The organism is Geodermatophilus aquaeductus (genome assembly GCF_900182545.1).
Taxonomy (GTDB): Bacteria; Actinomycetota; Actinomycetes; order Mycobacteriales; family Geodermatophilaceae; genus Geodermatophilus; species Geodermatophilus aquaeductus.
The window spans coordinates 54,325-111,995 of the sequence record NZ_FXTJ01000013.1 but is presented as its reverse complement, the minus strand read 5'-3'; the positions used below and the strand labels follow the sequence as shown (position 1 = coordinate 111,995).

The 57,671-nt window shown below is 74.2% G+C and carries 53 protein-coding genes (1 of these 53 running past the window's edge); 31 read left to right on the top strand and 22 right to left on the bottom strand.

The window, feature by feature from the left end; all coding sequences use genetic code 11:
• Positions 1-1,438, bottom strand: the 5' portion of a protein-coding gene (locus tag FN207_RS22930) for a SpoIIE family protein phosphatase (protein WP_246066290.1). The gene continues 680 nt to the left of window position 1, outside the view; only the first 1,438 of its 2,118 coding nucleotides appear in the window; it begins with the start codon at positions 1,436-1,438; its stop codon lies off the left edge, out of view.
• A gap of 200 nt (positions 1,439-1,638) precedes the next feature.
• Here FN207_RS22930 and FN207_RS26560 point away from each other — a divergent pair, with 200 nt between their 5' ends.
• Entirely contained in the window at positions 1,639-1,806 is a 168-nt protein-coding gene (locus FN207_RS26560; RefSeq protein ID WP_185938527.1) for a hypothetical protein, read from the top strand.
• A gap of 97 nt (positions 1,807-1,903) precedes the next feature.
• Entirely contained in the window at positions 1,904-2,059 is a 156-nt protein-coding gene (locus tag FN207_RS26555; protein ID WP_185938526.1) for a hypothetical protein, read from the top strand.
• A gap of 18 nt (positions 2,060-2,077) precedes the next feature.
• On the opposite strand, the gene FN207_RS22925 is transcribed toward FN207_RS26555, so the two are convergent.
• From FN207_RS22925 to FN207_RS22915, 3 genes are all read right to left on the bottom strand, one after another.
• On the bottom strand, positions 2,078-2,998 hold the full coding sequence (locus FN207_RS22925) for a hypothetical protein (protein WP_142460755.1): 921 nt from the start codon (positions 2,996-2,998) through the stop codon (positions 2,078-2,080).
• 92 nt (positions 2,999-3,090) lie between these two features.
• Entirely contained in the window at positions 3,091-3,660 is a 570-nt protein-coding gene (locus tag FN207_RS22920) for a hypothetical protein (RefSeq protein WP_142460754.1), read from the bottom strand.
• Positions 3,661-3,760: 100 nt separating this feature from the next.
• Positions 3,761-4,945 carry a glycoside hydrolase family 3 N-terminal domain-containing protein gene (locus FN207_RS22915; protein WP_185938525.1) on the bottom strand — a complete coding sequence of 395 codons (1,185 nt, stop codon included), beginning with the start codon at positions 4,943-4,945 and terminating at the stop codon, positions 3,761-3,763.
• Positions 4,946-5,038: 93 nt separating this feature from the next.
• Between FN207_RS22915 and FN207_RS26550 the strand changes: the two genes are divergently transcribed.
• Positions 5,039-5,707 carry a TVP38/TMEM64 family protein gene (locus FN207_RS26550; RefSeq protein ID WP_185938524.1) on the top strand — a complete coding sequence of 223 codons (669 nt, stop codon included), beginning with the start codon at positions 5,039-5,041 and terminating at the stop codon, positions 5,705-5,707.
• A gap of 73 nt (positions 5,708-5,780) precedes the next feature.
• On the opposite strand, the gene FN207_RS22910 is transcribed toward FN207_RS26550, so the two are convergent.
• The 4 genes from FN207_RS22910 to FN207_RS22895 form a co-directional block, all read right to left on the bottom strand.
• Positions 5,781-6,419: an FkbM family methyltransferase gene (locus tag FN207_RS22910; RefSeq protein ID WP_185938523.1), complete on the bottom strand. Its 639-nt coding sequence runs from the start codon at positions 6,417-6,419 to the stop codon at positions 5,781-5,783.
• Positions 6,420-6,652: 233 nt separating this feature from the next.
• The gene (locus FN207_RS22905; RefSeq protein WP_142460751.1) at positions 6,653-7,843 is read right to left on the bottom strand and encodes an ABC transporter ATP-binding protein; all 1,191 of its coding nucleotides are present in this window, start codon (positions 7,841-7,843) and stop codon (positions 6,653-6,655) included.
• Between the two features lie 7 nt (positions 7,844-7,850).
• Complete coding sequence (locus FN207_RS22900; protein WP_185938522.1) at positions 7,851-8,687, bottom strand: ABC transporter permease; 837 nt, start codon at positions 8,685-8,687, stop codon at positions 7,851-7,853.
• A gap of 90 nt (positions 8,688-8,777) precedes the next feature.
• Entirely contained in the window at positions 8,778-9,806 is a 1,029-nt protein-coding gene (locus FN207_RS22895; RefSeq protein WP_185938521.1) for a glycosyltransferase, read from the bottom strand.
• Positions 9,807-9,897: 91 nt separating this feature from the next.
• Between FN207_RS22895 and FN207_RS22890 the strand changes: the two genes are divergently transcribed.
• Complete coding sequence (locus FN207_RS22890) at positions 9,898-10,629, top strand: class I SAM-dependent methyltransferase (RefSeq protein ID WP_142460748.1); 732 nt, start codon at positions 9,898-9,900, stop codon at positions 10,627-10,629.
• Here the strand turns inward: FN207_RS22890 and FN207_RS22885 are convergent.
• From FN207_RS22885 to FN207_RS22875, 3 genes are all read right to left on the bottom strand, one after another.
• Positions 10,604-11,437, bottom strand: a complete 834-nt coding sequence (locus FN207_RS22885) for a glycosyltransferase family 2 protein (RefSeq protein WP_185938520.1) — start codon at positions 11,435-11,437, stop codon at positions 10,604-10,606. The two genes, FN207_RS22890 and FN207_RS22885, sit on opposite strands and share 26 nt — an antisense overlap.
• Positions 11,406-12,485 carry a hypothetical protein gene (locus FN207_RS22880; protein ID WP_142460746.1) on the bottom strand — a complete coding sequence of 360 codons (1,080 nt, stop codon included), beginning with the start codon at positions 12,483-12,485 and terminating at the stop codon, positions 11,406-11,408. The genes FN207_RS22885 and FN207_RS22880 overlap by 32 nt, the downstream gene beginning before the upstream one ends.
• Positions 12,486-12,661: 176 nt before the next feature.
• On the bottom strand, positions 12,662-12,925 hold the full coding sequence (locus tag FN207_RS22875; RefSeq protein WP_142460745.1) for a hypothetical protein: 264 nt from the start codon (positions 12,923-12,925) through the stop codon (positions 12,662-12,664).
• Positions 12,926-13,068: 143 nt separating this feature from the next.
• Here FN207_RS22875 and FN207_RS22870 point away from each other — a divergent pair, with 143 nt between their 5' ends.
• The 3 genes from FN207_RS22870 (at position 13,069) to FN207_RS22860 (ending at position 16,312) form a co-directional block, all read left to right on the top strand.
• A complete protein-coding gene (locus FN207_RS22870; RefSeq protein WP_142460744.1) occupies positions 13,069-13,899 on the top strand; it encodes a hypothetical protein in 831 nt (276 codons plus the stop codon).
• Positions 13,900-13,997: 98 nt separating this feature from the next.
• Entirely contained in the window at positions 13,998-15,218 is a 1,221-nt protein-coding gene (locus FN207_RS22865) for an oligosaccharide repeat unit polymerase (protein ID WP_142460743.1), read from the top strand.
• On the top strand, positions 15,215-16,312 hold the full coding sequence (locus FN207_RS22860) for a glycosyltransferase family 4 protein (protein ID WP_142460742.1): 1,098 nt from the start codon (positions 15,215-15,217) through the stop codon (positions 16,310-16,312). The genes FN207_RS22865 and FN207_RS22860 overlap by 4 nt, the downstream gene beginning before the upstream one ends.
• Here the strand turns inward: FN207_RS22860 and FN207_RS22855 are convergent.
• Positions 16,299-18,497 (bottom strand): glycosyltransferase, encoded by a 2,199-nt coding sequence (locus tag FN207_RS22855; RefSeq protein ID WP_185938519.1) that lies wholly within the window; start codon positions 18,495-18,497, stop codon positions 16,299-16,301. The genes FN207_RS22860 and FN207_RS22855 overlap by 14 nt on opposite strands.
• Positions 18,498-18,571: 74 nt before the next feature.
• On the opposite strand from FN207_RS22855, the gene FN207_RS22850 reads away from it, so the two are divergent.
• The 7 genes from FN207_RS22850 to FN207_RS22820 all read left to right on the top strand — a co-directional run bounded on the left by FN207_RS22850 (position 18,572) and on the right by FN207_RS22820 (position 25,978).
• Positions 18,572-19,531: a polysaccharide deacetylase family protein gene (locus FN207_RS22850; RefSeq protein ID WP_142460740.1), complete on the top strand. Its 960-nt coding sequence runs from the start codon at positions 18,572-18,574 to the stop codon at positions 19,529-19,531.
• Entirely contained in the window at positions 19,516-20,490 is a 975-nt protein-coding gene (locus FN207_RS22845) for a glycosyltransferase family 2 protein (RefSeq protein WP_185938518.1), read from the top strand. Before FN207_RS22850 ends, FN207_RS22845 begins: the two co-directional genes overlap by 16 nt.
• An 82-nt stretch (positions 20,491-20,572) precedes the next feature.
• A complete protein-coding gene (locus tag FN207_RS22840; protein ID WP_221888366.1) occupies positions 20,573-21,688 on the top strand; it encodes a glycosyltransferase in 1,116 nt (371 codons plus the stop codon).
• Positions 21,689-21,767: 79 nt separating this feature from the next.
• Positions 21,768-22,316, top strand: coding sequence for an acyltransferase (locus FN207_RS22835; protein ID WP_142460737.1), 549 nt, complete (start codon positions 21,768-21,770; stop codon positions 22,314-22,316).
• A 273-nt stretch (positions 22,317-22,589) separates the two neighbouring features.
• A complete protein-coding gene (locus FN207_RS22830; protein WP_142460736.1) occupies positions 22,590-24,095 on the top strand; it encodes a sugar transferase in 1,506 nt (501 codons plus the stop codon).
• A 222-nt stretch (positions 24,096-24,317) separates the two neighbouring features.
• Complete coding sequence (locus tag FN207_RS22825; RefSeq protein WP_246066289.1) at positions 24,318-25,757, top strand: sugar transferase; 1,440 nt, start codon at positions 24,318-24,320, stop codon at positions 25,755-25,757.
• An 8-nt stretch (positions 25,758-25,765) separates the two neighbouring features.
• Positions 25,766-25,978 carry a hypothetical protein gene (locus FN207_RS22820; RefSeq protein ID WP_142460734.1) on the top strand — a complete coding sequence of 71 codons (213 nt, stop codon included), beginning with the start codon at positions 25,766-25,768 and terminating at the stop codon, positions 25,976-25,978.
• A 154-nt stretch (positions 25,979-26,132) separates the two neighbouring features.
• Here the strand turns inward: FN207_RS22820 and FN207_RS27400 are convergent, their stop codons facing one another.
• Both FN207_RS27400 and FN207_RS22815 read right to left on the bottom strand, forming a co-directional pair.
• Positions 26,133-26,267, bottom strand: coding sequence for a hypothetical protein (locus tag FN207_RS27400; RefSeq protein WP_281282163.1), 135 nt, complete (start codon positions 26,265-26,267; stop codon positions 26,133-26,135).
• A gap of 75 nt (positions 26,268-26,342) precedes the next feature.
• Positions 26,343-27,425 carry an LCP family protein gene (locus FN207_RS22815; protein WP_246066288.1) on the bottom strand — a complete coding sequence of 361 codons (1,083 nt, stop codon included), beginning with the start codon at positions 27,423-27,425 and terminating at the stop codon, positions 26,343-26,345.
• Between the two features lie 298 nt (positions 27,426-27,723).
• Between FN207_RS22815 and FN207_RS22810 the strand changes: the two genes are divergently transcribed.
• The 3 genes from FN207_RS22810 (at position 27,724) to FN207_RS22800 (ending at position 31,167) form a co-directional block, all read left to right on the top strand.
• Positions 27,724-29,256 (top strand): sugar transferase, encoded by a 1,533-nt coding sequence (locus FN207_RS22810; protein WP_142460733.1) that lies wholly within the window; start codon positions 27,724-27,726, stop codon positions 29,254-29,256.
• Between the two features lie 64 nt (positions 29,257-29,320).
• Entirely contained in the window at positions 29,321-30,328 is a 1,008-nt protein-coding gene (gene rfbB / locus FN207_RS22805) for a dTDP-glucose 4,6-dehydratase (RefSeq protein ID WP_246066287.1), read from the top strand.
• On the top strand, positions 30,325-31,167 hold the full coding sequence (locus tag FN207_RS22800) for an SDR family oxidoreductase (RefSeq protein WP_185938517.1): 843 nt from the start codon (positions 30,325-30,327) through the stop codon (positions 31,165-31,167). The genes rfbB and FN207_RS22800 overlap by 4 nt, the downstream gene beginning before the upstream one ends.
• On the opposite strand, the gene cysC is transcribed toward FN207_RS22800, so the two are convergent.
• Positions 31,151-32,185 (bottom strand): adenylyl-sulfate kinase, encoded by a 1,035-nt coding sequence (gene cysC, locus FN207_RS22795; protein ID WP_246066286.1) that lies wholly within the window; start codon positions 32,183-32,185, stop codon positions 31,151-31,153. The two genes, FN207_RS22800 and cysC, sit on opposite strands and share 17 nt — an antisense overlap.
• Positions 32,186-32,297: 112 nt before the next feature.
• Here cysC and FN207_RS22790 point away from each other — a divergent pair, with 112 nt between their 5' ends.
• From FN207_RS22790 to FN207_RS22775, 4 genes are all read left to right on the top strand, one after another.
• Positions 32,298-33,617, top strand: coding sequence for a UDP-glucose dehydrogenase family protein (locus tag FN207_RS22790; RefSeq protein WP_142460731.1), 1,320 nt, complete (start codon positions 32,298-32,300; stop codon positions 33,615-33,617).
• Positions 33,618-33,674: 57 nt separating this feature from the next.
• A complete protein-coding gene (gene galE / locus FN207_RS22785) occupies positions 33,675-34,664 on the top strand; it encodes a UDP-glucose 4-epimerase GalE (RefSeq protein ID WP_142460730.1) in 990 nt (329 codons plus the stop codon).
• A gap of 132 nt (positions 34,665-34,796) precedes the next feature.
• Entirely contained in the window at positions 34,797-35,654 is an 858-nt protein-coding gene (locus tag FN207_RS22780) for a TMEM199/VMA12 family protein (RefSeq protein ID WP_142460729.1), read from the top strand.
• Between the two features lie 141 nt (positions 35,655-35,795).
• Positions 35,796-36,998 (top strand): glycoside hydrolase family 6 protein, encoded by a 1,203-nt coding sequence (locus FN207_RS22775; RefSeq protein ID WP_221888365.1) that lies wholly within the window; start codon positions 35,796-35,798, stop codon positions 36,996-36,998.
• Between the two features lie 7 nt (positions 36,999-37,005).
• Here FN207_RS22775 and FN207_RS26545 read toward each other — a convergent pair whose 3' ends face one another.
• Positions 37,006-37,176, bottom strand: a complete 171-nt coding sequence (locus FN207_RS26545; protein WP_185938515.1) for a hypothetical protein — start codon at positions 37,174-37,176, stop codon at positions 37,006-37,008.
• Between the two features lie 178 nt (positions 37,177-37,354).
• On the opposite strand from FN207_RS26545, the gene FN207_RS22770 reads away from it, so the two are divergent.
• From FN207_RS22770 to FN207_RS22760, 3 genes are all read left to right on the top strand, one after another.
• Entirely contained in the window at positions 37,355-38,401 is a 1,047-nt protein-coding gene (locus tag FN207_RS22770) for an alpha-hydroxy acid oxidase (protein ID WP_142460728.1), read from the top strand.
• A 2,032-nt stretch (positions 38,402-40,433) separates the two neighbouring features.
• The gene (locus tag FN207_RS22765; protein ID WP_142460727.1) at positions 40,434-41,315 is read left to right on the top strand and encodes a glycosyltransferase family 2 protein; all 882 of its coding nucleotides are present in this window, start codon (positions 40,434-40,436) and stop codon (positions 41,313-41,315) included.
• A 138-nt stretch (positions 41,316-41,453) separates the two neighbouring features.
• Positions 41,454-41,666: a hypothetical protein gene (locus FN207_RS22760; protein WP_142460726.1), complete on the top strand. Its 213-nt coding sequence runs from the start codon at positions 41,454-41,456 to the stop codon at positions 41,664-41,666.
• A gap of 511 nt (positions 41,667-42,177) precedes the next feature.
• Here FN207_RS22760 and FN207_RS22755 read toward each other — a convergent pair.
• Complete coding sequence (locus tag FN207_RS22755) at positions 42,178-42,441, bottom strand: hypothetical protein (protein ID WP_142460725.1); 264 nt, start codon at positions 42,439-42,441, stop codon at positions 42,178-42,180.
• Positions 42,442-42,463: 22 nt separating this feature from the next.
• Between FN207_RS22755 and FN207_RS22750 the strand changes: the two genes are divergently transcribed.
• Entirely contained in the window at positions 42,464-43,135 is a 672-nt protein-coding gene (locus tag FN207_RS22750) for a glycoside hydrolase family 16 protein (RefSeq protein WP_142460724.1), read from the top strand.
• Positions 43,136-43,509: 374 nt separating this feature from the next.
• Positions 43,510-45,276: a hypothetical protein gene (locus FN207_RS22745; RefSeq protein WP_142460723.1), complete on the top strand. Its 1,767-nt coding sequence runs from the start codon at positions 43,510-43,512 to the stop codon at positions 45,274-45,276.
• A gap of 42 nt (positions 45,277-45,318) precedes the next feature.
• On the opposite strand, the gene FN207_RS22740 is transcribed toward FN207_RS22745, so the two are convergent.
• A complete protein-coding gene (locus tag FN207_RS22740; protein WP_221888364.1) occupies positions 45,319-46,080 on the bottom strand; it encodes a glycoside hydrolase family 16 protein in 762 nt (253 codons plus the stop codon).
• A 304-nt stretch (positions 46,081-46,384) separates the two neighbouring features.
• Here FN207_RS22740 and FN207_RS22735 point away from each other — a divergent pair, with 304 nt between their 5' ends.
• Positions 46,385-47,650 (top strand): glycosyltransferase family 2 protein, encoded by a 1,266-nt coding sequence (locus FN207_RS22735; protein WP_142460722.1) that lies wholly within the window; start codon positions 46,385-46,387, stop codon positions 47,648-47,650.
• Here the strand turns inward: FN207_RS22735 and FN207_RS22730 are convergent.
• The 3 genes from FN207_RS22730 to FN207_RS22720 are packed head-to-tail and all read right to left on the bottom strand — an operon-like array spanning position 47,602 to position 50,083.
• A complete protein-coding gene (locus FN207_RS22730) occupies positions 47,602-48,570 on the bottom strand; it encodes a glycosyltransferase family 2 protein (RefSeq protein WP_246066285.1) in 969 nt (322 codons plus the stop codon). The genes FN207_RS22735 and FN207_RS22730 overlap by 49 nt on opposite strands.
• Positions 48,571-48,578: 8 nt before the next feature.
• Complete coding sequence (locus tag FN207_RS22725) at positions 48,579-49,172, bottom strand: metal-dependent hydrolase (protein ID WP_142460721.1); 594 nt, start codon at positions 49,170-49,172, stop codon at positions 48,579-48,581.
• Between the two features lie 26 nt (positions 49,173-49,198).
• On the bottom strand, positions 49,199-50,083 hold the full coding sequence (locus tag FN207_RS22720) for a glycosyltransferase family 2 protein (RefSeq protein WP_142460720.1): 885 nt from the start codon (positions 50,081-50,083) through the stop codon (positions 49,199-49,201).
• A gap of 557 nt (positions 50,084-50,640) precedes the next feature.
• On the opposite strand from FN207_RS22720, the gene FN207_RS22715 reads away from it, so the two are divergent.
• Both FN207_RS22715 and FN207_RS22710 read left to right on the top strand, forming a co-directional pair.
• Positions 50,641-52,194 (top strand): lipopolysaccharide biosynthesis protein, encoded by a 1,554-nt coding sequence (locus tag FN207_RS22715; protein WP_185938514.1) that lies wholly within the window; start codon positions 50,641-50,643, stop codon positions 52,192-52,194.
• 79 nt (positions 52,195-52,273) lie between these two features.
• Positions 52,274-53,593, top strand: a complete 1,320-nt coding sequence (locus tag FN207_RS22710; protein ID WP_185938513.1) for a glycosyltransferase family 2 protein — start codon at positions 52,274-52,276, stop codon at positions 53,591-53,593.
• A gap of 21 nt (positions 53,594-53,614) precedes the next feature.
• On the opposite strand, the gene FN207_RS22705 is transcribed toward FN207_RS22710, so the two are convergent.
• A complete protein-coding gene (locus FN207_RS22705; RefSeq protein ID WP_142460717.1) occupies positions 53,615-54,577 on the bottom strand; it encodes an alpha/beta hydrolase family protein in 963 nt (320 codons plus the stop codon).
• Positions 54,578-54,687: 110 nt separating this feature from the next.
• Between FN207_RS22705 and FN207_RS22700 the strand changes: the two genes are divergently transcribed.
• Positions 54,688-57,255, top strand: coding sequence for an alpha/beta fold hydrolase (locus tag FN207_RS22700; protein WP_142460716.1), 2,568 nt, complete (start codon positions 54,688-54,690; stop codon positions 57,253-57,255).
• Between the two features lie 224 nt (positions 57,256-57,479).
• A partial coding sequence (locus FN207_RS26540; protein WP_185938512.1) for a hypothetical protein occupies positions 57,480-57,671 on the top strand: 192 nt, incomplete at its 3' end.

The following is a 57,671-nucleotide window of genomic DNA, read 5'->3' as shown; positions in this document are numbered from 1 at the left end:
CGTCGTACCAGTCGCCGCCGACGGCGGCCGCCTCCGAGGCGGGGAAGTAGCGGACGACGATCTCGGCGTGGTCGGGCTCGGGCGGCGCTGTTAGCATCGAGTGCTGCAGCTGCAGGGCCAGCTGGCGCTGCTCGCCGTAGAGGCGGGCGTTGTCCAGGGCCATGCCCAGGCGGTCGGCGACGTCGCGGAGGGTGGTGACCTCGTCGGCGGTCGGCGCGCGGTCGCCGGTGTAGAGGAGCGACACCAGGCCGAGGGTGTGGTTGCGGCCGCGCAGCGGGAGGGCCAGCGCGGCGGAGGGGGCCAGCCGGGTCAGCAGCTCGCGCGGCTCGCCGGGCACGGTGGTGGCCAGCGCCTCCTCGCCGGTCAGCTGCAGCGGGTCGCCGCTGGTGAGCGTCCGGGCCACCGCGGGGATGCCGGCGAGGGCGGCCGCGCGGGACCGGGCGTAGCGCTGCAGCAGGTCGCGGGAGTCCTCGTCGGCGTGCCAGCTGCTCACCGTCCGGGTGTGGCCGTGCTCGTCGAGGACGCTGACGATGCAGGCGTCGGCGAGCGCGGGCACGACCATCCGCGGCACCTGGCCGGTGGCGACCTCGGCGTCCATCGACCCGGCCAGCTCGGTGCTGATGCGCGCCACGGTGACGGTGCGCTCGGCGGTGCGGCGCAGCTCGTCCTGGGCGCGCACGCGCTCGGTGACGTCCATGAAGTACACCGACAGGCCGTCGGCGATCGGCCAGGCGCGCAGCTCGTACCAGCCGTCCAGCGGCGCGGGGTAGTACGCCTCGAACGACACCGGCTCGCGGGTCCGCACGGCGCGGCGGTAGCTCTCCTCGAACAGGGAGCTGACGGCGGCGGGGAAGGCGTCCCAGATGACCTCGCCGAGCAGGTCCTCGCGACGGCGGCCCAGCAGCCGCTCGGCCTCGGCGTTGACGTGCGTGAAGCGCCAGTCGGGGCTCAGCGAGTAGAAGCCGGCCGGCATCGCCTCGAGGACCTCGGCGACGCCGAGCGCGTCGCCGCGCTGGTCGGTGACGTCGTAGGCCGCGCCGAGCACGCGCACGGCCACGCCGTCGACGTCGGCGAGGGCCCGGCCCTGGGCCGAGACCCAGCGGATGGTGCCGCCGGGCAGGCAGATCCGGTAGAGCGTGCTGAACTCGCCGCACTCGTCGATGGCCGTCTGCAGGGCTGCGGTGACGGCGGCGCGGTCGTCGGGGTGCAGGCGGGCGGTGAAGCCCTCGATCGTCCGCTCGAAGGACGTGTCGTCGTAGCCGAACAGCGCCACCAGGCGCTCGTCCCAGTCGAGGACGCCGGTGAGGAGGTCCCAGTCGAAGGTGCCGATCCCGGCGGCCTGCATGGCCAGCTCCCCGCGCAGTGACGCGGCCATCTCGTCGACGTGTTGCCGGGCCGGGTCGCTGCCCAGCGGCCCGGTCTGTCCTGCGTCGCCCACTGTGCCCTTCCCGGTCGCGCAGCCGCGCGGTGCGATCCCGTCCCGGTGTCTGGAGACGCGGTCCGCTCATTTCTACCCGGCTGATCGGTTGTGGGCAACGCAACCAGCGCCAGATCACACGCCCGCCGGATGTCTCGCGGTCCTCCTCCCGGGTACCCCAGTCGGTCAGCCACGGGGGTCGTACGTCGGCAGGGAGACACGTGCCGTGGTGGGTGTGGGCGCTGCTGCTGTGGGTCGTCCTCGGGACCGCGCTGGCGGTGAGCGTGGGCAAGGTGGTCGAGGCCGCCGACCGACGTGAGCTGAGGGGCCAGGTGCCGGCCCGCGACGGCGAGGAGCAGGCCCCGCCCGCGGGACGCAGGGCCTCCTGAGGTCCGCCGCGTCCCGCACTGCCGTCCTGCGGAGCGCTCCGTAGCCTGATCGTGCCGAGGCGTCACCACGGGCGCCGGGGGAACGGCAGGAGGTCGCGTGGCGTGGTGGATGTGGGTGCTGATCGGGTGGCCGGCGGTGGCGTTCGGTGCGGCCGTCGTCGTCGGCAGGGCGATCCGGATGGCGGAGCGGCGCGAACACCGCCGACGTCGCACCGGCGAGGACGTGGACGACGCCGACTGGGACGTGGCCTGACCGCCCTCGGCGGGCCGGTCAGTCGGTCGGGCCGAAGATCCTGACGCAGTCGCCGTAGGTCTCGTCGTCGAGGCGGCCGCCACAGGTGGACCCGTACTCCTCGTAGGGGTCGCCGACCGGCGTCTCGGCGTAGAGGTCGTCGCAGGCGGACATGTCGCCGTCGTGGCAGTCCTGGGCGTCGCCGTCGAACCGGACGTCGAAGTCGCGGTCGGCCGGCGACGGCGGGTCGGACGGGACGCCCGAGCCGGTGTAGCCGGTGCCGAAGTCGTCGACGACCACGGTGGAGGAGCCGGACACGGCGAGGGCCACCGTGGCCACCAGGGCGAAGACGCCCACGGGCACGAGCGTGGCCACCGTGACGGCGGTCGAGGCGGGAGCCGGGGCGGGCCCGGGGACCCACTGCCCGAGGTGCGGCGCCCAGACGGGCGGGCCGGTGCGCGTCCGCTGCCGGTCGGCGACCCAGCCGGCGACCCGCGGCTGGAGGACGAGCACCAGCCGCACCACCGGCACGGCGAGCAGGAGCAGCACGACCATCAGGCCGAGGGCGTCGCCTCCCGGGTCGACGGGGTTGCCGGTCGTGACGTCGACCAGCAGGAGGAGGAACAGCAGGCCGATCAGGCCGGTCTCGACCCACGAGGTGACCAGCAGCAGAGTGCGGCCGGTCCCGCGCAGCAGCCCGGTGCCGCCGAGCAGGTCCAGCCCGGCCAGCGCGCAGGCCGCCAGCGTGACCAGGACGGCGATGCCGACGTCGTCCCCGGGGACGTCGTCGGCCACCGAGGCGACGGTGATCATCAGGACGAGGAGCAGGAGCAGCCCGGCCTGCACGAAGGCCAGCACCGCGGCGGCCGTCGCCTGGCCCGGGCGGATGCCCACCGGCGCGGGCGTCGTCGGTGCCGGTGCCGGCCACTGGTCGGTCTGCCAGCCGTACTGGTCGCTCACTGCGGTCCCCGTCCTCGCGCGACGGGTGGTCCGTCGTCCGGCCGTCAGGATCTGTTCCGCCGGACGGCCGGTCAACGCACCACGCGTGGGCCTCACCCGGGCGGGACGGCCGCCGCGCCGACGGGAGCCTGCTGCGCGGCGAGCACCAGCAGCACGGTGGAGACCGCGGCGAGCACGCCGATCGCGAGGACGACCGCCAGGACGGCGCCCGCACCGCCCGGGCTGCGCCGGGTGCCGGCCCAGGCGAGCAGTCGCGGTCGGCCCAGCAGCACCAGCCGCAGGACCGGGCCGATCAGGAGGGCGAGACCCAGCCCGAGCGCCAGGAGGTCGGCCGTCGAGAGCGGGCCACCGGACGCCGTGAGGCCCACGACCAGCAGCAGGACGCCGCACGCGAGGGCGTCGACGCAGGACGCCGACGCCAGTGGGGCGCGGCGCGAGTGGCGCAGCAGCGACAGCCCGCCGAGGACCAGCGCCGCGCCCAGTGCGCTGACCCCGAGGACGGCGACCACCGCGGGGCCGAGGTCCTCCAGGCCGGTGTCCGAGGCCGCCACGTCCACGCTCTGCCAGACCACGCCGCCCAGGTAGACCCCGCCCTGGAGGAACGCCAGCAGCGCGGCGGCTGTCGCGGCACCGGGGCGGGCCGCCGTCGTCGGGTGGCCCACGGGGCGCCTCCTCTGCTCGTGGCGGCGCCGTCGGCGGCCGTCCGGGCGCAGAGGATCGACGCGGGCCGGCGGCCGGTCAACGGGGCGGGGCGCGGACCGGCTACAGCAGGCCGGCCTCCGCCTTGGCGGTGAGCGCCGTGCGCACGGCGGCGTCGACGGTGTCGGAGAACTCCGGGTCGGCCTCCGCGCGGGCGAGGACGGCGTCGACCATCTCCGGGTAGACGTCGGCGTCGAGGGTGAGCACGAGCGTGCCGCCGGCCTCGAGGAAGCGGACGGCCCGGTCGCCGGGCGGCACGTCCTGGAAGGTGACGGCCGCGCCGACGTCGTCGGTGATGACCACGCCGTCGAAGCCGAGGAAGCCGCGCAGGAGGGTGCTGATCACCTGCCGGGAGAAGGTGGCCGGCGCGTCCGGGTCCAGCCGCGGGTAGGTCGCCGAGGAGACCATCACGAAAGGGTCGGCCTCCGAGCGGGCGAGCTCGCCGAAGGCGGTCACCTGCTCGTCGGTGGCGGAGGTGACCGGGTCGGTGACGCCGGCGACCTCGTCGGTGTTGGCGTCGACCAGCCCGAGGCCGGGGAAGTGCTTGAGCGTCGAGGTGACGCCGTGGGCGGCCAGCCCGTCGACGACCGCCCGCACGTCCGGGACGACGTCGGCCGCGGTGCTGCCGTACTGCCGGCCGAAGGCGCCGATCGGGTCGTTGGCCTCCTCGGTGCCGGCCGGGACGACGTCGGCGACCGGCGCGAGGTCGAGGGTGACCCCCGCCGAGGCGAGCTGCGCGCCGAGGGTGCCGGCGAGGGCGGCCAGCTGATCGGGTGGCAGCTGCCCCTGCTCGTCCGCGGCCGGGAGCCGGTCGAAGCCGGGGCCCTGCAGCGCCTGGACCTGGCCGCCCTCCTGGTCGACGGCGACCCACGGGCGCGGACCCGGGGCGTCGCCGGTCCAGCGCGAGGTGGTGGCGGCGAGGTCCTCGGCCGGGGCCTGCGAGCGGCCGGCCAGGAAGACACCACCGACGCCGTCGGCGACCAGGTCGTCACCGGGGGAGAGGTCGGTGAGCTCCACGCCGACGACGAACAGCTGCGCCACCTGCGCCCGGCGGTCCATCCCGGCCAGGGCGGCCTCGACGGGGTCGTCCGGCGGCACCGTGACCTCCGACGGGGTGCTGCTCGCCGTCGTCGAGGCGGTGGTCGCCTCCGTGCTCCGCGGTGGGTCCTCCGCCGATCCGGAGCAGGCGGACAGGGCCAGGCAGACGAGCGCCAGCAGGGCGGCCGGGCGGGTCCGGGCGGGACGCATCGGGCTCCTCGGTGCCGCGGGGAGACGGCGTGGACGGCGGTGTCCCCAGTGTGCCGACCCGGGACGACGCCCTCCGCACGGCACCATGGAGCGGTGCGGACGTCGTGGGTGCGGGCGGGGGCGCTGCTCGCCGTCCTCGCCGCCGGGACCGTCGTCGCGCTGACCGTCGAGCTCCCCGACGTCGACGCGGTGCGTCGCTGGGTGGCCGGCGCCGGGGCGGCGGGGCTCGTGCTGCTGGCCCTCGCCAAGGGTGCCCTGCTGGTCGGGCCGGTGCCGCGGTCGGCGCTGTGCGTGCTGCTGGGCGTCGTCCTGGGCTTCTGGACCGGGGTGGGCGTGGCCCTCGCCGGCGGCATGGTGGGCGCGCTGGCCGCCTTCGGGCTGTCCCGGTGGCTCGGCCGCGAGACCGCCGTCCGGCTGGCCGGGCCGAAGCTGGCCGCCGTCGACCGGGCGGTGGCCGGCCGCGGGTTCGTCGCGGTCCTCGTCGCCCGGGTGCTGCCGGTGATGCCGTTCAGCGTGCTGAGTCACGCGGCGGGGTTGTCGGCCGTGCCGCTCGGGGCCTACGCGGCGGGGACCGCGCTCGGCCTGGTGCCCGGCACGGTGCTGCAGGTGGGGGTGGGCGCCTCGGTGCCGGGGCTCTCGGCGTGGGCCGCGCGCGCCGGGTCGCCGCTGGTGCTCGCCGTCGTGGTCGCGGTCGCGCTGGTCGCCAGCGGCGTCGTCCTGTTCCGCCGCCGCCGCCGGGGCTCCGTGGCGGAGGCCGGCTGACGGGTCCCGGGTGCGCGGGACGGAGTGGGACGTCCCAGGCCTCGACGGGCCCGCACCTCCGTGGGGAGCCGGCTCACCGGGCCTGCAGCGGCCTCGTGATGCGGTAGAGCCGCCCGAGGTGCACCTGCACGTCCGAGAGACCCGCATCGGCCAGGTGCTGGAGGATGCTGTCGGCCGAGTGGGGAGAGCCGGGCTCGTGGTCCAGGTGGACCTCGACGACCGACGTCAGGGCCTCCGGAGGGGCGGCGAAGAGGATGTCCCCCGCCGCGCCCTCGACGTTCAGCTTCAGCACGACCTCGGCGCCGGGGCGCAGGGCGTCGGCACGCGAGAGGGCCGACTCGAGCGTCACGACGTCGACCTGCTCGCTGCGGACCGTGTCGGCCATGTGGCGGTGCAACGAGTGCCCCCACGACTCGCCTGAGAGGTACAGCGTCGCCCGCCCGGACTCGGCACCGACGGCCGCGGCCTGCACCAGCCACGAGGACGCGGCGTCGTGGGAGTCGTGGCCCAGTTGGAGTGCCGTGACGTTCTCCGACTGCGGCTCGTACGAGAGGACGGCGGTCGCGCCGTGGGAGAGGGCCCACGAGGAGAAGTAGCCCTTGTGGGCGCCGACGTCCACGACCACCCTGCCGGCGCAGCGGGCGGGGAACATGGCTCCCTCCCACACGTCGACGATCGTGGTGATGTCGATCAGCGAGCTCTGCCGTCCCACGAAGAGACGTCCGCCAGGGACGGGTACCGACCTGTAGCCGCGGACGAGCCCAGCGGTCGCCACGAGGAGCATGCGGAGGAGGCTCCGTCGCGAGGCGGCGGGGAGCTCCGAGCAGCGCGCGATGCGCCGTGCCAGCCGGGCGGAGTACCGGATCCGCGCCAGCACGCGCCCTGCTGACCGTCCACCCGTGCGGAGGCGCCCGCCGCCCGGGTGCGGACCCGTTCCGGACGGCGTCACACTCGCTCCACGGACAGGGGGAAGTCGGTGACGAGCACCCTGCCCGGTCGCCCGCGGTCGCTGCCGTGCAGCGTGAACGAGGTCACGGCGGGCTCGTCGATGAGGTCGACGTGTGACGTCCCGAACCAGACACCGACCGCGTACGTGTCGACGTTCAGGACGGGGGGGATCTCCAGGGACATCGCGTAGTCGCCGGCCTCCAGTTGGCGGTGCTCGGAGTCGCTGAGCGCCTGGTCGAGGACGCGGACACCCTTGCTCGAGGTGAGGTTGATCGCCAGGTCCAGCCCGGGGATGCGCTCCTGCAGGGTGAAGCACACCGTCACCCTGGTGACGTCCTCCTGCATCACCACCGACGTCCCCGGGGCGTGGGCGGGACCCGCCTCGACGCTCGTGACGGTGAGGGGGCCCGCCTGCAGCAGTGAGGTCCCGCTGTCGGCGGAGGACAGGCCGGACCGGAGGTACTCCCGGACCACCTCGGCCGTCGCCCCCTCGTCGCGCACGCGGCCGGCCTCGAGCCACATCGCCCGGGAGCAGACGCTGCGCAGGCTGTCGAGGTCGTGGCTCACGTACACGATGGTGCGGCCCTCTCGCCCGGCCTCCTCCATCCGTCCCAGGCACTTGCGCTGGAACTCCGCGTCACCCACGGCGAGGATCTCGTCGACGACGAGGATGTCGGGTTCCAGGTGCGCGGCCACGGCGAAGGCGAGCCGCAGGTACATCCCACTGGAGTAGCGCTTCACCGGGGTGTCGAGGAAACGCTCCGTACCGGCGAACTCCACGATGCTGTCGAAGCGTCGAGCGATGTCCCGACGGGTCATGCCCAGGATCGCGCCGTTCAGGTAGACGTTCTCCCGGCCGGTCAGCTCCGGGTGGAAGCCCGTGCCCACCTCCAGCAGCGCGGCGACGCGCCCACGGGTCCTCGCCACGCCGTCCGTGGGGCTGGTGATGCGCGTCAGGATCTTGAGGATCGTGCTCTTCCCGGCACCGTTGCGACCGACGATCCCGAGGGACTCGCCCTCCGAGACGCGGAAGGTGACGTCTCTGAGGGACCACAGCTCCCGCTGCGGGCTGCGGGCCCGTCTGGTGGTCAGTCGCCGGAGCGCCGAGGTCACGAGCTCCCCCGCGGTGTTGCTGCGTTCGCCGAGCACGTACCGCTTGCTGACGTGCTCCACCTGGATGCGGTCCACGACGCGCTCAGACGACGTCTGCGAACGAGCGCTCGGCGCGCAGGAAGTACCGGGAGCCGGTGACGAGGAGGACCACCGCGATGATCGCCGCCATCGCCACGTCGCGGCCGTCGAGGGGAGCCCCGACCAGGACCCACCTCCCCAGCTCGATCGTCCCGACCATCGGGTTCAGGGCATAGGCCCAGCCGGCGACACCGTCCAGCCCCTGGCCGGAGTAGGCCACCGGGCTCGCGAAGAGCCAGAGCTGCACGAGCGGTCCCAGCGCGTGCTTCACGTCCCGGTAGCGGACGTTGATCGCCGACAGCCACAGGCACATCCCGAGCGCGATCGACGCGAGCAGGAGCAACCACGCCGGTACGAGCACGAGGTGCCAGGTCGGGGGGACTCCGTAGGCGATGGCCAGGACGAGCAGGAGGCCGGCGGCGACGGCCATGTCCGCCAGCGGTGGCAGGAGGGTGGACGCGGGCGCCGCGATGCGCGGGAAGTAGACCTTCGTGACCAGCGACGCGTTCTCGACGAGGACCTGGCTCCCCTGGGTCACGACGTAGGACACGTAGGTCCAGCTCACCAGGCCGGCGAGGGCGAACACCGGGTACGGCAGGTCCCCGCTGTCCACCTGGCCCAGGCGGTCGAACACCAGGGTGAAGACCGCGACGGTGGCCAGGGGCTGCGCCGCGACCCAGAGGAACCCCAGCGCGGCCTGCTTGTAGCGGATCTTCAGGTCCTTGAGCGCGAGGAAACCGACGAGTTCCCGCGACTCCCAGAGGGTGCCCAGCAGACCCCGGTTCGTACTCCCGGAAGCGGAGTTCTCGACCCAGTCGGTGTGGGTGTCCGCCTCGGGCACGGCGTCAGTGTAGGAGGGCGTTCCCGTACCGGCCGGTGTCGTCACTCCGGATGGGGAGGTGTCGCGGACGACTCGACGGTGACCGACGGGTCACCGGCGCGACGGAGCGGCGACCCCGCAGGCGGCCCGGTAGTGCTCGTCGTAGCGGGTGGACATCGACCGCACCGAGAAGTCCCGTCGCGCGCGGATCCGTGCGGCCGCGCCCAACTCGGTCCGCAGTGCCGGGTCGTCGAGGAGCCGTCGGAGGGCCGCCGCGAGGGCCCCGGGGTCGTCCGGTGGCACGAGCAGGCCCGTCTCTCCGTCGACGACGACCTCGCGGAGGCTGCCCACGTCCGTCGCGACGACGGGCAGGCCGACGTGCATCGCCTCGAGGACCGCCAGGGGCATGCCCTCCCAGCGCGAGGGCTGGACGAGCGCCTGGACGCGACCGAGGACCTCGCACGGTGAGTCGACGTTGCCCAGGAACTCGACCCGGTCGGAGAGGTCCCTCTCCCTGACGAGGTCCTCCAGGCGGTCGCGCTGTCCTCCGTCACCGGCGACGAGGAGGGTGACCTCCGGGAGGTCCACGAGGGCGCGGAGGAGGACGTCGATCCCCTTCTGCGGCTCCAACCGGGCGAGGACGCCGACCGTGAGCCGGGTGCCGGTCGTCGTCGAGGCGGCACAGTCCGGTTCGGGGACGCCGTTCGGGATGGCGTGGACGACGCCGTGTCGCACTCCACCGTGCCGCTCGACCTCTCGTGCCGCGTTGGACCCCACCGCGATGCGCGCGGAGCTGGACGAGGTCATCAGGCGCTGGAGGAACCGCCCGCGCCAGGTCAACCCGGGAGTGGGGAGGTGGTCGACGAGGACCACGGGGATGCGCCGCAGGAGAGACGCCACCACTGCGCGCCGGCAGCTCGTCAGGGCGGTGAGGTTGACGTGGACGACGTCGGGGCGAGCCCGGCCGAGTGACCCCCAGAAGCTCCGCACGGTGTCGTCGACGACCTCGGTCACCGTGCCGTGTCGTCCGACCGCCACCTCGTCGACGACGATCCGCGACGTCCCGAGCACCGTCACGTCGACGTCCCGGGGCAGTCCGGACACCAGGTTGTGCAGGAAGCGCTCGGCGCCGCCGATCACACTCGAGTCGGTGACGACGCACAGGCGGTATGCCGGATGGCCTGGTCGCGTGGCACGGAGCCTGGGCACCTCGTGAGGTTACTGTCCCGGCATGATCTCGACGGACGGTCTGCGCAGGGTCAAGCGGCGATGGCTCGGCACCGCGGCGGCCCGCTCTTCCCTCGTCCGCCGCGCCTCCTTCCGGCTCCGCTGGAGCAGCACGCGCCGGCTCGAGCCACTGTCGGAGTGGGGTTTCGAACGGGGCACCCCGGTGGACCGCCTGTACATCGAACGGTTCCTGGAGGAGCGCCGCGACCTGGTCCACGGGCGGGTCCTCGAGGTCAAGGAGGACCTCTACGCGTCCGCACTCGGTGCGTCCGTCGTCGACGTCCTCGACATCGACCCGTCCAACGCCGAGGCCACCGTCGTGGGTGACCTGTGCGACCCGGCGACGCTGCCGGCCGACCGCTTCGACGCCGCGATCGTGACGCAGACGCTGCTCTACATGTCCGATCCGGTGGTGGCCGTCGAGAACCTCCTCCGGTCCCTCCGTGCCGGCGCGTCCGCGCTGGTCACCGTCCCGGCGTTGACCCGCATCGCGGGCGCAGGAGACCGCTGGCGGTTCACGCCCCACGGGCTGCGGGAGGTCGTCGAGCGGGCGGGCGGTGAGGCACTCGACGTCCGGTCCCACGGCAACGTGGTCACCTGCCGGGCCTTCCTCCTCGGCGCGGCCGCCGAGGAGCTCCCGACGGCCGTCCTCGACCACGACGACCCGGACTTCCCGCTGGTCGTCACCGCGGTCGTCCGGAAGCGGCCGGTCAGCGGGCTCCCCGCCGAGGGGTAGGCCGGGACCGCAGGACGCGGCCGAGGAGGCCCTCGACCCGCCCGAGTGAGCGGGCGAGCGCGAGGCGCGTGGCCAGCCGCACCGAGGGGTCGAGCTGCCTCAGCCGCAGCCACGGCGCTGCGACGATGCGCGCCCGCACCCAGAACGGGTACCGGTGCGACCGGTAGACGTAGCCGGTACCGCGCGCGTACCCGCGGTGCTTGGCCACCAACTGGTCCGCGTCGAGGTCCCTGCGTTCACCGCGGCCGGTGACGTGGATGTCCGGCCGGCTCCGCACCACCCCTCCGGACTCGATCACCTTGAGGAAGAGGTCGGTGCCCTCTCCCGACTGCCACGGGGAGGGGCAACCCGTGCCCATGTCCTCCCGGAAGCCCCCGAACCGGTGGAACGTGGTGCTCCGGACGAACGTGGCCGGCTCGATGGCGCGCCAGATCGAGATGCGGTCGAGCAGTCCGGAGGGGGGCAGCTCGAAGCGTGGCCGGCCGTCCTCCACGAGGGCGCAGGCGACGACGTCGGTGTCCTCGGTGAAGGCGTCGGCCACCCGCCCCAGACACCCGGCCTCGTAGAGGGTGTCGTCGTTCGGGAAGCCGATGACGTCCACCTCACCGGCGAGGGCCGCCGCAGCGGCGTTGCGACCGCGGCTGATCCCCCCGGTGCTCTCGACGACGACCAGGCGGTACGGCAGGTCCGACGGCAGGTCCAGGGGGCGACCGCTCTGGTTGGCGACGGCGACGGCCGCAGGCAGGACCGTCGAGCCGGCGAGCGTCGTCAGCAGCTCAGTGAGCGCCGGCCGACCGATCGTGCTCACCGCCAGGCCGATCCTCGGCACCACGGGCATGGACTCCTGTCTGCTTCCTGAGGATGACGTAGTAGAGGCCGGCGAGGACCACCTCGGCGAGTGCGAGACCGCCGAGCGCGCCGCTCAACCCGAGCACCAGGCTCCCGACCAGCAGCGCGACGAACGACAGTGCGGCAGCGGTGACGTCGAGCAGGCCGGCTCGACGCGGTGTCAGTCTCGGGATCAGCAGGAAGGCGCCGATCGAGCTCACCGCCAGAGCGCACCGCTGCACCGTGATGATCGGCAGGACCTCGCGGAGGAGGGGTTCGATGGGACCGACGAGCAGGCGCAGCACGGCATCGGGCAGCAGGAAGAGGACGAGCCCGTTGAGGACCGCGACGACGGCCAGCGCGACGGTCGACCGCGCGTAGACGCGCCGCGGCCGATCCGTGCCTCGGGCGAGCAGGTTCTGGCTGGTGATGCCGATGAGCAGGTTCGTCCCGCCGAAGGCGAGTTCTCCGGCGCGGTAGACGCTGGCGGACTCGAAACCCGCGGTCGCCGTGATGACGACGGGGATCGACTGGACGAGGACGACGCTGGCCGCCACCCCGATGACGTACGGCATCCAGGAGGGGCGACGGACGGTGACCCAGGTGCGCGCACCGCGGACGGTCAGGTGACGACGCACGAGGAGCGAGACGACACCGAAGGCGGCGAGCGCGGCGAAGGGGGACAGCACCACCACCGCGGACGACGCCGACAGCACCACGGCCACCACGACCACCACGACCTGGAAGCCGTATGCGGCACTGAGCAGGCCGCCGGCCCGGCGGCTGCCGGCCGTGAACGCGTCCCGCCAGAAGGAGCTCTCGACGATCATCACCGCGGGGATGCCGATCCCCGCGCAGAGGAGGGTCAGGCGGACGAGACCGTCGCAGAGAGCCGCGCCGGCCAGCGCTCCTGCCCCGACGACGAGACCGGCGAGGACCGCGGCGGACTGGGCGCTCGCGGCATCCGTGTGCAGGCGGTCCCGCTCGCGGAGGCTGGCCAGTGGCTTGCCGACGATGGCTGGAGCCATGGCGTACGACGCCGACGAGATCACCGTCGCTACGGCGAAGGCGCCCAGCGCGTCCGGATCGACGACGTTGGCGACGAGCGCGAAGACGATGATGGACGATGCGCGCGAGACGACCTGGGGGAGCGCTAGCCACGCTCGGTCCCTGACCCGGGACAGTCGGATGGAGGCCTCCGTGCTCAGTTGTCGTGCCCTGATTCGCAGCTGTCGGCCATCTCGCGCACGTACGCGCCGGCCCGGTTCTCGACCCCTCCGGTCGAGCCGCCGTGGACGGCGTTAGCAGCGACCACGGTCCCCCGCCTGACGTGGTCGACCCCGGAGCTCCCCAGGCCGATGTCGACGCTCAGCAGCAGTGCGCTCTGCCGGGCCAGGGGCCCCACGACCGGACGGGACTGCACGCGGACGAGACCCTCGACGAGTCCCGAGGGGCGGTCGTCGGGCATCGGTCACACTCCCTCGTCCCGATCGGGTGTCCGGGCGATGTCCCCTGACCCCTCCGGAGGAGTCCGGGAGGCTCCGAGCAGCCACGCACCTTACGCTGCGACCTCGTCGTGGGCAGCGACGACGGACCCGAGGGAGCAGACGCGTGACGGTACATCCCGGAGCCGAGTCGACGGAGAGGCTCGTTCCGGACGACGACCCCGGTGAGCGCGCGCAGGGGCGGCGACGCGGACGCCAGGCCGCAGGTCCTGCGGCGCAGCGATCCCGCGGGCAACGCCGCGCACTCGCGCTGGCCGTCGTCACGGCGCTGCTCGGCGGGCTCGTCGGGCTGGTCGTCGCCGTGAGCGACCCCGCCCCGCCGACGGCGGTCACCCGCCTGTCCTTCGTGCAGGACCCGACGCTCCCGGGCGAGCAGTCCTCCTCCAGCCCCGACGCCACGGACCGGTTCATCCAGACCCAGATCCTGATCCTCACGGGCGCGGACATCCGTGATGCGGTGTCGGACGCCCTGGGACTGGGTGACGACCTGACGCTGTCCGCGCAGCAGGTCGGGTCGACCGACATCGTCGAGCTGCAGGTCCAGGCCGGCACGGACGACGCCGCGCGGGACGCGTCCGACGCGGTGATCGCGCAGTACGACCAGCAGCGGGTGGCCGCGGTGACCGCACAGGTGGACGCCCTGCTCGCCGGGGTGGAGGCGGAGATCGCCGACCTGGAGACGGCACTCGCCTCCGACGAGAACGGAGCCCTCGCCGGCGCGACCGCGACGGAGTACTCCCGCCTGCTGTCGTCCCGGAGCCAACTCGTCCTCCTGCGGTCCGGCGAGCAGGCGTACACCCAGGTCGTCAGTGCGCCGCGGTCGATGTCGGTGGGCGGTGCAGGAGCCGCCGTCCAGGCCACCCTGCTCGGGTTGCTGCTCGGCGCACTGGTCGGGGTGGCGATGGCGCTGCTCCTCCAGCGGGTCCGGACGGAATGACGGCCGGCACGGTCGAGCGCCGAGTCCCGGCCACCCGGGCAGGCGGGCCGTCGCCGGGCGTGTGGTGGTTGTCCCCGGCGGGTGCTGCCGCCCTGACCGTGCCCGTCACCCTGCTGATCTCCTGGCGGCTCGGCGACGCCTACTTCCGGCAGTCGTGGAACACCCCCAAGTCCCTGACCGACACGACGCTGCTGCTCTTCGCGGCGGGAGCCGTGCTCTTCGCCCTCGGCGGGATGCTGCCGCTGCTCCTCGGGGCGGGCCGCGGACGCCACGCCGCCTCGCCCGCCGCGGAGGTCGACACGTGGTTCCTGCACCGCGCGGCGGTGGTCCTCTACCGGCTCACCATGGTCGGGTACGTCGCCCTCGCCGTCGTCGGGCTCAGCCGGGGCGCGCGGCCGGCGGACCTGCTCGAGGCACTGACCTCGCAAGATGCCTTCGACTCGACGTTGCGGACGCAGTTCGCGCCGATCGCCGGCATCACCACCCTGACGCAGCTGGGCATCGCGTACGTCGTCGTCGCGGTGACGCTCCTGACCAGGCAGCGGGACCGCTACGTGGCCCGCCGGCTCGCGGTCGTGCTGGTCCTGGCGCTGATGCGCGCGTTCTTCCTGACCGAGCGGCTCGCCATCCTCGAGCTCGCCATCCCGGCGGTCGGCATCCTGGCGATGTACGCGGCCCGGCGCGGGCGGGTGCAGCGGCGGGTCACCGCAGCGGCACCGTTCGTCCTGGTCCCCGGCGCCGTGGCGGTCTTCGGGATCTTCGAGTACTCGCGGAGCTGGGTCTTCTACTCGCAGGGCGGCGGTTCGTTCTTCCAGTTCGTCATCGACCGACTGGCCGGCTATTACGCCACCGCCTACAACAACGGCCAGCTCGCCCTCACCTACGGCACGTCCGGCGTCCGACTGCCCTACGGCAGCATCGAGGCCTTCTGGACCGCGCCGGGCATCTCGCAGCTGGACCTCTACGGACAGCTGACCGGGCGGTACGAGCCCGACGACTTCGGGACCATCCTCCAGCAATACGGCAATCCCGAGTTCAACAGTCCGGGGGGACTGTCGATCCCCTTCGTCGACTACGGGACGGCGGGGGGTCTCGTGTTCTTCCTGCTGGCTGGCCTGGCCCTCGGGCTGGCCTACCTGCGGTGGCGGGAGGGCGAGTTCTGGGCCTCCCTGGTCTACCCCGTCGCGCTCACCGGTCTGCTCGAGATGCCCCGTTACCTGTACTGGGGACAGGGCCGGGTGCTCCCGAGCTTCGTCGCCCTGGTCGTGATCGCGTGGCTCGCCCGCCGCCGCGTCCCGACCGCCGGGACGATCGGATGACGGCCCTGTCCTGGCTCATGCTCGCCACCCAGGTCCCCGCGTCCGGGACCGGTGGCGGCATCGTCCGCTACACGGTCGAGATGGCGCGGGCGCTGGAGGCCCTGCCGGAGGTCGAGCTGTCCGTCCTCGCCACGGCCTCGGCCCAGCCCTTCTTCACCGACCTCCTCGGGGATCCTGCGAGGGTCGTCACGGTGCCCGACCTGCCGGTACCGGCCCGCACGGCGCTCGAGCGCTCCGGTGCCGCTCTGGTCAGGGGATCTCGACGGTTCGACGTGATCCACGGGACCAAACACGTCCTCCCGCGCTGGGGCGGCGCCCGACGGGTCCTGACCGTCCACGACATGCTCCAGCTGGAGCGGCCCCGCGACTTCGGGGTGCTCAAGCGCACGTTGCTGACCCGGCCGTACCTCGCATCCATCCGGCAGGCCGACGCGCTCGTGTGCGTCAGCCGTGCGACGCAGCGGAGCCTCGAGCGTCACGTCCCCGACGTCGTCGGGCGCACCGCTGCCGTCCCGTTGGCGATGTCGACCGGCCTGCGGACGGCGGACGCCGAGCCGGTCGATGCGCTCCGCGACCGTGAGTTCGCCCTGGTCGTCGGTGACGCGTCCCCGCGCAAGAACCTCGGTCTGGTCATCGACCTCTGGAGCTCGGTCGTCGCCGAGCGACCCGGCGCCGTCCTCGCCGTCGTCGGGCCGCCCAGCTGGGGACCGTCCGAGCTCGGGAGGACCAGTTCCGAGATGGTCGGAGGCGGGGCGGTGCGACTGCTCGGGCACCTCACCGACGCCCAGTTGCGCTGGTGCTACGAGCAGGCCGGTGTCGTGCTCTGCCCGAGCAGGCTCGAGGGCTTCGGGCTGCCGGCGATCGAGGCGCGCTCGTTCGGAGCGCCCCTGATCACGTCGTCGGACCCGGCCCTCGTCGAGGTGAGCGGCGACGCGGCCGTGCACCTGCCCGACGACGACCCGCGCAGCTGGACCTCGGCCATCCTGGCCGCCCTGCGGGCCGGGCGGAGGGATGAGCCGCCGGTCTCCGTCCGGAGCTGGGACGAGGTGGCGCGCGAGACGGTCGCTGCCGTCGAGCGCCTCACTGCCGGGTGAGCACCCTCTCGGCAACGGCTCGTGCGGAGCCGACGACCTGGGTGGGGGCGTAGCGCTCCAGGTACAGGCGTCGTCCCCCGTCGCCGAGCCGGCGGGCCACCTCGGGCTCGGCAGTCAGTCGCGCGCAGGCGCCGGCGAACTCCTCCGGACTGTCGGCGACGAGGAGGTGCACTCCGTCGACGACGTCCAGGCCCTCACAGCCGAGCGAGGTGCTCACCACGGGCACCCCGAGAGCGAACGCCTCGAGGATCTTGACCCGCGTCCCGCCACCGAAGCGGACCGGGACGACGGCCGCGGTCGCGGACAGGAGTTCGGGCGCCACGTCGGTCACGTCACCGACGACGTCGACCCCGGGCAGTCCGGTCACCTCTCCCAGGAGGTCCCGTCCTCCCCGGCCGACGAACCGGATCCGTGCGTCCGGGACCCGTTCGAGCAGGTGCGGCAGCACGCTGGTGGCCATGTGCACGGCCGCGTCGACGTTCGGGACGTACCAGTAGGTGCCCACGAGGACGAAGGTCGGCGCCGCGGGTGGCGTCCACGCCGCTTGGACCGGGGGACCCGCGTACGTGTTCCGCACGACCTCGACGGGTCCGTCCCCGAGCCGTTGCCGGTCGAGGTCGCTGCAGACGACCACCGCGTCGGCACTCCGGAGCAGATGTCTCTCGAGTCGGCGCCAGAGCGGGAGCTCGACACGGCGCTGGACACGTACGCGGAGTCGCGTGGTCCGAGAGTCAGGCGGCAGGGACAGGAAGTGCTCGATCTTGAGCGACTCGACGTCGTCCATGTCGACGACCACGCGCTGACCCCTGACCGTGCGGGACAGGCTCATCGCGTGGTCCGTCGACCCGAACCACACGAGGTCGTACGGCGCCTGCCGCAGGTCGCGCACGGCGGCTCGCGCGAGGCCCCACCGGCGGACGGCGATCTGCCAGGGCACACGCCGCAGCACCACGACGAGCGCCGTCAGCAGTCGCGGCCGAGGGCCTGCGTCCACCTGGACGCACCGGTGCGTCCGCACCCCTGGCGGCAGGGGGTGGTCCACCGGCGGCCCTGCGAAGAGGACCAGGACGTCGAGGTCCACGTCGGGCATGCCGGCCAGCGCGCGGAGGCTGGTGGCCGAGCGGGTCCGCTTCCCCCCGTCGGTGGGCCACGGACGGTCGGGGAGCGTCACGAGGACGCGTCGGCGTCGGCGGGGGAGTCGCACCCCACCCGGGCCCTCCCACGACAGCGCCGACCGCCGTCGTTCGGCGCGCCGGGCGATCGTGGGCAGGAGGACGGTGCCCAGCGCGAGGACCCGTGACCGCGTCGGCTGGCCGCTGTCCCGGGCCACGGCGGTGGCGAGACGGCGTACCGACGAGGCCGGCCGCGTGAGTGCCTGCTTGAGCCGGTACCGCGTGGCGATCCGCTCGTGCTCGGCCGCCGTGGACTCGACGGTGCTCCGCTCGTCGTCCGTGAGGGCGAGTCGCTCGGCGGCCCGCGTCAGCAACGCGGCGATCGAGGCGCTCATCGCAGCCCGGTCGGAGCTGAGGCTCGACTCGTGCAGCCGGTACCGCGCGAGCGGACGAGGGATGCACCCCACGCGCGCGCCGCTGTGGATCATCCGGATCCACAGGTCCCAGTCGGTCGCGTGGGCGATGGCGGGGTCGAAGCCGCCGGAGGCCAGGAAGGCATCCCGTCGCACGACCACGTTGCCGAAGACGAAGTTGCGCTCGAGCACCGCCCGCCGCTGGTCGTCGGCGGCGAACGGGTAGTGGGCGCCGTACCACCGGCCCAGCTCGACGCCGTCGTGCACCAGCAGGGCATCGGTGGTCACGACGTCGAGATCGGGCTCGCGGGTCAGCAGGTCTCGGACGGCGGCGAGTCGCCCGGGGAGGAACTCGTCGTCGGCGTCCAGCAACGCGACCCAGGGACTCGTCGTGGCACCGACCGCCGTGTTCTTGGCGGCGGCCTCCCCACGGTTGACCTCGTGGCGCACGACGCGGATGGCCTCCCCGAACGACTGCAGCACCTCCGGGCTGCCGTCGGTCGAGCCGTCGTCGCACACCACCACCTCGGCCGGCGCCGGCGACTGTGCCAGTGCCGAGCGGATCGCGTCCCCGACATACGCTGCGGCGTTGTGGCAGGCGATGGCGACCGAGATGCGCAGGGGATCCTCCCCGGAGCGGACCAGGGGTGTCGCAGACACGTCCGGGCCGGGCACCCGGCGATGCTAGCGACCACAGCCGGGAGGACCGTCCGGCAGTGAGGAGTCTGCCCCGGATGAGGGACCTCTGGGCTCGTCGCCCCGCCTGGCCGCGTCGTCTGCGTCCGCGGGGGAGCGACGTCGTCCTGCTCTACCACCGCATCTCCGACGACCTGTCGGACGACCCCGGGGGCATGGTCGTGCCCCCTGCTCTCTTCCGGGAGCACCTGGAGGCGGTGACCCGGTGGTTCGGCGTGGTCCGGGCCGCCGACGTCCGGGGGCCGCACGACCGCCCCACCGCCGCGATCACCCTGGACGACGGCTACCTCGACAACCTCGAGCACGCCGCACCCGTCCTCCGCGACCTCGGTGTCCCGGCCACCTTCTTCGTCGTGGCCGACGCGGTCGCCCCCGATCCCGGTCCCGAGTACTGGTGGGACCGGCTCGAGCACCTGGTCCTCGAGCCCGGCCCCGGCCCTGCGACGTTGCCGCTGCGCATCGCCGGCCGGCGCGTCGTGGTCGACGTCAGCAGCGGCGCTGCGCGGAGCCGGTCCTACGCGGCGCTCACCACGGTGTTGCACCGGCGACCTCCCGAGGTGGTGTCGCGAGTGCTGACCCGCATGGAGGAGGCGTGGCCTCGCCCCGGCTCGTGCCACCGGCACCGGCGGATGTCGGCTGCCCAGGTCCAGGACCTCGCGCGGGACCCGCTGTTCGACATCGGTTCCCACACCTGCTCCCACTCGGCGCTGGCGACCCTCCCTCGCGGGGAGGCCCGACGCGAGCTCCTCGAGAGCCGGACGGCCCTGGGCGGCCTCCTGGGCCGACCTCCGCAGTTGCTCGCCTACCCGTTCGGTGCGCCGGGGACGGTCGCTCGACGCAACGCCCGTCAGGCGCGTGCGGCGGGCTACGACCTCGCCTTCGTCAACGTCCCCGGACCGGTCGAGCGAGCCGACCCGCATGCGCTCCCCCGCATCACCGTCGGGCGTTGGAGCGTGGACCACCTGCACCGGGCCGTCACCGCGTGGCGGCCGCGGTGACGCGCGACTGGCCGGTGCTCGCGCCGACGGGCACGTGGATCCTCCCGCCCCGACCGCTCACGGTCGGCGTGGTCGTCACGGCGCACAACGTGGCCCCGTTCCTCCCTGCCGCGCTCGCCTCCGTCTTCGCCCAGACCCGGCTCCCGGACGAGGTCGTCGTCTGCGACGACGCGTCCGACGACGACGTCGCAGGTGCGGTGGCGCCGTTCGCCGAGCGCATCCGCCTCGTGCGCCGGCAGGAGCAAGGCGGAGAGGGCGCGGCCAAGAACACGGCCATCCGGGCCTCGCGGGCCGACCTGGTGATCATCCTCGACGGCGACGACGAGATGGCTCCCGAGCGGGTCGAGGCGCTCGCCTGGCTCGCGGAGCGGCGACCGGACCTCCACCTCATGACGACGACCTGGGAGGACTTCGGACCGGCGGCCGAGGGGTCGGACTGGTCACTCGACCTCCACTTCCCCGTCGCGGATCAGCGGCGGGAGATCCTCAGGTGGAACTTCCTCCCCGCTCCCGCGATCCGACGTCAGCAGTTCCTCGAGGCCGGCGGCTTCGACGAGGACCTCCGGTACGGGCCCGACTGGGAGTGCTACGTCCGGATGTTCCTGCACGGAGCCGCTGCAGGACTGGTGCCGTTGCCGCTCTACCGGTACCGGCGCTGGGGTGGGCAGCAGACCGCGGACACCGAGCGCGTCCTGGCTGGACGGGAGCGCGTCGCCCGGTTGATCGCCGCCAACGAGCGCCTCGACCCGCGTGACCGGGAGGTCGCCGCCCGGACGCTGGTCGACGCCGCCTTCGCCCACTGGATGTGGCGGTTGCAGCACGGTCGGGCGCTCCCGGCCGAGGCCCGCTCGCTGTTGCGGCACGGGTCCCTGAGCGCCAGGCGCCGGGCGGTGCTCCGTCTCGCTGCGCTCTCCCCGTCGCTCGCCCGCCGCCTCCTGCTGCGTCCGACCGGCGGGTGACCGGCGGTTAGCATCCGCATCCCGGCTCGTGCCGGGAGATCCGGCGCCGCCCACCTGCAGGAGCACCGTGCGAGTCCTCCACGTGACCCAACCCACGGTCGCGGGCGTACCCGTCGTCGTGCGTGGCCTGGCCAGGGACCAGCAGGAGCACGGGTGGGACGTCGCGGTCGCGTCACCCGCGGACGGTGACCTACCGGGCTGGCTCGCCGACCTCGGCGTGCCCCACCTGGCCTGGCGCGCCTCCCGCGACCCGGGGGTGACCGTCCCGAGCGAGGTCCTGCGGCTGCGCCGGTTGGTCCGGGAGGTGGACCCGGATGTCGTCCACCTGCACAGCGCGAAGGCCGGCCTGGCCGGGCGCCTCGCGCTCCGCGGTGCGCGACCCACCGTCTTCCAGCCCCACGCGTGGTCCTTCGAGGCCGCACAGGGGCCGGTGGCCCGTCTCGCCCGGCTCTGGGAGCGCTCCGGCACCCAGTGGACCCACCTGCTCGTCTGCGTCAGCGAGGACGAACGTCGACGCGGTGAGGACGTGGGGATCCGGGCACGCACCGTGGTCCTCCCGAACGGCATCGACCTCGAGCGCTACCGGTCGACCGGTGCGGCCGAACGAGTGACGGCGCGGCGCGCGCTCGGGCTGGAGGACCGCCCCACCGTCGTCTGCATCGGCCGGCTCGCCCAGCAGAAGGGACAGGACGTCCTCCTCGAGTCCCTCCCGGCGGTGCGGTCGAGGGTGCCCGACGTGCAGGTCGTCCTCGTGGGGGACGGGCCCGACGCGGACGCCCTGCGTTCCCGCGCGGGGGAGGACGTCCGCTTCGTGGGGGCCCAGCCCGACGTGCGTCCGTGGCTGACCGCCGCTGACGTCGTCGCGCTGCCCAGTCGCTGGGAGGCGGGCCTGTCCCTGGTGGCGATGGAGGCCATGGCACTGGGCAGGAGCGTCGTCTCCACGGACGTGGCGGGCGCGCGGGACGGACTGGCAGGGGCCGGGGCGGTCGTCCCCCGCGAGGACGCGGCCGCTCTGGCGAGCGCGTTGACGACGCGGCTGGAGGATCCGGGCCTCGCCGAGAGCGAGGGGCGTGCCGGGCGTGTCGCGGTGGAGTCCGCACACGACCTCGCGGTCACCAGCCGACGGGTCAGGGAGGCCTACGAGACGGTCCTGGCGGGGGGCTTGCCGGGAGCCGGCCGCGGACCACGCCGCCCGTGACCGGCGTGCCGGCCCGGGAGGGCAGGGACGGGAACCGGTCATCGGTCACCTGAAGGCGGACGGTGCCTACGCTGCGGACATGCGCTCGACGTCGGAGGTGCGCATCCGGCCGTTCCTCGTCCTGGCGTCGATCAACACGGTGGCCATGAGCCACCTCGTGCCGGCGCGCCTGAGGCGGCTCCTGCTCCGCTGGTCGGGCATGCGGATCGGGGACGCGTGGGTCGCGGCAGGCTGCCTGTTCCGCGGCACGGACGTGGTCATCGGGGACGACAGCCGCATCGGTTACCGGGTCTTCTTCGACTTCGAGCGCGTGACCATCGGGCGTGGGGTGTCGATCGGGACCGACGTCAAGCTCCTGTCGGCGAGCCACCAGCTCGGCGACGCCCGGCGTCGGGCCGCTGATCAGTGGTCCGCGCCCATCGAGGTGTGCGACGGCGTCTGGCTGGGCGCCGGGGTGACGGTCCTGCCAGGGGTGACCATCCGGGAAGGATGTGTCGTCGGTGCGGGAGCGGTGGTCGTGGAGGACACCGAGCCCCACGGCCTCTACGCCGGTGTGCCGGCGACCCGCCGACGTGACCTCGACCGCGACACCGGTCCGTGTCACCGCGCGGACACTCCGTTCGAGTGACCCGGGACGCGTGAGTCGAGGCCGCCTCGCGATGCCTCCGCCGTAGCGACGCGTGTGTCGCTCACTCAGGGCGACGAGCGCGAGACGGAAAAGCGACGGTCGGCGAGGGCAGACCCGTTGCGCCCCATAGAACTGGGCGCTACCCCTTTCGCGGTCCGGCAACGGTCGTTACCGTTCGGCTGCCGGTCGAACGACTCGTTCCTGGCATCCACGGGGGGATCCACCGCACCGGGCGCCACACGTGCCCGGTGTCGCACGGGGGGTTGGTGCCGCATGTCCCTGCTCGGGGTCAGTGACGTCTCGGTCCGTCAGGACGCGCATCCGGTCGGCCGGCAGTGGTTCTGGCTGGCGCCGCGGCTCCGCGGGGAGGGCACCGCCGCCCGCCGCGCATGGCGCGCGTCGTACGTCCGCCGCCTCGTCCTCCTCGACGCGAGCGCGGCTCTGGTGGCCGGTCTGGTGGGGTCGCTCGTCCCCGAGGGCGGTCCGCTCATGAGCGCCGCGGCGAGCGCGACGCTCGTCGTCACCCTCCCCGTCGTGTGGCTCGCCGCCATGCTCGTCGCCCGCACCTACGAGCAGCGCTTCCTCTGGGTCGGTCCTGAGGAGTTCCGCCGGGTCTTCTCCGCCGCCGCGCTGCTGCTCGCCACGGTCGGCACCGTCTCGTGGGCCTTCAAGCTCGAGGTCGCGCGCAGCTTCGTCGTCGTCGCCCTGCCACTGGCGACCCTCCTGACGCTCGCCGCCCGTGTCGCACTCCGGCTGCGGCTGCACTCGTCGCGTGCCGGCGGCCGGCACGTGCAGACGGCCGTGCTCGTCGGGCACCGCAGCGGTGTCGCCGCCCTGAGTGCCCAGATGGAGCGCGAGGCCCGGCACGGCTACCGCGTCATCGGCTGCTGCCTGCCGCTGTCGGCCGGCGACCGCGACGTCTTCGACGGCCTGCCGGTCCTCGGCAGCCTCGACGAGGTCGCCGACGTCGTCCGCCGCTACGAGATCGACACGGTCGCGGTCCTGCCCTCCCCGGAGCTCGACGGCGCGCGGCTGCGCAAGCTCGGCTGGGACCTCGAGGACACCGAGGCCGAGCTGCTGCTCGCGCCGGCGGTCACGGAGGTCGCCGGCCCGCGCGTGCACGTGCGCCCGGTCGCCGGCCTGCCGCTCATGCACGTCGAGCGGCCCGAGTTCACCGGCGTGCGCCGCATCGCCAAGGAGGTCGTCGACCGCACGGCGGCCGGCATCGGCGTGCTGCTCCTCCTGCCGGTGCTCGTCCCCCTCGCGATCCTCGTCAAGGCCACCAGCCGGGGCCCGGTCTTCTTCACGCACGAGCGGATCGGCCGCGACGGCCGGCCGTTCCAGGTCCTGAAGTTCCGCAGCATGGTGGTCGACGCCGACAAGGTCGAGCTCGACCTGCACGGGCAGAACGAGGGCAACGCGGTGCAGTTCAAGATGCGCCGCGACCCCCGCGTCACCCGCATCGGCGCGGTCATGCGGCGCTACTCGCTCGACGAGCTGCCGCAGCTGTTCAACGTGATCGGCGGCAGCATGAGCCTGGTCGGGCCGCGCCCGCACGTCACCCGCGAGGTCGAGCAGTACGGCTTCGACATGCGCCGCCGGCTGCTGGTCAAGCCGGGCATCACCGGCCTGTGGCAGGTCAGCGGCCGGTCGGACCTGTCCTGGGACGACGCGGTGCGGCTCGACGTCCGCTACGTCGAGAACTGGTCGCTGGCCTTCGACTTCATGATCCTCTGGAAGACCGCGGGGGCCGTCCTCCGCGGTTCGGGAGCGTACTGACCTCGACACGGCATGACGGGCCGTCACCACTGCGGTTCGTCGGGTGAGCAAATGTGCGGTCGCCATTTGCCGCACCATTCGAAGATCGCTCGGAATGAGCACGGGAATGGCGCATCTGCCCGAGTGATGGCACTATCCCCTGACCGCGCCGAGCAGTCGACGCGGTACACGGGGAGGGTCATGGCCGACGCCACGGGGGGCGGCGCGGCATCGGGACGGGGAGTGCGACGAGCAGGTCGCGTCTCGCTGGACGCGGTGTCGCACGAGGGGATCACACGCGCGGCCGGGGTCTGGCCGACCGCGGCGGCGCCGGCCACGGTCGCGTGGTGGCTCCGGCGCGGGGTCGGGCCCTACCTCGTGCTCGTCGACGTCGTCGCCTTCGCCGTCGCCACGCTCATCACCCTGCCGGGATCGCCGCCCGCGCATGCCGTCGCGCTGCTGTTCCTCCTCCTGGTCTTCTGGCGCGCCGGCCTGTACCGGTCACGGCTGACCCTCTCCCTGCTCGACGACCTGCCCTACGTCCTCGCCGCGGTGGTCGTGGCCTGGCTGTTCAAGGTCGCGGTCTTCTCCGTCCTGCCGGGTGTCGACGCCCCGGCCCGGCAGGTCGTGCACGTGGTCGTCCTGCTGGTGGCGGTCCTGACCGCGCGTCTGGTGGCGTACCGCGTCGTGCACACCGCCCGGTGCCGCGGACTGGTCCGGCACCGCACCGTCGTCGTCGGGGCCGGCCTCGTGGGCATCCGGGTGGCCGTCACCCTGCTGGAGCGGCGCAACTACGGCCTCGACCCGATCGGCTTCCTCGACACCGACGTGCCCGAGGACCGGCGGGTGCTGCTCCCCGTCCCGCTGCTCGGCGGTTACGAGCGGCTCGGGCAGGTCATCCGCGAGCAGGCCGTCCGCGACGTCATCGTCGCCTACGGCGGCGTCGACGAGGACGAGCTCGTCGACATCCTCCGGACCTGCGACCGGCTCGACGTCGACGTCTTCGTCGTCCCCCGGCTCTTCGAGCTGCACGACGTCAACCGCTACACCGACGAGATCTGGGGCATCCCGCTCGTCCGCCGCCGGCGGGCGGTCTACCGCAGCCCCTGGTGGCGGGTGAAGCGGCTGGTGGACGTCGTCGTCTCCCTGACGACGATGCTCGTCCTCACCCCGGTGCTGCTGGCGTGTGCGGTCGCCGTCCGGCTCGAGGGCGGGCCCGGGATCATCTTCCGCCAGGAGCGGGTGGGGCTCGACGGCCGGCCGTTCCAGGTCCTGAAGTTCCGCTCGCTCAAGCCGGTCGACGACACCGAGTCGCAGACGCAGTGGAACATCAGGCACGACGACCGACTCGGGCCGGTGGGCCGGTTCCTCCGGGCGACGTCGCTGGACGAGCTGCCGCAGCTGTGGAACATCGTGCGCGGCGACATGAGCCTGGTCGGCCCCCGCCCGGAGCGGCCGCACTTCGTCGACCAGTTCTCCGCGCACATCCCCCGCTACACCGCCCGCCACCGGGTGCCCGCGGGTCTGACCGGCTGGGCGCAGTCGCACGGGCTGCGCGGGGACACCTCGATCGAGGACCGTGCCCGCTTCGACAACTACTACATCGAGAACTGGTCGCCGTGGCTCGACATGAAGATCGTCCTGAAGACCGTCGGGCAGGTGCTCCGGCGCCAGGGCGGCTGACCGCCGAGGTGGCCCTCCGCTGGCTGTTCGCGCTGGTCGCGGCGGCGATGCTGACCGCGTTCGCGCTCCTGCTGGTCACGGGCGAGTACTACAACGAGGGACCGGTGCTGCTCCGGGTCGCCGAGGACCACGGCCTGCACCAGGGCGACGTCTTCGTGCTCACCGGGTGGGCCGCCGGCGTGCTCTCGCTGCTCGGCCTCCTGCTGCTCCGTCGCCGCTGAGCCTCAGAGGCCGGGGCGCACCACTCCGCAGCGGCAGGCGTAGAGGCCCGACCCGCTGAACGGGTCGTCGCGGACCCACCGGAACCGGTGCAGGTGCCAGGGCCACGTCCGTGGGCGGCGGCCGGTCACCCGGCCAGTCTGGCAGCCGGCGGGCTCAGACGGAGGCGGAGCGGCGCGCCAGCGCCCGCGCCGGGGCGATGCCGCACAGCGCCGCGGCCACCAGCACGTGCCCGTGCTCGGCGACCCACACGTGCAGCGCCAGCCAGGTCGACCCGAGGAGGAAAGCCACACCCGCATCCTGGGTCCTCGCCCGGCCGGTGATCGCGAACGCGTGGGGTGTCCGGGACGGGCGGGGGACCAGGGGTCAGCGGGGCACGTCGGGCAGCGCCTCCGCGTCGAACTCGGCGGCGTTCTGCGACAGCGAGTCGTTGCGCAGGTACTCCCACATGCGCTCGCCGGTGACCGGGTCGAGGTGGACGACGCTCGCCGTGCCCTCGGTCCCGGTGCCGAGCACCGGCGCGGTGAAGGAGTCGACGGCCTCCGGGCGCAGGTCGCGCAGGGAGTAGGCCAGCGACAGCAGGTCGCCGTTGCCGAGCGTGTCGTCGACGGCGACCGCGTCGGTCACGGCCAGCAGCGCGGCGTCGAGCCGGCCGGGGTCGGACAGCGTCCCGGAGCCGAACAGCTGCGTGAACACCGCCTCGACGAACTGCTGCTGGCGGCGCACCCGGTCGAAGTCGCCGCCCTCCAGGCCGTAGCGCTGCCCGAGGTACCAGCGCGCCTGGTCGCCGTCGAGGTGGTTGACCCCGGCCGGGAAGGTGTACGGCCCGTTGCTGGTGGTCTCGGCGACGACGACGTCGACCCCGCCCAGGTCGTCGGTGACCTGGACGATCCCCTCGAAGTCGATGGCCACGTAGTGGTCGATGCGGACGCCGGTGAGCTGCTCGACCGTCCGGACCAGCAGTGTCGGCCCGCCGTACGCGTACGCCGCGTTGATCTTGGTGGTCCCGTACCCGGGGACGTCGACCCACGAGTCGCGGGGGATGGACACCAGCTGGGCGTGCTGCCGGTCGCCGGAGAAGCGGGCGATCATGATCGCGTCCGCCCGGCCACCCTCGGCGATGCCCTCGTCGGCGGTGCCACGGCTGTCGGTGCCCACCAGCAGGAACGTGACCGGATCGGCCGACGCCGCCTCGGCCGGCGTGGCCGGTGCCGGGCGGGCGGCCTCGTCGAGACCGGCGAAGACGTCGGTGACGCGGTCGATGTTGCCGCCGTAGCGGTCGGTCAGGAACCACAGGCCGCCGCCGACGACCGCCACGAGGAGCAGGGCCAGGACGCCGAGCGCGACCAGCAGGCGGCGCAGTCCGCGCCGCCTGCGCCTCCGCGGCGGTGCCGGAGCGGGCTCGTCGGCGACGAGCGTGGACCCGGCGCGTCCGTCGTCGTCGCTCACGGTGACCCCCGTCGGCTGGCAGTTCCCCCGAGGCTAGGCGCCGGCCTGCGCGGACGCTCCTCCGTCCCACCCCGCGGGGGGAGCCGGTCCCACGCTGCGTGACGTCCCCGGCGGCGAGGGGGCGACGGACGGTCACCGGATCCACGCCGTCTCCCCCGTGAGGGTGGAAGACGGCGCCCCGGACGGGTCCGCGCCCCGGGGGGCTCAACCCGCGGCGGTCGCGCGCCGACCCTGCGAGCAGTGGGGTCCGCCGGGCCCCGCGGGGACGGAACGGTCCCGGGACCAGGGAGGGAGACCGTTGACCGCGACCACCCCCGTCGTGCCCCAGCCGGAGGACGCCGAGCGCCCGGTGCGGGCCCTGCCGCTGCACGGCGTGCTGCCCCCGGACCCCGGGGCCTTCCTCGACCGCCCGGTCTACGACCCGTTCTCCGCGCGCCGGCGCCGCACGCCGGAGTGGCTCGTCTCCTACACCGTCGCGCTGGTCCTCGGCGACCTGCTCGCGGCGGGCGCGGGCCTGGCGCTCGCCGGCCTGACGTCCTCCGGCGTGGTCGCCCTCTCCGCGCGGGAGCTGCTCCTCGCCCTGGCCTGGGTCGCCCTGCTGGCCGCCACCGGAGCCCACGCCGAGCGCCGTTTCGGCACCGGCTCCGACGAGTACCGCCGCGTCCTCGTCGCCGGGCTGGTGGCCACGAGCGCGCTGGCGGCGGCCGGCGCCCTGTTCCCCTGGGACGGGTCCGACGGGCTGCTGCTCGTCGCCGCTCCCACCGCGGTGGCCTGCACCCTCGCCGGGCGGCTGCTCAACCGCCGCCGGCTGCACGCCGCCCGGCGTCGCGGCCTCATGACCAAGCGCGTCGTCGTCCTGGGCCGGGACGTCGCCGTCGCCGACCTCGTCCGCCGGCTGCGGCGCGACGCCGCCGCCGGGCTGCGCGTCGTGGGCGCCTGCGTGCCCCGCCCCGACGAGGCCCGCGCCGTGCGCGCCGAGGGGATCCCGGTGATCGGCACGCTGTCCGGCGCGGTGCGGGCCGTCGACGACGCCCGGGCCGACGCCGTCGTGGTCGCCTCGGCGAGCGAGACGGCGGGGGAGTACCTGCGCCAGCTGGCCTGGCGGCTCGAGGGGACCAACATCGAGGTGCTCGTCGGCCCCGGCCTGATCGAGGTGAGCTCCGACCGGCTGCAGGTCCGGCCGACGTCGACCGTGCCGCTCATCCAGGTCCAGGAGCCGGACTTCCGGGGATGGCGGCGCCTGGCGAAGTCCCTGCTCGACCGCGCCGTCGCAGGCGTGCTGCTGCTCGTGGGTTCCCCGGTCCTGCTCGGCATCGCTCTCGCCGTCCGGGCCACCAGCCGCGGGCCGGCGCTGTACCGGCACCGCCGCATCGGCAAGCGCGGGCGGGAGTTCGACCTGCTCAAGTTCCGCAGCATGGTCGTCGGCGCCGACTCGCGCATCGCGGCGCTCATGACCCTCAACGAGGGCAACGACGTGCAGTTCAAGATGCGGCGCGACCCGCGCGTCACCCGGGTCGGCGCCTGGCTGCGCGCGTTCTCCCTCGACGAGCTGCCGCAGCTGGTCAACGTGCTCAAGGGCGACATGTCCCTGGTCGGCCCCCGCCCGCACGTCATCCGCGAGGTCGAGCAGTACGGCGCCGACATGCACCGCCGGCTCCTGGTCAAGCCCGGCATCACCGGCCTGTGGCAGGTCAGCGGCCGCTCCGACCTGTCCTGGGACGAGTCGGTCGAGCTCGACGTCCGCTACGTGGAGAACTGGTCGTTCGGCCTGGACCTCGCGATCCTGTGGCGCACGGTGCGTGCGGTCCTGCGCCGCGACGGCGCCTACTGACACGCCTCCTCCCGCGGGGTGAGGGCATCCCGGGATCGGTGCGGCCTTCTGACACATTGAGCCCGTGAGCCAGATCCGTCGTCTGCTGGTGACCGGTGGAGCCGGCTTCATCGGCGCCAACTTCGTCCACCAGACCGTCGAGCGCTTCCCGCAGTACGAGGTGACGGTGCTCGACGCGCTCACCTACGCGGGCAACGAGGCCTCGCTGGCCGGCGTCCGGGACGCGATCACCTTCGTGCACGGGTCCATCACCGACGCCGCGCTGGTCGAGGAGCTGGTCGGCGCCAGCGACGCCGTCGTCCACTTCGCGGCCGAGAGCCACAACGACAACTCGCTGGCCGATCCCGCGCCGTTCCTGCAGACCAACGTCGTCGGCACCTACACGCTGCTCGAGGCGGTGCGCCGGCACGGCGTGCGCTTCCACCACGTCTCCACCGACGAGGTCTACGGCGACCTGGAGCTCGACGACCCGCGCAAGTTCACGCCCGAGACGCCGTACAACCCGTCGAGCCCGTACTCGTCGACCAAGGCCGCCTCCGACCTGCTGGTCCGCGCGTGGGTGCGCTCCTACGGCGTGCAGGCGACCCTCTCCAACTGCTCGAACAACTACGGTCCGTACCAGCACGTGGAGAAGTTCATCCCGCGGCAGATCACCAACGTGCTCGCCGGGCGGCGGCCGCGGCTCTACGGCGCCGGCCACAACGTGCGCGACTGGATCCACGTCGACGACCACAACGCCGCCGTCCACGACGTCCTCGAGCGCGGCCGCGCCGGGCAGACCTACCTCATCGGCGCCGACGGCGAGGTGGACAACCGCACCGTCCTCGCCACGATCCTCGAGCTGATGGGTCAGCCGGCCGACGCCTTCGACCAGGTGACCGACCGCGCCGGGCACGACCTGCGCTACGCCATCGACGCCACGAAACTGCGCGAGGAGCTCGGCTGGCGGCCCCGCTACACCGAGTTCCGCGACGGGCTGGCCGCGACGATCGAGTGGTACCGCGACCACGAGGACTGGTGGCGCCCGCAGAAGGAGCGCGTGGAGGCGGCCTACGCCGCCCGCGGCCAGTGACGGCGGTCGTCCTCGGCGCCGGCGGGCAGGTCGGCCGCGCGCTGACCCGCCGCTTCCCGCAGGCGCTGGCGCTGACCCGGGCCGGCCTCGACGTCGGGGACCCGGCCGCGGTCGCGGCGCACGACTGGTCCGGCGTCGACCTGGTGGTCAACGCCGCCGCCTGGACGGCCGTCGACGCCGCCGAGGACCCGGCCAACCTCGCCGCCGTGCGGGCGGTCAACGTCGACGGCGTGGGCGCCCTGGCCGACGCGGCCCGCCGGCACGGGTTCCTCCTCGTGCACTTCTCCACCGAGTACGTCTTCGACGGCGCGCACCCCGGGCCGATCCCGGAGGACGCCCCGGTGCACCCGCTCAGCGTCTACGGGCGGAGCAAGGCCGACGGCGACGCGCTGGTCACCGCGCTCGACCGGCACCTGCTGCTGCGCACCACTTGGGTCGTGGGGGAGGGGCGCAACTTCGTGCGGACGATGGCCGGTCTCGCCGACCGCGGCGTCAGCCCCTCGGTCGTCGCCGACCAGGTCGGCCGACCCACCCTCGCCGCCGACCTCGCCGACGCCGTCGCCCACCTCGTCGACGTGGGGGAGTCGGGCACGTTCAACGCCACCGGCGGCGGGGAGCCGGCGTCCTGGGCCGACGTCGCGGAGGTCGTGTTCGCCGCGCGCGGCCGCGACCCGCACGACGTCCGGCGGGTGACCACGGCCGAGTACACCGCCGACACGAGCGGCCTCGCGCCGCGGCCGCTCAACAGCGTGCTCGATCTGACGAAGCTGGCGGCGACCGGCCACCGCCCGCGCGACTGGCGCACCGCCGTCGCAGAACACCTCACGACGACCGGCTGAGCACCGCCTCCAGCACCTGCCGCGCGCACTCGTCGACGCTGCGGCCCGCGGTCTCCACGGTGACCTCGGCGTCGGTGGGCGTCTCGTAGGGGTCACTGATCCCGGTGAAGGCGGGGATCTCCCCGGCGCGCGCCCGCGCGTAGAGACCCTTGCGGTCGCGGGCCTCGCAGTCGGCCAGCGACGTCGCCACGTGCACCAGCAGGAAGCCGCCCGGCCCGGCCTGCGCCTCCACCTCGCGCCGGACGTCGGCGCGCACCTCGGCGTAGGGGGCGATCGGCGCGCAGACGGCGATGCCGCCGTGCTTGGCGATCCGCGCCGCCACCCAGCCGATCCGGCGGACGTTGGTGTCGCGGTCGGCCTTCGAGAACCCGAGCCCCGCCGACAGGGAGTGCCGCACCTCGTCGCCGTCGAGCAGCGTGACCGTGCGGCCGGCCTCGATGAGCAGCTCCACCAGCCGCGCGGCGATCGTCGACTTCCCCGCCCCGGACAGGCCGGTGCACAGCACCACGGTGCCGCCGGTGCTCGCCGTCCCGGACCACGGCCTGCTGCCGGCCAGCGCCGCGCCGTGCGCGGCGGCGAGCTCCTCCGGCCCGGCCTCCGGTGCCGCCGGGGTGACGGGCACGGGCTCGACGACCACGTCACGGCCGCCGTCCCGCACGGCCGCCCAGGCCGCGGCCGCTCCCGCCAGCGCCGCGGAGTCCGGCGCGAGCCCCGCCGCGGGCAGCAGCACCAGCAGCCGCTGCGGCAGCTGCGCGACGTCGTCGGGCGGCGGGCCGACCCACGCCGCGACCTCGGTCCAGCCCCGGTCGTGCAGCCGCTCGACCACCGTCGAGGGCTGCTCCCAGCGGGGCACCTCGACGACGGTCAGGTCGCCGCCGGCCGCCGTCGCGACGAGCACGCCCTGCGCGTCCTCGTACTCGCCGGCCGGCGGGAGGTCGGGCAGCGGCCCGAGTCCGGCGCGGTAGCGGGCCACCGCGGCCACCTGTGCGTCGTCGAGCCGGGCGCGGGTGTCGGGCACGGGGCCATCCTGCCGTGGTGGCCGCTCGCCCGTTCGGGACGTCCGACGGGCGCTCCCCTCGACGACGTGATGCACTTCGGGGGCTAAGTGTCTGCGGCACGAGGAGGCGGCGGTGCGCATCTCGGTCATCGGCTGCGGCTATCTCGGTGCGGTGCACGCGGCCTCGATGACGGAACTCGGCCACGAGGTGGTCGGGGTCGACGTCGACCAGCGGAAGATCTCGGCGCTGTGCGCGGGGCGGGCGCCGTTCTACGAGCCGGACTTCGAGCAGCTCCTGGGACACGCGCTCGACTCCGGGCGCCTGAGCTTCAGCACCGACATCGCGGACGCGACCGGAGCGCAGGTCCACTTCCTGTGCGTCGGGACCCCGCAGAAGCACGGTGAGTACGCCGCCGACCTCCGCTTCGTCCAGGCCGCAGCGGAGTCGCTCCTGCAGGTCCTGGCCCCGGGTGAGCTGGTGGTGGGCAAGTCCACCGTCCCGGTGGGGACCGCGGCCGGGCTCGCCGCCATGTTCGGCGAGAAGGTGCCGGGGACGCTGCTGGCCTGGAACCCGGAGTTCCTGCGCGAGGGGTTCGCCGTCCGCGACACCCTGCACCCCGACCGGCTCGTCTACGGGCTGTCTCCCGACGGTGACGGGGCGACCGCCGAGCGGCTGCTCGACGAGGTGTACGCGCCGATCGTCGCCCGGGGGATCCCCAAGGTGACGACGGACTACGCGACCGCGGAGATGGTCAAGACGGCGGCCAACTCGTTCCTGGCCACGAAGATCAGCTTCATCAACGCGATGGCCGAGCTGTGCGAGGCCACCGGTGCCGACGTCAAGCAGCTGGCCGACGCGATCGGCTACGACGACCGGATCGGGCGCAAGTTCCTCAACGCCGGGCTCGGCTTCGGCGGCGGCTGCCTGCCCAAGGACATCCGGGCGTTCATGGCCCGGGCCGGCGAGCTCGGTGCCGACCAGGCGCTGACGTTCCTGCGCGAGGTCGACAACATCAACATGCGCCGCCGGATCCGCATGGTCGAGCTGGCCCGTGAGGTGCTCGACGGGTCGCTGCTCGGCAAGCGGGTGGCGGTCCTCGGCGCGGCGTTCAAGCCCGACTCCGACGACATCCGCGACTCCCCGGCGCTCAACGTCGCCGCCCAGCTGCAGCTGCAGGGCGCGGTGGTGTGCGTGACCGACCCCGCCGCGGTGGAGAACAGCCGCCGCGAGTGGCCGCACCTGGACTACGCCGCCACTCCTGAGGAGGCCGCGGCCGACGCCGACGCCGTCCTGGTGCTCACCGAGTGGCGCGAGTACCGCGAGCTCGACCCCGTCGCCTTCGGCGCGCTGGTCCGGCAGAAGCGGGTCCTCGACGGGCGCAACGCGCTCGACCGCGAGGCCTGGACCGCGGCCGGGTGGACCTACCGCGCCCTGGGCCGCCGAGCCGGCTGAGGATGCGGGCCGACGGGACGGGTCCGGATCGGTGGTCGTGACACCTAGGCTCGTCCGGTGACCTGGCTCGTGACCGGCGGTGCCGGCTACATCGGCGCGCACGTGGTGCTGGCGATGCGTGCGGCGGGCGACGAGGTGGTCGTGTTCGACGATCTCTCCACCGGAGACCCCGGACGCGTCCCTGACGTCCCCCTGGTCCGCGGGAGCGTCCTCGACGGGGCGTTGCTCGGCCACACCCTGCGGGACCACGGCGTCACCGGTGTCGTCCACGTGGCGGGGAAGAAGCAGGTCGAGGAGTCGGTCCGCCGTCCGCTCCACTACTACCGCGAGAACGTCGAGGGCCTGCGGGTGCTGCTCGACGAGGTGCTCGCGGCAGGTGTCGGCGCGCTCGTCTTCTCCTCGAGCGCGGCCGTCTACGGGATGCCCGACGTCGACCTCGTCGACGAGGACACCGAGTGCCGGCCGGTGAACCCCTACGGCACGACCAAGCTGGTCGGCGAGCGCATGATCCAGGAGGTCGCCGCGGCCACCGGCCTGCGCTACGCGAACCTGCGGTACTTCAACGTAGCGGGCACGGCGGCGCCGGAGCTCACCGACCGCGGATGCTCCAACCTGGTGCCGATGGTCTTCCAGCGGCTACGGCAGCGGCAGGCCCCGCTGGTGTTCGGCGACACCTACGACACCCCGGACGGAACGTGCGTCCGTGACTTCGTGCACGTCTCGGACGTCGCGTCCGCTCACGTCGCCGCCGCACGCGGGATCGCCGAGGGCCGCGTGTCCGCGCTCACGGCGAACGTCGGCCGCGGCGAGGGCGTCTCGGTGAGGGAGATGGTGCAGACCATCCGTGAGATCAGCGGGACGGCGGCGGAGGAGTGGTCGGAGCCAGCGGTCGCGCCGCCGCGTCCCGGCGACCCCGCGCGGGTGGTCGCCTCCGCGGAGCGGATCCGAGCCGCACTGGGCTGGGGGGCGCGGTGCGACGTCCGGGACATGGTCTCGTCTGCCTGGGACGGCTGGACGGCGCAGGGGAGCGGCTCGCCCGGCACGTAGCGGGCCGGACCGGGTCGCAGCGTCGACAGCTCGCGAGGGACGCACGCGGCACGGTCGCCCCACCCGCCCCATCTCCCCCCGTGGTGTGACCGGACGTTCACGTACGGGCCCGGATCTGCCGATGCTGCGCACGTGTGGACGTGGATCGTCGGCGGGCTCGCCGTCTGGGTGGTCGTCGCCGTGGCGCTCGGCGTCGTCCTGGGACGGGGCATCCGTCTGGCCGACCGCAACTCGCCCGGGACCGGTGTCGACCGCCCGCTGACCACCGCCGCGCTCGGCGGAGCGCCCGCCGTCGCCCGTCCCGCCCGCCGGCGGGTGCCGCTGCCCCCGGTCGGGGTGGGGCTCGCGCTCCTCGCGGTGGTGCTCGAGACCGCCGGCTACGCGCTGCGCCTGCGGGGGAGCAGCGGCCCGGTCGCGCAGGCGCTGTCGATGGACGCCCCCTGGTCGCTGCCGCGCACCTACGTCGCGACCCTGTTCGCCGTCGCCGCGGTCGCCGCGGTCGCCGGTGCGGCCCGCAACCCCGGACGGCGCACCTGGTGGCTCGCCGTCGGCGCGGTCGCCGCGGGCATCGCGGTGGTCAAGGCCGGCAGCACCGTGCACGTCACCGCCATGGAGGCGCTGTCCGCGGCCGTCTCGCCCGCGGGCGCGGTCGCCGTCAGCGCGCTGGCCGCCGTCGCCGTCCTCGCCGTCCTCGCGGTCCTCAGCCGCGCCGAGCGCCGTGACCGGCGCCGGGTGCTGAGCACGCTGGGCCTCTACGCCGTGGCCTCGGTCGGCCTGTCGGCCCTCTCCTCGGTCGCCGGCAGCTGGTACGCCACCGCCACCTTCGTCGAGGAGTCGGGCGAGGCGCTGGCCGGTGTCGCGGTGCTCATGGCCGTCCTCGTCGGCGTCGCGCCGCGGCTCGTGCTGCCCGCGGCCTGGCTGCGCCGCGAGGACGACGCGCTCTCCCTGCAGGCCCCCGCGCGGACCGACCTCGGCGTCGTCCCGCGCTGACCTCGTACAGGCGACGTGACCGACGTCCGTCGAGCACCGGGACGGAGGGGTCCCGTACTTCGTGACACGACGCAACCGGTCACCTACCCTCAGCGCGCGCTCAGGACGTCACTGCCCGTAGTCGGTCGCTCGCCCGGCCGGGTGGACGCGCCGATCCGCTCGGGGCGCCGGCGCCTGCTGTCCGTCCTCGCCGCCGCGGTGATGGCGCCCGCGCTGGTCGGCTGCACCCCGCTGGAGGACGCGCTGCAGCATCCGGCGGCGGACACCACGCAGCCCGCCGCCGCGGCCGTCGCGAGCACCCCGGCCGCGGTCCCCCCGCCGGCCCCGGCCCCGGTCGAGCCCGTCCCGGAGCCGGTGGGCGCGCCCGCGCCCGAGGCCACCACCCCCGCGCCGACGTCGGCCACCTCCGCGGCGCCCTCGCCGGAGGTGTCCGCGTCCCCGGCGGCCACCGGCGGGCCGGCCCCGATCGCCGCCGCCCCGCAGGGTGCCGTCCCGGACGGCCACCGCCCGCTCGCCGGCGACGCCCTCTTCGGCCCGAACCCCGGCGCCGCGCAGGCCGCCGTCCAGCTGCAGGGACGCGACCCGGCCGCGGCCGCGCTGCTCGCCGACATGGCCTCGGTGCCCACCGCCGTCTGGATCGGCGCCTGGAACACCGACGTGACGGCCACCGTCCGGCAGGGGATGGCCCAGGCCGCCGCGGCGGGCGCCGTCCCCGTGTTCGTCACCTACGCCATCCCCGACCTCGACTGCGGCGGCACCGGGGGTGCGGCGTCGCCGGAGGCCTACGCGAGCTGGGTCCGGGCGGTGGCCGCGGGCATCGGCACCGGCGAGGCGGTCGTGGTCGTCGAGCCGGACACGCTGGCGCAGCTGTGCGGTGACCCGGCCCAGCGGCTGGCGATGGTGCGCTCGGCGGTCGAGGTCCTCGAGGCCAACCCGGCGACGCACACCTACGTCGACGCCGGGCACTCCGCCTGGGTGCCGGCCGCGACGATGGCCGAGCGGCTGCGCGCGGCCGGCGTCGGCCGGGCCGACGGCTTCTCCCTGAACGTGTCGAACTTCGAGCCGACCGCGGACAACGTCGCCTACGGCACCGAGCTCTCCGCCGCCCTCGGTGGGGCCCACTTCGTCGTCGACACCAGCCGGAACGGCAACGGGTCCGACGGCGAGTGGTGCAACCCCTCCGGCCGGGCGCTGGGCGAGCGGCCCACCACGACCACCGGCCTGCCGCTCGTGGACGCCTTCCTCTGGATCAAGATCCCGGGTGAGTCGGACGGCACCTGCAACGGCGGGCCCTCGGCCGGCGTCTTCTGGCCCGAGTACGCCCTGGGTCTCGCGCAGAACTGACGCGGGCTCAGCCGGCGCCAGACGCCCGGGCCGTCGGCCGCAGCTCGCGGAGCGGGACGGCGGGAGCGGAGCGGGTGCCGCGGTCGGCGGCGTCGGCGTGCTGCAGGGCGCGGCCGAGGAGGACGGCGACGGACAGGCCGAGGACCAGCCACGCCACGCAGATGACGGCGATGAGCACGAGCACTCCCGACGACGGCTCGATCCCCCGGGGGCCGATCTGACCCGGCTCCCGCTTTTCCCGCCGCGCGGCCGGGCCAAACGCGCCCGTCCGCGGACCGTTCCCGCCGGTGCGGTCCGTCGTTAGGCTCCGCACCCGCGCCGGGCGGCTCCCGGTCGCGGACGACGGGGGTGGCGGCGTGCTGTCGGAGCTGGCCGACTCCCGCGAGCGGGCGCGGGCCGCGCTGCCGCGCGAGGTCTGGGACTACTACGAGGCCGGCTCCGGCGACGAGGTGACCCTCGGCGAGGCGGAGGCCGCCTGGCGGGACTTCCGCCTGCGGCCGCGGGTGCTGCAGGACGTCTCCCGCGTCGACCTCGCCACCCGGCTGCTCGGCACGGTCGCGGCCTCCCCGTTCGTCGTCGCGCCCATGGCGTTCCACGCGCTGGCGCACCCCGACGGCGAGTGCGCGACCGTGCGCGGTGCCGGCGACGCCGGGTGCCTCACCGTCGTCTCGACCCGCGCGTCGCGGACGCTGGAGGACATCGGTGCCGCCGCGACCGGCCCGTGGTGGTTCCAGGCCTACCTGATGCGCGACCGCGGGCTGACCGAGGCGCTGGTCCGGCGGGCGGCAGCCGCCGGTGCCCGCGCGGTCGTGCTCACGGTCGACACCCCGTACGTCGGCCGCAAGGGGCGGGTGTCCGGTGTCCGCATCGCCGTCCGCGACGACCAGTACCTGGTCAACCTCGCGCAGCACCTGGTGCCCGGCGCGGTGGCCCGCGAGGCCGCCGAGCAGGACCCCTCCATGACACCGGACACCATCGGCCGGCTGGCCGAGGTCTCCGGCCTGCCGGTCGTGGTCAAGGGCGTGCTCCGCGGCGACGAGGCGGCCCGCTGCGTCGAGGCCGGCGCAGCTGGCGTCGTCGTCTCCACCCACGGCGGGCGGCAGCTGGACCGGGTGGTGCCCAGCGCGCACGCGCTGCCGGACGTGCTGGAGGGCGTGGGCGGCCGCGTGCCGGTGCTGGTCGACGGCGGCATCCGCAGCGGCACCGACGCCCTCGTGGCGCTGGCGCTGGGTGCCGACGCCGTCCTCGTCGGCCGGCCGGTCCTGTGGGCGCTGGCCGCCGGTGGCGCCGAGGGGGTGCGCGAGGTGCTGCACGGCCTCGCCGAGGACCTCCGGCACGTGATGGCCGTCGCGGGCGCCGCGCGACCGGACGCCCTCGATCGGAGCATGGTCACGACAGCCTGAGCGCATCGGCCTGACAGGGCGCGCACGACGGCTTGCGCAGGCCGTCCGCGCCCGTACCATCTGCCCTCACCAGGACGTCACCGGTGCGGGGGGGCGTCGGAAGGGCTCGCGGTGCACGCTCCGGGCGAGGAACCACCGTCGGCTCCACGTGACGCCGGTCCCGACGTCACCCCGTCCGAGTCGAGGCCGCACCTGCGCTCCGTCGAGAGGCCTCCGGCGCCCACCGGCCGACCGTGTGCCTGCGGGCACGGCCGGACGGCGCACGAGCACTACCGCCGGGGCCGCGACTGCGCCCTGTGCGACTGTCCCGCCTACCGCCGGCGTCGGTGGTTCCGCCGCGTGAGCGGCTGAACGACGGCTCCTCCCGGGATCCGGACGGCCTGAGCCGCTGCTCTTCTGACCTGCGTCGACTACGGAGCGTCACACACGCCCGGAGCAGCGAGAAGTTAACGCCCGAGTCCGTGGACCGGGCACGTCCCGGCGTGGAAGGTCGCCGCGGGGTGTGCGCGCCGGGTGCGCGCCGCCTCGTCACTGCGCGACCGGCGCGCAGTGGCCGGAGGAGGCAGCGTGCTGGGGAACGGTGGACCCGCGGGAGCGTCCGGCTCCCTCACGGTGTCCGTCTCCCGCGGCGCCGACCTGCGGACCCGCCGGCTCGTCCGCGTCCTCGCGCTCCTGACGTTCCTCGCCGGTGCCTGGGTGGTCCTCGGGATCCTGTCGGGTGCCGCCCGTGCCGACGAGGCCTGGCCGGCCGCTTCCGTCGATCCGGGGACCGACGGTCACTCCCCGGTGTGGGAGGGGGCCGGCGGACACGGACTCCCCGAGGCCGCGGCCCCACCCGACGCGGCCGCGCCGCTCCCGCCGGTCACCCCGGCGGACCCACCCGCTCCCGCCCGGCCGCCCGTGAGCACGCCGGATGCGCCGCCCCTCCCGGTGACGCCTCCCACGGAGCCGGTCCTCCCGGATCCGCCGGCGCAGCCGGCCGATACCACCTCACCGGTCGTCCCACCCCCGACCGGCGGATCCACGGGCACGCCGGCCACGGGCGCGCCGACCACCGGCACGCCGACCGCCGAGGGCGCGGGTGTCACCACGCCCCCGACGGACACGGCCACCGAGGCGCCGGCGACGACCGACCCTCCGCCCAGCACCCTCCCGGAGGCCGGGGACACCGCCGTCCCGGCCTCGTCCGGCGCCGACGCCCCGGCCCCGGCCCCGGCTCCGACGGCGGCGCCGGCCGCCGAGGTGGTCCCGGACGCCCCGGTGGCCGACGAGGTCACGGAGGTCCCGGAGCCCGAGGTCACCGGTGCTGCGGATGCCGGGACGGCCGCGGCCCCGGACCACGCCGTCGCGCAGGACGTCGCTGCGCCCGCGACCTGTGGCGCCGGTGGGGACGCCGTGATGCCGGACGCGACGTCCGTCGCACCTGCGACCGACGACGGCGACGGCCGCCCGATCGCGACCCGGGCGAGCCCGTCCGACACCGTGGGGGAGGGGCGCGCCCACGTGAGCCACGGGGCCGCGAGGTCGCCGGTGCCCACCGCGGTCGGGACTCCCACGGCTGCGCCCACACCTCCGGACAGTGCTCCCCACGTCCCGCCGCCCCCGGTCCCGCCGGCTCCGCTGCCGCCCGCCCCCCTGGCCCCGACCGGTTCGTGCGGCACGGGCGCCGGCGGTGCCCAGGCCTCGGGTGGTGGCCAGCACGGTGGGTCCGCGCAGGACCTCGCCGTTCTCGGCGGGCAGCTCCCGGCGTCGTTCCCGACGGCACCCGGCCTCCCGCACGGCTCCGACGCCGGCCCGGTCACCCCCCGCGCCGCCGACCCCGGCTCGTCTCCCGACTGACGCCGGTCGCGGCGCGGTCCACCGACCCCGCCGATCCCGCGGTCGAGTCCCCGGCACCCGCCGGCACCACGTCGCGGCCCGCCTCATCCGGCGCCTCGCGCACGGCCACGTCGCTCCCGTCGTGGTCCGGCGCCCCGGACGAGGCCGCGGCCGCAGTCCCCGGAGACCAGCGCACCAGCACGAGAGCCGAGACATGACAGACACCCAGAGCTCCACGGACGTCCGCCCCCTGGCGGAGGCCGTCGTCCACCACGTCCCCATCCGTACGGCGGCGCCGCGCGTGAGCGTCGTCGTCCCGACCTACAACGAGGCGCGGAACCTGCCGCACGTCTTCGCCGGCCTCCCCGCCGGCCTGCACGAGGTGGTCGTCGTCGACGGCCGCAGTGTCGACGACACGGTCGAGGTGGCCCGGGCGCTGCGGCCCGACGTCCGCATCGTCCAGCAGACACGGCGGGGCAAGGGCAACGCCATGGCCTGCGGGTTCGCGGCCGTCACGGGCGACATCGTCGTCATGCTCGACGCCGACGGCTCGGCCGACGCGCAGGAGATCGAGCGCTTCGTCGCCGCGCTCACCGCCGGAGCGGACTTCGCCAAGGGCACCCGCTTCGCCGGCGACGGTGGCAGCAACGACATCACGGCCCTGCGCGCCTGGGGCAACCGGTGGCTCAACCGGATCGCGAACCTCCTGTTCGGCACCCGCTACACCGACCTCTGCTACGGCTACAACGCCTTCTGGACGCACTGCCTGCCGTCCCTCGACCTCGACCCCGGCACCGAGCACGGGGACGTGCGGCGCTGGGGTGACGGCTTCGAGATCGAGACGATCATCAACACCCGCATGGCCAAGGCGGGCATGCAGATCACCGAGGTGCCCAGCTACGAGCACCCGCGCCTGCACGGGACGAGCAACCTCGACACCTGGCGGGACGGGTTCCGCGTCCTGCGTGCGCTCGTCGTCGAACGCTGCAACGGGCGGGGCCGCGCCGTGCTCGCCGACGTCGACTCCCTGGCCTCGCGGCGGGGGGAGGCGACCGTGGTGGGTGGGGCACGCGGGAGCGCGAGCAGGACCGCGTGAGGCGGGTGGGATGCCCGGTGCGGGTGGTCCCGCCATCGGGTGACCCCTACTGCGCGTCACAGAGCGGTAGCAGAGAGGGAGTCGTAGGTTGACCTCGTCGGACACGCCCCCCGGGGCAGAGACGCCACGGAGGTCGTCATGCACGCCGCTCGTACCGCTCCGCCGGTCCAGACCACGGTCCGCGAGGCTCCCGCGGTGCGCGCCGTCCCCCTCGCGTCCGCCGTGACGTGCGGCTGCGGCCACGTCAGGACGGCGCACGAGCACTACCGCCGGGGCAGCGACTGCGCGCTGTGCGACTGTGCGCGCTACCGCCGCCCCCTGCTGCGCCGCCTGGGTCTGCTCGCCCGCTGACCCACGGCCGCCCGGTCCCGCCGCGGCCGCGGTGCCGTCCGTGTGACGGACCGGTCCGGGAGTGGCGGGTGTGACGAGTGTGGCGACGCGACGGGAAATCTCGCTGACGACGGTGCACGGCCGGCGGCGGACGTCAGCGCCGTCCAGCCCGGCGGCTCCCCTGCCCTGACCTGCGCCCATGACCTGCTGTTTTGGGCCGGTGACGAAACGTGGGCACGTCCTCACGAATGTCAAGCGTGTGATTCATCAAGCCCTCGCGGCCTGTATCCGGCCGCTCACACGCAGCTACTGTCCTCGCCGTGCAGCACAGAGCGCCCCGCAGCGCCCGGAAGCCCCGTAGCTCCCGCGGTCTCGTCGCCACCTCGGTCCTCGCCCTCCTCGTGGGCAGCGGGGGTGTGGTGGGCGGCCTCACCTCCGGCCAGGACTCGACGCCACAGGCCGTCGAGGTGCAGACTCCCAGCCTCAGTGAGGCGGCGCACTCGCGGTGGCTCGCCGCCCAGCGCGCCTCGCGTCAGGCGCGGCCGAGCCAGAGGAGCACCGTGAACACGGTCCCGCCCGCCCGGCCCTCGCAGTCGACGCCCGCGCCGACGACCCCGGCCCCGTCCACCGCGACCGCGTCCCCCAGCCGTCCGGCGGCCGGCAGCTCCACGTCGGCGACGGCCCCGTCCACGACGGCCCCGTCCACGACGACGCAGCGCACCACCACGCCGAGCGCCCCGGCGCCCGCTCCGTCACCGACGGTCGCTCCCGGCGGCCAGCAGGGCACCGGCGCCACCGGTTATGCCGCCTTCGACTCGGTGCAGGAGTTCACCACCCCCGTCGCCCGTGGCCAGTGGCCCGGCGACGGTCGCGGCCCGTCGGCCTACCCGCAGTACCTCAGCTACGTCGACGGGACCAGCGGCAAGTACTACCCGTCCGACGTGCTGAGCGTGCACGACGGCGTCCTGGACTGGTACTGCCACGACAGCAAGGCCGCCGCCGTGCTGCCGTTCGGCTACCAGGGTTTCACCTACGGCACCTACACCGTGCGCATGCGGACGGACAACTTCCCGCAGTACCACATCGCCTTCCTGCTCTGGCCGGTGACCGACCAGTGGACGCACGAGCTCGACGGCCCCGAGGGTGAGACGACGGACACCCATCCCTACCCGGCCGTCCTCCAGTCCGGTCCGCAGAACCCGACGTTCAACCCGGACGGCAGCCGGAAGGTGCCGCAGTCCTGGAACGACGCCGAGTTCCACGACTACACCTGGCAGTGGACCAGGGACCAGGTGCGCTTCTACCAGGACGGCGTCCTCGTCTCGACGGCTACCGGCAACATCCCGAACCAGGCGATGCGCCCGGTGCTGCAGGTCGAGTGGTCCAACCGTCTCGGTGGGGCCAGGCCCGACCCCTCGATCACCGGCCACGTGTACGTGGATGCCGTGATGTACGACGCGGACCCGAACATCGCCGTCCCGGTCGTCTGACCGATCCGGCGGTCGGCTCGTCCGCTCCCGCGCAGGCGGGCGTTCCTGACCGGGACGCCCGCCTCTCGCGTTCCCGCGACCGCGAGGTGACGCACCGTAGGCCGCTTCCGGTTCGTGGGACCATGGGCGCGAGTCCCCCGATGAGGGGAAGTCCGACGTCGTGTGCGTCACGGGCGGGGGGCGCGTGCTCGCCAGGAGACGTCGGCCACCGTGACAATCGGTGAGGACGACGGGTCCGACGAGCCGCGAAGAGGACGTATGCACAGCAGCCTGACCGTGATCACAGCCCCGACGGCGACGCCGTGAGCACGCGGATCGCGGAGGCTCCGCCCCAGCCGCCTCCTGCCTCCGGCCGTTCGCGGTCGTCCTGGTGGGTGCTCGTCGGTGCCGCGATCTGCGCCGCCCTGTGGCTGGTGTCGCTACCGGACGTCGACCTCGACCGGATGGACGGGTGGGGGCTGCTCCCTGCCCTGCCGGTGCTCTGGTACGTCAGCTTCGCCGGTGTGGTCGCGCTGTACCTGGTGGTGCTGCTGCGTCGCGCCGCCCCCGGCCGCAGCCCGATGGCTCTCCACGTCGTGCTCGTCGCCGTCCTGTACGGCACGACCTCGGCCATCTACGACGTCCCGCGCTTCCCGTACGTCTACAAGCACATCGGCGTCGTCGAGTACTTCCTGGCGAACGGCGGGGTCGACCGGTCCATCGACATCTACAACAACTTCCCCGGCTTCTTCTACCTGGCCGCCGGGTTCCACCTGGTCACGACCGTCCCGGTCGAGGACATGGCCCAGTGGGCGCAACCGGTCTTCGCGCTGCTGTTCGCCGGACTCGTGTACTGGGTGGCCGGCAGCCTGACGACGTCCCGGCGGATCCGCTACGGGACGGCGCTGCTGTTCACCCTCGGCGACTGGGTGGCGCAGAACTACTTCGCCCCTCAGGCGCTGGCCTACGTGCTGAGCCTGCTGGTCGTCGGCGGCATGCTGCGGACCGTCCCCTCGGGTGCGGCCGGCTGGCGGTGGAGGCGCTTCGCCCGTCCGCGGGATCCGCTGGCGGCCACCCCGGACGACGCGCCCCGGACGAGCGCCTTCTGGAGCTCGCGCTGGGGCGCCCTGGTGCTGGTGCTGGTCTTCGCGGTCGTCGCGGTCTCGCACCAGATGTCACCGGTCATCGTGATCGTGCAGTCGATCGTCATCGTCGTCCTGCTGCGGCCGGCCCACCCGTGGTTGCCGGTGGTGTTCGTCCTCATCGAGGTCGCCTGGCTGGCACAGGCCTGGTCGTTCCTCACCAGGAACTTCGAGCTGTTCAGCTTCGGCGGTACGGAGAACATCGACCCGCCGACCGTCGACACCACCGCCGCTCTGCCCGGGCACGCGACGGTGCTCTGGGCGGCGCCTGCCCTGATGGCGTTCGTGGCGCTCCTCGCGATGGGGTCGGTGGCCCTCGGGCTCTGGCGCAAGCAGGCCGCACACGTCCTGGTCCCGGCGCTCGTCGGTGGCATCCCCCTCGGTCTCATCCTCGGCCAGCCGTACGGCCAGGAGGCGATCTTCCGGCTGTACCTCTTCGGGCTGCCGTGGGCGTGCTTCCTGATCGCCCGCTGGCTGTTCGCCGACCGGGTGCGCCATCGCCCGGTCCGCCGGGTCGCCGCCGTCGTCGTGACCGTGGTGATGGCCGCGTTGCTGCCGCCGTCCATGTACGGCTCGGAGCTGATCGCCTGGCAGTCGCCCTCCGACGTCGCCATCGCACGGGCGTTCGAGCGAGAGGCCCCGGAGGGCTCGGTACTCGTCTCGCTGACCCCGTCGTTCCCGTCACGGCTGACCGCTGACTATCCCGCGCACCTCTCGGGGGGCACCGTCGAGAACCCCGACAACCTGGTGTCCCGGTTGGAGTTCGAGGAGGCCTCCGGTGAGCCGGCGGGGCTGGTCGAGGTCGCGCGGAACGCCTGCGCCCCTGGGGGGCCGGAGGCGCCGGTGTACCTCGCGCTCGGGCCCTCGGGTGAGCGGTTCTCGCGTCTCTACGGCCTCATCGAGCCGGAGGTCTACGAGGCGTTCGTGGCCGGACTGACCAGTTCACCGGACTTCGAGCTCGTGGAGCAGGTCGGCGACAGCCATCTGTTCCGCTGCGTCGTCGCCGTTCCCGCCGGTTGAGCCGGTGCCGCCTCCCCGGGAGCCGGGGAGGCGGCACCACGGTCACTCCATCTCGTAGATGGTGACCCAGTCGACCTCGACGTGGCCCTGCGAGTCGGCGGGGGGCTTGCCGTAGGCGGTCTCGGTCTGCAGGACCCAGTGCATCGGCGTGCTCGGGCTGCTGTCGGAGAAGCCGATCTGCTCCCCGTCGAGGTAGAAGGTCACGCCCTCGGGCGTCCACTCCGTCGTGGCGACGTGCCACTCGTCGAAGGTGGCGACCTGATCGGTCACCAGGTCGAACACGCCGGGCTGGCCGACCTGCAGGTTCGCGGCGTACATGCCGCGGTCGAGCCGGCCCTCGGGCCAGTCGATCTCGCCCTCGGCCCACTCGTCGGAGTCCGGCCAGAGCAGCCAGGCCATCTTGTAGCCCTCGACCGGATCGGCGCGGAAGCGCACCTCGAACCGGCCGTACGCGTGGCCGCCCCACTGGCCGTCCACGGTCGGGATCGGCGCCGCGACCAACGGGACGCCGTCCTCGGTGCGCAGCCACATGTCCATGACGCCGTCCTGGACGGAGATGACGTCGTTGGTGCGGTAGGTGCCCTCACCGGACGTGTCCGGCAGGTCCTCGTACCCGTCCCAGTGCTGGCCGTAGTGGGAGTCGGCGAAGAAGCCGCCGAGCGGCACGTCGCGGTCGAAGTCCTCGGTGAAGACCTGACGCCACCCGGGGAGGTCGCCGGTGGGCATCTCGTCACCCGACGGCAGGAGGGCGACGGTGCCGACGGCACCGACGACGACTGCCAGTCCGGCTGCTGCCGCGGGCACCAGCCAACGGCGGTGCCGACGACGGCCGGCGGCTTCGCCCGGCGCGGGCAGTGCGGACACGGAGCTGGTCGGGACGGACACGTGCTCCCTCTCGTCGCGTGCAGCGGCTGCACCCATCCTCCCAGAGTCGCGGGCCGCCCGGAGGCGAGAAGGGTCACCCTCTCGGGTGTGCGGCGGATCCGTCCCCGCCCGTACCGCGGGTAGCGTCATCAGCCCGGGTGCCGAGGGAGGCAGCCGACCGGAGGACGCGGGGGTACAGGGAGTGGTTCGCGGGACGGTCGCGGGAGCGGACCACGACGGACCGGTGCGGCTGTGGTGCGGCGAGCTCGAGCTGGCCGGGGGGTCCGCGGTCACGGGCGTCCGCCCCTACGCCGGTCAACCCCGGGCGCGGGTGCTGCTGCGGTTGCACGGAGATCCTGTCGGCTACGTGGACGTGCCGGCCTCCGGCGCAGGCCCAGATCCCGCCGAGGCGGCGCGCGTCGGCCAGGAGCGTTTCGCTGCCGCGATCACCGACCACCTCGCTGCGGAGGGGGCCGGCTGGACCTCCGGTGCGGTCGTCCCGCCCCCGGCGGTGGGGTGTCCGGGCCTGTTCACGTCGCACACGGAGGTCACCGTCGTCGTCTGCACCCGCGACAGGGGGCAGGCACTGGCCGAGTGCCTGGAGCGGCTGGCCGCGCTGACCCACCCGCACCTGGATCTGCTGGTGGTCGACAACGCGCCGACCGACGACAGCACCCGGCGGGTGGTCGAGGACTTCGCCGCCCGGGACCCCCGGTTCCGGTACGTCGTCGAGTCCCGGCCGGGGCTCTCCCGGGCGCGCAACCGCGGCCTCGCCGAGGCCCGGGGCGCGGTGATCGCCTACACCGACGACGACGTCGCCGTGGACCCCGGCTGGGTCCAGGGCCTGCTGCGCGGGTTCGCCCGCCGCGCGGACGTCGGCTGCGTGACCGGGCTGGTGGCCACGGCCGGCATCGACACCGGCGAGGAGGCCTACTTCGACGCCCGCGCGGCCTCCTGGTCGACCCGGTGCGAGCCCGAGCTCTACGACCTAGCCGGGAGTGCGCGGGACGACGCCCTCTACCCCTACTCGGCCGGCATCTTCGGCACCGGTGCGAACTTCGCCTTCGACACCGCGGTGCTCCGGGAGCTCGGCGGCTTCGACGAGGCGCTGGGCGCGGGCGCCCCGACCCGCGGCGGCGAGGACCTCGACGTCTTCGTGCGGGTGCTGCGGGGCGGTCGTGCGCTGGCCTACGAGCCGGCCGCGGTGGTCTGGCACCACCACCGTGCCGATCCCGCAGCGCTGCTGCGCCAGCTCTACGGCTACGGCACCGGCCTGACGGCGTACCTGACCAAGTGCCTGCTGCAGCGCGAGGTGCGCCGGGACGTCCTCCGCCGGGTCCCGCGGGGGCTCGCGCGCATGGCCCGGATCCGGCAGACCACCGACGAGCGGCTGGAGGGCGTGCGCGCGCCCCGAGGCGCACTCGCCAGCGAGGTGCGCGGCTACCTCGCCGGCCCGGCGCTCTACCTGCGGGCGCGGCGGGCGAACGCCCGGAACCGGGCCAGCGCGTAGCTGGCCGCGGTCAGGCCGAACCCCTCGATGATCGCCTCCGCGCGGGCGAGCCCCGCGAGGTCGCCGCGCAGCGCGTCGCGCAGGCCCGCCAGGACGCCCTGCGGCAGGGTCCGCCGGACGTAGGTCCGCTCGGTCTCCAGCGCGGAGTCCGACCCGGCCAGGCTGCTGACCAGCGCCTTGGACCGGCCCTCTCCCCGGCAGCGGCGGCGGAAGTAGGCGCGGCTCACCCGGTCCGGGCTGACGCCGTGCCGGCAGGTGGCCGTCGGCTCGAGGACGATGCGGGCGCCCGGGTGCGCCCGTCGGGCGCGGATGGAGAACTCGGTCTCCTCGCAGCCCGCGGCGTCCTTGCCCAGACGTCCCATGTCGGTGTCGAACTCGCCGGCCGGGTCGAAGACGTCCCGTCGGAAGCTCATGTTGGCGCCGATCGGGTTGCGGATCTCGGCGCGCGTGGTGGGCAGCCCGCGGTAGCTGCAGCCGACCACCCACAGGAACTCGTCGGGGAACCAGGACGGCCGCGGCGCCCGCCAGTCGGGGACGACGTTGCCGCCCACCCCGATGACGTCGGGCTCCCCGAAGGCGGCCAGCGTCCGCTCGACCCAGTCGGGCTCGGCGGCCGCGTCGTCGTCGAGGAACGCGACGACGTCGCCGGTGGCCACCGCCACGCCCGTGTTGCGCGCCCCGGACAGCCCGCGCGGGCCCGCGTTGGCCACGCACAGGACGCCGGGGAAGGCCGCTCGGGCCCGCTCCAGCAGCTCGGCGTTGTGGTCAGTGACGAGCACGACCTGCTCAGGCTGGCGGGTCTGTGCGGCCAGGCTGGCGAGGGCGGCCTCGATGTCCGGCCAGCGCTCCATCGTGTAGGCGCAGACGACGACGGTGACGGAGCTGGCGGTGTGGGGAGACGGGGTCGTGGTGCCGGACACCTGTCGAACTATCCAACCTGTCGACGGGGAGGGGAGCCGGGGGTCGTCCGGCCGGGTGAGGCGGCCGCGCCGGCGCCGCCCCGCCAGGCGCGGACTGCGATCACCGCGACGGCCGTCACGAGGACGGTCAGGTAGGCGGCGTGGGACACCCGGAGCGGGTCCCACAGCCACGGCCACAGTGCCGGGACGCCGGGACCGGAACCGAGGTCCCGCACCAGGTGCAGCACGACGCCCAGCGCCAGCGCGGCCAGCCGGGTGCGCTGCGCCCGCCACGCCGCGGCAGCCCCCAGGAGGACGACCACCGTGGTCACCGAGTGGCTCACCGGACGGCCACCGCCCGCGTCGACCGGGAACCCGGCGTAGAGCGGGAGGTGGTCGAGGTCGATCAGCACTGCGCCGGCCAGCGCCCAGACGACGACCTGCCGCGACCGCACGCCGGCCGCGGTCAGCAGCAGCCACGCGGTCAGGAGGTGCGCCGGCTCGTCGAGCACCGCCTCGACCGGGACGGACCACGACCGGGCGGCCAGCACGACGTCGAGCACGACGACGGCAGCCAGCGCCGCCAGGGCGCAGGCCACCGTGCGGGTCCGGGCTCCTGCCATCCCGGTCCGCGCTCCCGGTCGCCCGGTCAGGCGGAGCGGAACTCGACGACCTCGGCCTCGGTGTCGGCGGACGTGCGCGGCTGGGGCGCCAGCGCGGCGGCACCGGCCGCCGTGGCGGCCGCGGTGATCGTGGCGGGGGCGGCGGCCCGGCCCTTGCCGTTGACGCGCTCGACGGCCAGCGCGCGGAGGACCCGCAGGCCGTCGCGCCAGGTGTTGAGGTTGCTCTGCCCGTGGATGCGCTCGAACTCGAAGCTCGGCACCTCGACGATGCGCAGCTTGGCCTTGGCCACGCGGGTGTTGATCAGCGTCTCGATCTCGAACCCGTCGCCCCAGAGCCGCTCCTCCTGCCGGCGCCCGCCGGCCTCGAGCTCGAGGTGCGGCAGGCAGTGGCGCCAGAAGGCGTTGTAGCCGTAGCAGAGGTCGGTGTAGCGGGTGCCGAACAGCACGTTGGCGGCCCGGTTGAGCTGGCGGTTGCCCCACGCCCGCATCCGGGTGATGTCCGAGCTCCCGCCGCCGTTGGCGAAGCGGGTGCCCTTGGCGAAGTCCGCACCGTCGACCAGCGCGGCGACGAACCGGGGGATCTCGCGCGGGTCGGCCGAGCCGTCCGCGTCGAGCATGACCAGGATGTCGCCGGTCGCGGCGGCGAAGCCGCAGGCCATGGCGTTGCCCTTGCCGATGCGGTTCTGCATGACGATCTTGACGTCGGGACGCAGGGCGCGGGCGGTCGGGACGGTGTCGTCCACGCTGCGGCCGTCGACCACGATCACCTCGTGGACGTCCTCGGGCAGGAGGGCGAAGACGTGCGGGAGGTTCTTGGCCTCGTTGTACGTCGGGATGACCACGCTGACGCGCGGCTGCTGACGCACCTGCCCGTTCTCCTGGTGGAGGCCGAGCACGTGACGGGAGCGCATGAGGGGAGTCCTCTCGACGTGACGAGGGCCCGGTTTCGCCACTGCTCACCGCCGGACGTGAGGCGACCAGAGGAAGCCCGGCGGGTCATCGCTGCCCGTGTCTGTTCAGAGCCCTGGGTCGGCACGTGGACGACGTCGGCCCGGCTGGTTCAGCCGTTGCTCGGATCCCGAGGACTTGCGGGTCGGTGACTCTGCGTGTCCCCGACCCTCGACATTCCTACCTGCGGGGGACCGCCCTGACAACTCAGGACGGTGCCAGGTGGGCCACAGCAGGCTCCAATCGTGACGGAATGTGTTCGACCAGCGTCGGTCGGTCGAGCAATCCGGGCGTGGCTCGTCCTGGTGGTGCCTGAGGTCACAACCGATCGGGGGATGGCTGTGCCGACGGTCCGACGCTGGTCGTACTGTCACCGGGGGCTGCACCAGGGCGCCGGTGAGAACCTCCCAGGGTGGGTCGCAGAGGCACACGTCCCCGCCGACACATCGCGTCGCGACGGTTCCGCGAGACCTCCCGCGGCACGCAGCCGCGGGACCGAGCCCAGACAGGGAGTACCCACGTGCACGGTCCCGGACGCCACTCCTCTCCGGGGGACGTCGAGACCGCCGGTGCCGGCTTCGTGGCCGACGGTGGACCGGGGGCGGCGACGAGCGGGCCGACGCCCCCGCGCACCTCCCGCCTGTTCGGTCGCGACCTGCTCTACGTCGCGGTTCTGTCGCTGCAGTTGGTCAGCGCGACGGTGGTCTCCCCGGTGCTCGCGCACGTCCTGCCCCCCGACCAGTTCGGCACCCTCGCGTCCGCGATCGCCCTGCACCAGGCTCTGGTCGTCCTGGCCATCCTGGGACTGGACCAGGCGATGATCCTGCTGCGCGCGGAGACGGGCAGTGACCACACCGCGCGGTCGATCGTCGCGATCGGGCTCGTCTGCGCCACCGTCCTGACCGGGCTCGCCTTCGTCACAGAGCCGCTGTGGGGCCCGGCGATGGGCTTCCCCGACATGGACCCGATCGTCGCCATCGTCATCGGCTGGACCCCGCTGGCCTCCGGCGTGCTCATGGCCTCGGCGCTGCTCATGAGCCAGGACCGGCTGTCGGCGTTCGCGCTGGTCAATGTCATGTCGAGCATCGGTGGGCAACTGGTCGGCCTCGGTGTGCTGCTCATCGGGGACCAGCGCACGGCCGGTGCCTACGCGGTCGGCAACCTGGTCACCCTCGCAGCGACCCTGCCGGTCGCCATGGTCTTGGTCCGTCCCCGCTTCCGCGGGTTGATCGAGGTCCCGCTCGCCAGCCGGGCGCTGCGCCTGGGTCTGCCGCTCGTGGTCAGCAACACCGCCGTCTACGTGCTCAACGCCAGTGACCGGCTCGTGGTCCTGAAGATCCTGGGTCCGGAGGAGGCCGGCCGGTACCAGATCGCCTACGTGGTCGGGAACCTCGCCGTCCTGCTGCTCAGCATGGTCGATGGCGCCTGGCTGACCCGCATCGCCGAGGTGCGCGAGGACGCTGCCCGCTGGCTCGCGCTCAGCCTGGCCCGCAGCGGCCTGCTCATGCTCATGACACCGGTCATCGTCGGCATCACCCTGGCCGCGCCCCTCCTGCTCCGACTGGTCGCGCCGGCGGCGTTCCGGCCGGCGGACCTGGTCGTGGTCACGTTCCTGGTGGCTCTCTCCGGCTTTCCCGTGCTGCTCGGGGTGGCCTGGTCGATGGAGCTCATGACCCGCAAGCGGACCCGGCTGGTCGCCGCCTGCGCGATGACCGCCGCCGCCGCCAACGTGGCCCTCAACATCCTGCTCGTCCCGGTGTGGGGCATCGCCGGCGCGGCCGCGGCCACGGTCGCCGCCTTCAGCGTCGAGGCGGTCGGTTACTGGATCGTCGTGCCCCGGGGCGTCGCTGTCCCGCGGATCCGTCGGCGGCTGCTGGTCGCCGCGCTCCTCGCCGTCGCCTTCAGCGCGGCGACCCTCTGGCTCCCGGCCACCCTGACGTGGGAACTGGTTCGGTTCGGTGTCGCGGCGGCCTGCCTGCCCTGGCTGCTGCTCGCGTGGCGGCGCGCCCGGCGCACCCTCGAGGAAGGGCTCGCCCCGGTGGCGGAGGACGCGGGAGCCGCCGTCCGGACCTGACCCGGGGCGGGTGCACCCGCACGGGTGGTGTGCCCTCGGCGCCGGCCACAGTCGGCTGACCCCCGCCTATGGTCGACCGGTGGTCACGAGCACGGAGCACCAGCCCCGCGACGGCGGCGTCCAGGTCGTCCTCGCAGACGCCGAACTGCTCCCGCCCGCGCTCGACGCCCGGCGGCCGGATGGCGGGCGCTGGACCGGGGCCTGGGTCGTCGTGCGCGTCGCCGGGACCCCGGTCGGGTTGGTGGAGCTGGCCTTCGGCGGCCGCGACGTGATCCCGGCCGACGAGGTGCGTGCCCGGGTCGACGCCCTGACGCGCGAGGTCCCGCCGCGGGAGCGCCCCCAGGTGGCTGACGCCGACCTGCCCGGCGTCAGCGTCGTCGTCGCCACCGACCTCAAGCGCCCGGACCAGCTGCGGACCTGTCTGGCCGCGCTGGCCGCCGCCGACCACCCGGACGTGGAGGTCGTGCTGGTGGACAACTCCCGGGATCCGGGGGTCGCCGGGCTCGCCGAGCAGATCGCCTCCGTCCACCCCGGGGTCCGCGTGGTGCGCGAGCCGGTCCCCGGACTCTCCGCGGCCCGCAACGCGGGTGTGGCCGCCGCCCAGGGTGAGGTGGTCGCCTTCACCGACGACGACGTCCGCGTCGACCCCGGCTGGCTGCGCGCCCTCGCCACCCGGTTCGCCCTCCGGCCGGACGAGGACGCCGTCACCGGCCTCATCCTCCCGGCCGAGCTGGAGACCGATGCCCAGCTGTGGTTCGAGCGCCACTACGGCGGCTTCGGCGGCGAGCGCACCTTCACCCCGCTGACCTACCGCGGCACCGCGGTGGGGGCGCCGGTGTCCCGGCGCGCCCGCGTCACCGTGGAGGACGCGCGTGGCGGGGTGGTGCGCACCTTCGCCGTCTACGGCGCGGGGGTCGCCGGCGCCGGCGCCAACATGGCCTTCCGGGCCCGGACGTTGCGCGACCTCGGCGGCTTCGACCCGGCGCTGGGCGCCGGGACGCCGGCCCGTGGCGGCGAGGACCTCGCGGCCATCATCGGCGTGCTCTGGAGCGGTGGGTCCATCGGCTTCGAGCCCTCGGCGGTCGTCTTCCACACCCACCGCGCCGACTACGCGGCTCTCCGCGACCAGGTGGGCGGCTACGGGCTCGGGTACACCGCCATGCTCAGCGCACTGGTCCTGACCGACCCCCGGCACCTGCTGGGCCTGGCCTCGCAGCTGCCGATCGCGGCCCGCACCGTGCTGGCCCGCCGACGCGCCCCGGCCGGGGCGCCGGACCCGGCGATCGGCCCGCCGCCGCCCGCGGAGCTGTCCCGGCTGTCCCGACGAGGCGCCGTCCGCGGCCCGGCGTCCTACGTGCGCAGCCGCCGGGTGGCGCGGGAGCGGGCCGCCGGACGCTGACCCGGGCCCGGCGGCCGCCGCTCAGGGCAGCTCGTCGTCGAGGAAGCTGGCTGCGCCGTCGGCCTCCACGGCGCTGCGCATCTGCGTCAGGCCGTCGGAGTCCACCTGCAGCGCCCACTCCAGGAAGCCGGCCGAGCTCCCGGCGATGACCTGCCAGCTGTCATCGGCCGGGTCGCCGTAGGGGTCGCTGTGCGTGGCGAAGGGCGCCAGGACGAACGCCTTGCCGTTCGGGGCGTACTGGTAGAGCACCTGCGCCTGCTCGACGGGGATGGCGTCGTCGGCGCCGCCGTGGACGAACAGCATCGGCACGCCTGGCGAGACGTACGCGGAGGGCTGCTCGACGCCCAGCTCGGGGACGAGGTAGTCCAGTGGCCCACTGGCCAGGACGGTGACGGCGTCGATGCGGTCGTCGAAGCAGCAGTCGCTGACCAGCAGTGCGCTCGTGAGCCCACCCGCGGAGTGACCGGCGGCGGCGATCCGCTCGGGGTCGATCAGCCCCTCGATCTCCGAGCCCTGTGTCCGGGCGAGGTCCAGCACCTGGTCCAGGACGAAGGAGACGTCTCCCGGTTGCTGGGGGAGGTCGGTGCGGATCTCGGGCGTGCCGGTCGCGGTGAGCGGGAACCTCGGCGCGGCGACCACCATGCCCCGGGCGGCCCAGAACTCGATGAGTTCCGCGTAGTCCTCGGGGCTCGCCTTGTAGCCGTGGCTGAACACGACGAGCGGGAAGGGTCCGTCACCCTCGGTCGGATACCAGATCGTGGTGTCCAGCTCGCGGCCAGGCACCGGCCCGGAGCCGTCTCCGCCGTCGGTGGTGCGCGAGAGGTCCGAAAAGCTCACCGTGGTGCTGGTGACGTCGAGCCCGGCCGGCTCGCTGGTGGTGCTCGAGGCACCCGGTTGGCCGGAGCCGCTGTCCGAGGAGCAGCCGGTGGCGAGGACCAGCAGCGTTGACACGAGCAGCGCGGAGCCGCGCTTCCGGACACCCATGGGCCCAGTCTGCGTGACCGCCCTGTGGGTCTCGTGCGCGAGCGGGGTGTCGATCCCCACACGGGTGACCGGGATTTGTCGGAGCCCGCCGATCCGTGGATCGTGGGCCGGTGCAACGAGACGAAGCCGACGCCGCTGTGCCGGCGACCGCCCTGCCGGAGTTGACCGTGCCAGGCCCGTACACGGACGTCTGGCACCGCGTCGCCGAGGTCGCCGAGACCCTGGGTGACCACGCTGCCCTCGTCTCGACCGGCCGGGAACTGACCTACGCCGGCCTGGTGCAGCGGGTGCACGCGCTCGTGGCCGAGCTGCGCCCCGCGCTCGAGGAGGAGCGGGCCGACGGCGCGTCGTCCTCCCGGCCGGTCGGCGTCCTGGCCGAGCAGTCGGCCGACAGCGTGGCGGCGTTCCTCGCCGTCATGGCCGCCGGCCACCCCGCCGTCCTCCTCGACGTCGCCCTGCCCGAGGACCGGATCGGGCTGATCGCCGAGAGGGCGGGCGTCAGGGTGGTCCTGGCCGACTCCGCCCGCATGGCGACCGCGTCCCGCCTGAGCGGTGTGAAGGCGGTGCGTGGGCTGCTCCCGGCGACCGACGCCACCGCCGTCCCGGCGCGGACCGGCCTGGACGACGTCGCCTCGGTGATCTTCACCTCCGGGACCACTGGCGCCCCCAAGGGCGTCGTCTACACCCACCGCACCTGGTTGTCCGAGGGCGTGGTGCTGCGTGACGCGCTGCGCTGGACCCCCGGCGACCGCGTACCCGTCGTCCTGCCGGCCGCCTTCGCAGCAGGTCAGGCGGTGGTCGTCGCCGGGCTGCTCGCCGGGGTCACGCTGTGCCTGCGTGACCCGCGGGTGACCGGGATGCGGGACCTCGCGGAGTGGTTGCCGGCCGCGCGGCCGACGACGCTGCACTGCACGCCGTCGCTGCTGCGTGCCGTCGACGAGGCGTTGCCCGACGACGTCGTCCTGGAGACGCTGCGCATGGTCACCACCTGCGGCGAGAAGGTCTACGGGGAGGACGTGACGGCGTTCCGCCGGCACATGCCCTCGACCGCCAGCTTCGTCAACTGGTCGGGGTCGTCGGAGACCGCCTCCCTCACCTTCAACGAGTTGGGTCCGGGCAGTCCGGTGCCCGACGGGGTGGTGCCTGCCGGTGCCGGGGTCCCGATGCGTGAGCTGGTCCTGCTCGATCCCGAGGGGAAGCGGGTCCCGCAGGGCGCGGTCGGGCGCCTGCATGTGGACTCCGCGTACCTCTCCGCCGGTTACTGGGGCGACGTCGAGGCCACGGCCGAGGTGTTCTCGGCGCTCCCCGACGGGCGCACCCGCTTCCGCACCGGGGACAACGCGAGGGTCGGGGACGAGGGGGTCCTCCACCTCGTCGGCCGGGCGGACGACGCGGTGAAGATCCGCGGCTACCTCGTCGAGCCGGCCGAGGTCGAGGCCGCGCTCCGCTCGATGCCCGGAGTCGCCGACGCCGTCGTCCGGGGTCGGGTGCAGGACGACCGGCCCGTGCGCCTGGTGGCCTGGGTGGTGCCCGACACGGCGCAGCGGGTCCCGTCCCCCGCGGCAGTGCGCGGCGCCGTCGCCCGGCTGTTGCCCGACTACATGGTCCCGCAGGGCGTCGTGCTGCTCTCCGACCTGCCCCGGAGTGAGCGCGGCAAGGTCGATGTCCGGGCCCTGCCCGACCCGCCCGCGCGCCCGCAGCCGACGCGTCCCCGGAGCGCGACGGAGCGGCTGCTGGAGCGGGTGTGGGCGTCGATCCTGCACGTGGAGGCCGTGGGCCGGGACGAGAGCTTCACCGCGCTTGGCGGGGACTCCCTCGCGGTGGAGGAGATGCTCGCCCGGCTCCAGGAGGACCCGGGGGTCGCCCTGACCTCCGGCGACCTCGCCGAGCACCCGACGCTCGAGCGGTTCGCCCGCCTCGTGGCGACCGCCGCGGCCGGCCGGACCGCCGAGCGGGTGCCCACCCTCGTGCGACTGCGCACGAACGGACGCAAGCCGCCGGTCTTCTGCTTCGCCGGTGCGGGCGGGGAGGCCGCCTACTTCGAGGCCCTCGCCGCCGCGCTGGGACCCGACCAACCCGTCTACGCCTTTCAAGCGCGTGGGTTCGACACGCGCGCGCTGCCGGACTGGACGGTGGGCGGCGCCGCCCGTCGCGCTGTCCGGCTGGTGGAGCGGCTGGCGCCGGAGGGGCCGGTACAGCTGGTCGGCCACTCCATGGGCGGGCTGATCGCCCTGGCAACGGCGCACCGGCTGTCCGCACGAGGGCGGGACGTGGCCCTGCTGACCCTGCTCGACACCTACCTGCCGGGGGAGCGGACCAGACGCGGCATGGCACCCATGGGGCCGACCGTGGCCCCGCTACCCCGGAGGGAACTGTGGCGGACCCGTCTGCGGGTTCTCGGCGCGGGCCTGTGGTCCTTCTCGCCCGAGGAGCGCAAGGACGTCTTCCACCAGTTGGGTGCCCGGGTGGCCCGCTTCCACCGACCGGTGCCCTGGGCCGGTCACAGTCTCGTGTTCCTCTCGGACGAAAACCCCGACGACCCCGCCCGGTGGGACCAGCTGCTGATCGGCGACCACCAACTCGAACGGATGGACTGCGACCACCTCGGGTTGCTCAAGGTGCCGTGGGTGACCACGGTCGCCGAGCGCGTGGTGGCTGCCTATCCGACTGAGCCCTGAGTGCAACGAGACCTGACCGTCCCGCTTCACCGGTGCGTCATGTCCCGGTGACGGGGTGCGTGCACCTCTCCGCGCGGCCCGACACACCTCCCGTGCCGGGGATACCGTCCTGGTGGTTGTGGGCGCCGTTGCCCGCGCACGGGTTCTCAGCTCGGCCGGTCAACGGGAGGCGACATGCGCGGTCAGACGGCACAACAGGGCGTCATCCCCCGAGGTGGTCCCGGGTGCCGGTGACGATCCGGGAGGGCCATGACCCCGGCCGGGTCACGGCGGTCCCCCCGCTGCACGTGCTGACCGACGCGCAGTACCTGGCCCCGCTGGGGGGTGTGGAGCTGTGCACGGTCCAGGACAGCGTGGCCCTCGCCGGGCGCGGGCACCGGGTCGACGTCGTCTACGGCTCCGACGGCTCGTTGCGG

What these genes read in the sequence shown, in the direction of transcription:
- FN207_RS22720 (WP_142460720.1), bottom strand. Translation starts at nt 50,083, where the DNA reads ATGCGCTCCCGTCACGTGCTCGGCCTCCACCAGGAGAACGGGCAGGTG.
- FN207_RS22760 (WP_142460726.1), top strand. Translation starts at nt 41,454, where the DNA reads ATGCACGCCGCTCGTACCGCTCCGCCGGTCCAGACCACGGTCCGCGAG.
- FN207_RS22830 (WP_142460736.1), top strand. Translation starts at nt 22,590, where the DNA reads ATGTCCCTGCTCGGGGTCAGTGACGTCTCGGTCCGTCAGGACGCGCAT.
- FN207_RS22835 (WP_142460737.1), top strand. Translation starts at nt 21,768, where the DNA reads ATGCGCTCGACGTCGGAGGTGCGCATCCGGCCGTTCCTCGTCCTGGCG.
- FN207_RS22850 (WP_142460740.1), top strand. Translation starts at nt 18,572, where the DNA reads ATGAGGGACCTCTGGGCTCGTCGCCCCGCCTGGCCGCGTCGTCTGCGT.
- FN207_RS22915 (WP_185938525.1), bottom strand. Translation starts at nt 4,945, where the DNA reads ATGCGTCCCGCCCGGACCCGCCCGGCCGCCCTGCTGGCGCTCGTCTGC.
- FN207_RS22725 (WP_142460721.1), bottom strand. Translation starts at nt 49,172, where the DNA reads ATGGCAGGAGCCCGGACCCGCACGGTGGCCTGCGCCCTGGCGGCGCTG.
- FN207_RS22880 (WP_142460746.1), bottom strand. Translation starts at nt 12,485, where the DNA reads ATGGCTCCAGCCATCGTCGGCAAGCCACTGGCCAGCCTCCGCGAGCGG.
- FN207_RS22765 (WP_142460727.1), top strand. Translation starts at nt 40,434, where the DNA reads ATGACAGACACCCAGAGCTCCACGGACGTCCGCCCCCTGGCGGAGGCC.
- FN207_RS22890 (WP_142460748.1), top strand. Translation starts at nt 9,898, where the DNA reads ATGATCTCGACGGACGGTCTGCGCAGGGTCAAGCGGCGATGGCTCGGC.
- FN207_RS22875 (WP_142460745.1), bottom strand. Translation starts at nt 12,925, where the DNA reads ATGCCCGACGACCGCCCCTCGGGACTCGTCGAGGGTCTCGTCCGCGTG.
- FN207_RS22705 (WP_142460717.1), bottom strand. Translation starts at nt 54,577, where the DNA reads ATGGGTGTCCGGAAGCGCGGCTCCGCGCTGCTCGTGTCAACGCTGCTG.
- FN207_RS22860 (WP_142460742.1), top strand. Translation starts at nt 15,215, where the DNA reads ATGACGGCCCTGTCCTGGCTCATGCTCGCCACCCAGGTCCCCGCGTCC.